We start from the raw sequence: 51,581 nt of genomic DNA on the forward strand, positions 1-51,581 counted from the left end.
GCGCGGCCGCGGATGCGGTGCGGGACGGACACCGGGGCTACGTCCGTGAGCTCCAGCACAGCCGACAGCTCGTCGTCCTCGGCGTGTGTCGCGGTCCGTACCACCGGGGAATCGGCGGGGAGTTCGAGGAACAGATCCCCGTCGGGACCGACGCTTCGGGTGAGCGGCATCAGCTGATCCCAGGCCGCTGCGTCCACCCCGGGGATGAGCAGCACCGACGAGCAGGTACTCTGTACGAGAGTTCGTGTGCGCTCGGCTGCTGACGGCATCCGAGTGTTTTCAAGCCCGCCGGGACGCGGCTGACCACGATCTGATCGGTCCTCCGTCGTATCGGCACCCCGAGGGGTGTCGACGCTGTCAGTGCTGTCCGTGATGTGACTGGTGTTCCCCGGGCGAGACATGCGATCTCCTTAAGTAAGGTGAGCCTAACCTAACCTACAACGGAGGTCTGGAGAACGTGCCTAACCAGTCGCGTCCCAAGGTCAAGAAGAGCCGCGCGCTCGGCATCGCGCTGACGCCGAAGGCCGTCAAGTACTTCGAGGCCCGCCCCTACCCGCCGGGCGAGCACGGCCGTGGCCGCAAGCAGAACTCGGACTACAAGGTCCGTCTGCTGGAGAAGCAGCGTCTGCGTGCGCAGTACGACATCAGCGAGCGCCAGATGGCGCGCGCGTACGACCGCGCCAAGAAGGCCGAGGGCAAGACGGGCGAGGCGCTGGTCGTCGAGCTCGAGCGCCGTCTCGACGCGCTGGTTCTGCGTTCGGGCATCGCCCGCACCATCTACCAGGCCCGTCAGATGGTCGTGCACGGTCACATCGAGGTCAACGGTGGCAAGGTCGACAAGCCGTCGTTCCGCGTCCGTCCCGACGACATCGTGATGGTCCGCGAGCGCAGCCGCGACAAGCACCCCTTCCAGGTGGCCCGCGAGGGTGGCTACGCCCCCGACGGCGAGACCCCGCGCTACCTGCAGGTGAACCTGAAGGCCCTGGCCTTCCGCCTTGACCGGGACCCGAACCGCAAGGAAATCCCCGTGATCTGCGACGAGCAGCTCGTCGTCGAGTACTACGCCCGCTGATCCAGGCGTAGTCGCTCTCACCAGCGCTCAGGCCCGCCCCTCCCGGATGTACGGGAGGCGGCGGGCCTCCGCGTTCTCCCGGGGACCCGGCAGGGTTCCGGGCAGCCGCCCAGGAGTCTCCCGGCGGTCCGCCGGGCCGCTCGCCAGGGCCCTGGCCACCGCCGCGTCCGGATCCAGCTGTCCGCCCGCGCGCAGCCCCGCCTCGTATTGGCTGTCGCCCAGCGCCCGGCGGGCCAGCTCCTCGCAGCGCACCCGGGGCTGCCCGTAGTGCACCGATCCGAACAGCGGCAGTCCCACCGACGGCCAGATCCGGTCGGCGGCACCCTGGAGCACCGCCGCCTCCGCCGCGTCGCCCTCGATGGCCGTGATCAGCGCCAGCAGCTCCAGGCCGAGCACCGAGCCGAGCAGATCGTGGAAGGTGTGGCTGATCGCCAGCGACTGGCCGAGCAGCTCCCGGGCCTGCTCCGGACGGCCGCGCTGCAACGCCGCGAAGGCCAGCACGTACAGCGCGTACGACAGGGCCCACCGCTCCCCGTGGTCCTCGCAGATCTCCCTGACCTCTTCGCAGATGGCGGCCGCACCGTCCAGGTCACCCCGGAAGCCGACCGCCATCGCGAGTTCGATCTGGGCCATCAGCACATTGCTGTTCAGCTCGCCGAGCTCCCGGTAACGGCACAGCGCCTCGTCCAGCAGTTCCTGGGCCCTGGCCATGTCGTCGGTGACGAGCGCCAGGCATCCCGTCCGGTGCACCGCGTACGCGAGCGCCGTGGCGTCACCGGCCCGCTCCGCCTCGTCCCGGCACTCCTGCAGCGCGGAGACCGCGCCGACCGGATCGCCCTGCAGTACGGCCACGTACCCGAGCACCCACAGCGCCTTCAGTCGCGAGGAGTCGTGCGGGGTGTCCTCCTCCAGTACGTGGTCCAGCCAGTGACGGCCTTCCGAGAGCCGCCCGCAGCCCACCCAGAGGAACCACAGGGTGCCCGCCAGGTACTGCGCGAGATGGGCCTCGCCCGGAGTCTCCAGCGAACACTCCATCGCCCGCCGCAGGTTCGGCAGCTCGCTCTCGGCCCGCGCCGCCACCTCGCCCTGGCGCGGGCTGAACCAGTCGAGCTCGCACCAGGTCGCCAGCCCCAGGAACCAGTCCCGGTGACGGCGCCGCAGCCGGTCCGTGTCGTCGGTGGCCGCCAGCCACTCGGCGCCGTACTCCCGCACCGTGTCCAGCATCCGGTAGCGGGTGCCGTGCGCCGAGTCATCGCGCAGGACGACGGACTGCGCCAGCAGTCCGGAGAGCACGTCGAGCACCGACTCGGCCGGCAGATCGGCGCCGCTGCAGATGTATTCGACGGCTTCCAGGTCGAACTGTCCGGCGAAGACCGAGAGCCGTGCCCAGAGCAACCGCTGCTCCGGAGCGCAGAGTTCATGGCTCCAGCCGATGGCCGTGCGGAGCGTCTGGTGGCGCGCCAGCGCGCTGCGGCTCGAACCGGTCAGCAGCCGGAAGCGGTCGTCCAGGCGTTGCAGGACCTGGGCGGTGGACAGGGCGCGCAGCCGTCCGGCGGCCAGTTCCAGTGCGAGCGGGATGCCGTCCAGGCGGCGGCACAGCTCCCGGGTGGTCGAGCGGTTCTCGTCGGTCAGCCGGAAGTCCGGCCGCACGGCGGCGGCCCGCTCGGCGAAGAGCAGCATCGCGTCCTCGTCCGTCATCGGTGGGAGCGGGTGGACGAGTTCCCCGTCCAGCTCCAGCGGCAGCCGTCCGGCGGCCAGCACCCGCAGGTGCGGGGCCCGGCGCAGCAGTACCCGAACGAGTTCGGCGCAGGCGTCGACCAGGTGCTCGAAGCCGTCGATCACCAGGAGGAGCCGGCGGTCGGCCAGGTGCTCGACGAGGGTCGTTCGGGGCGGTCTGCTGGTGTGGTCGGTGAGGCCCAGGGCGTCGACCAGGGCGTGTTCCAGCAGTTCGGGGTCGTGGACGGCGGAGAGCTCGGCCATCCGGACACCGTCGCAGTACCGTTTCTCCAGGAGTGCGGCGATCCGGGCGGCGCAGCGGGTCTTGCCCACGCCGCCCACGCCGACCATGGTCACGAGCCTGGACTCGTCCAGGAGCTGAGCGAGACGGACGAGTTCGTTCTCCCGTCCCACGAATCTGTTCAGTTCCGCCGGGAGATTTCCGGGTGCTGTGGGGGCACTCGGATCGTGGGGGGACGGAACGGAGCGCTGGGGGCGTCGCATGAGACACGCAGAGTACTGGCCCGAAAGCTCTCCGTACAATCTCCTTATGGCAACGCCCGCCCTTTCCGCGGGTAATGCGGTACGGGGTGCGACCACCGGCGCGATAGGCTCGGGGGACGACGACCGGCCGCTGCGACGGCCGTCGCCGGAGAGACAGACAGAGACAGCGACAAGCTAGAGAGCGGTGCACTGTGTCCGGTGGAGAGGTGGCCGGGATCCTGGTGGCCGTCTTCTGGGCGATCCTGGTTTCGTTCCTCGCCGTCGTGCTGGTGAGGCTCGCCCAGACGCTCAGGGCGACCACCAAGCTCGTGGCGGACGTGACCGAACAGGCGGTCCCGCTGCTCGCCGACGCCTCCGCGACCGTGCGTTCCGCGCAGACCCAGCTCGACAAGGTCGACGCGATCGCCACGGACGTCCAGGAAGTCACCTCGAACGCCTCCGCGCTCTCCACCACCGTCGCCTCGACCTTCGGCGGCCCGCTCGTCAAGGTCGCCGCGTTCGGCTACGGGGTGCGGCGGGCGATCGGCCGGAAGGCCGACCCCGAACCGGAACCCGCCCGCCGCGCGGTGGTCGTCGGCCGCACCGTGCCGTCCGCACGCGGCAGGAAGCGCAGCGGCAGAAACCCCCGCGGACCGAAGGACTGACGCAGCCATGTTCCGCCGTACGTTCTGGTTCACCGCAGGCGCCGCCGCCGGTGTCTGGGCCACCGCCAAGGTCAACCGGAAGCTCAAGCAGCTGACCCCCGAGAGCCTCGCGGCGCAGGCCGCGGACCGGGCGATCGAGACGGGGCACAAGCTCAAGGACTTCGCCCTGGACGTCCGTGAGTCCATGGCGCGGCGCGAGGCCGAACTGGGCGAGGCGCTGGGCCTGGAGGCGCCGGTCGACCCCGACCTCCCGGTGCGGCGGCACTACGTCGTCGAGGCGTCCGAGCCCCTCGGACCCGAAAGGTCCCTCGGGGCCACCGAATACCGCAAGCTCCCCTACACGTCGTACAACCGGAATGAGGACCACTGATGGAGTCGGCTGAAATTCGTCGCCGCTGGCTGAGCTTCTTCGAGGAGCGCGGTCACACCGTCGTCCCTTCGGCGTCGCTCATCGCGGACGACCCGACTCTGCTGCTCGTCAACGCGGGCATGGTTCCCTTCAAGCCGTACTTCCTCGGCGAGACGAAGCCGCCGGCCCCGCGCGCCACCAGCGTGCAGAAGTGCGTGCGCACGCCGGACATCGAAGAGGTCGGCAAGACCACCCGGCACGGCACGTTCTTCCAGATGTGCGGCAACTTCTCCTTCGGCGACTACTTCAAGGAAGGGGCCATCAGCTACGCCTGGGAGCTGCTCACCAGCTCCGTGGCGGACGGTGGCTACGGCCTCGACCCCGAGCGGCTGTGGATCACGGTCTACCTCGACGACGACGAGGCCGAGCAGATCTGGCGCGAGAAGATCGGCGTTCCCGCCGAGCGCATCCAGCGCCTGGGCAAGAAGGACAACTTCTGGTCCATGGGCGTCCCCGGCCCCTGCGGTCCCTGCTCCGAGATCAACTACGACCGCGGCCCCGAGTTCGGCGTCGAGGGCGGCCCGGCCGTCAACGACGAGCGGTACGTGGAGATCTGGAACCTGGTCTTCATGCAGTTCGAGCGCGGCGCCGGTGACGGCAAGGAGGACTTCCCGATCCTCGGCGACCTGCCGTCGAAGAACATCGACACGGGTCTGGGCCTGGAGCGCCTCGCCATGATCCTGCAGGGCGTACAGAACATGTACGAGACCGACACCCTGCGCGTCGTCATGGACAAGGCCACCGAGCTGACCGGTGTCCGCTACGGCGACAAGCACGACTCCGACGTCTCGATGCGCGTGGTCGCCGACCACATCCGTACCTCCGTGATGCTCATCGGTGACGGCGTGACGCCGGGCAACGAGGGCCGCGGCTACGTGCTGCGCCGCATCATGCGCCGCGCCGTCCGCAACATGCGCCTGATGGGTGCCCAGGGACCGGTCGTCAAGGAACTGGTCGACGTCGTGATCGAGACGATGGGGCAGCAGTACCCGGAGCTGATCACCGACCGCAAGCGCATCGAGACCGTCGCCCTCGCCGAGGAGGCCGCCTTCCTCAAGGCCGTCAAGGGCGGCACCAACATCCTCGACACCGCCGTCACCGAGACCAAGGCCGCCGGCGGCAAGGTCCTCGCCGGCGACAAGGCGTTCCTGCTCCACGACACCTGGGGCTTCCCGATCGACCTCACCCTGGAGATGGCCGCCGAGCAGGGCCTCTCGGTGGACGAGGAGGGCTTCCGCCGCCTGATGAAGGAGCAGCGGGACCGCGCCAAGGCGGACGCCCGCGCCAAGAAGACCGGTCACGCCGACCTGTCCGCCTATCGCGAGGTCGCCGACAGCTCCGGCGCCACCGACTTCACCGGCTACACCGCCACCGAGGGCGAGTCGACCATCGTCGGCCTCCTCGTCGACGGCGTGTCCTCCCCGGCCGCCTCCGAGGGCGACGAGGTCGAGGTCGTCCTCGACCGCACCCCGTTCTACGCCGAGGGCGGCGGCCAGATCGCCGACCAGGGCCGGATCAGGCTCGACACCGGCGCCGTCATCGAGGTCCGCGACGTCCAGAAGCCGGTCCCCGGCGTCCACGTCCACAAGGGTGTCGTCCAGGTCGGCGAGGTCACCGTCGGCGCTCCGGTCTTCGCCTCGATCGACGTCAAGCGCCGCCGTGCCATCGCCCGCGCCCACTCCGCCACGCACCTCACGCACCAGGCCCTGCGCGACGCTCTCGGCCCGACGGCCGCCCAGGCCGGTTCCGAGAACCAGCCCGGCCGCTTCCGCTTCGACTTCGGCTCGCCGAACGCCGTTCCCGGCTCGGTCATGACCGACGTCGAGCAGAAGATCAACGACGTGCTCTCGCGCGAACTCGACGTCCAGGCCGAGGTCATGTCGATCGACGAGGCCAAGAAGCAGGGCGCCATCGCCGAGTTCGGCGAGAAGTACGGGGAGCGGGTCCGGGTCGTCACCATCGGCGACTTCTCCAAGGAGCTCTGCGGCGGTACGCACGTCCACAACACCGCCCAGCTGGGCCTGGTGAAGCTGCTCGGCGAGTCGTCCATCGGCTCCGGCGTGCGTCGCATCGAGGCTCTCGTCGGCGTCGACGCGTACAACTTCCTCGCCAAGGAGCACACGGTCGTCGCCCAGCTCCAGGAGCTGGTCAAGGGGCGTCCCGAGGAGCTCCCGGAGAAGATCGCCGGAATGCTCGGCAAGCTGAAGGACGCCGAGAAGGAGATCGAGAAGTTCCGCGCGGAGAAGGTCCTCCAGGCCGCCGCCGGACTGGCCGAGTCCGCCAAGGACGTACGCGGCGTCGCCCTGGTCACCGGCCAGGTCCCCGACGGCACGTCCGCCGACGACCTGCGCAAGCTGGTCCTCGACGTCCGTGGCCGCATCCAGGGCGGCCGCCCGGCCGTCGTGGCCCTGTTCACCACGGCCAACGGCCGCCCGCTGACCGTCATCGCCACCAACGAGGCCGCCCGCGAGCGCGGTCTCAAGGCCGGTGACCTGGTCCGTACCGCGGCCAAGACCCTCGGCGGCGGCGGTGGCGGCAAGCCGGACGTCGCCCAGGGCGGCGGCCAGGACCCCGAGGCCGTCGGTGCCGCGGTGTCCGCCGTCGAACGCCTCGTCACCGAGACGGCGTGACGACGGGAATGACGCAGATGCGCCGCGGTCGTCGTCTCGCGATCGATGTCGGGGACGCCCGGATCGGGGTCGCCTCGTGCGACCCCGACGGGATCCTCGCCACGCCGGTGGAGACCGTTCCGGGACGCGATGTCCCGGCGGCCCACCGGCGGCTCGGGCAGATCGTCGAGGAGTACGAGCCGATCGAGATCATCATCGGCCTGCCGCGGTCCCTCGGCGGCGGTGAGGGACCCGCCGCCGCCAAGATCCGGGTCTTCGCCCAGGAGGTCGCCCGCGCGGTCGCACCCATTCCGGTGCGACTCGTGGACGAGAGGATGACCACAGTTACGGCCAGTCAGGGGCTGCGCGCTTCGGGCGTGAAGTCCAAGAAAGGCCGATCCGTCATCGACCAAGCTGCCGCTGTGGTGATCCTTCAGAACGCTCTGGAGTCCGAACGGGCGTCGGGCCGGGCCCCGGGCGAAGCCGTCGAAGTGGTTGTCTGATCGCGATACGGTAACGTTCCGCGCGATGCGGCGGTGCTTCGAACAAACACCGCACAGCAAGAGGCGGAACGTCGTCTCGCGGCTCTAGGGGATCGATGACTGAGTATGGCCGGGGCCCCGGCTCCGAACCGTGGCATCCCGAGGACCCCTTGTACGGGGACCAGGGATGGGGAGGACAGCAGCCCGCCCACGGCCAGAACCAGTACGGCGGCGAGCAGCAGCAGTCCTACCCGCACGATCCGTACGCGCAGCAGCAGCAGCAGCCGCAGGCGCAGGACCCGTACGCACAGCAGCAGTACCAGCAGCAGCCCGGCTACGGGGTCCAGCCGGACCCGTATGCGCAGCAGCCCCAGCAGCCCCAGCAGCCGCAGTACGACAACGGCGGCTGGGGCACCGGGCAGCAGCCCGCCGCGATGCCGTACGACGCCCAGCCGGCTGCCGACCCGTACGGCGGGGGACAGGGCGGCTACGGCGAGACGCAGGACTACTACGGCACGCCGGAGGCCTACCCGCCGCCGCAGCCCCCGGGCCGTCGTGAGGCCGCTCCCCAGCAGGCCCCGACGCAGACTCCCGACTGGGACCCGGAGGTCCAGCCGGAGGAGACCCACCCGTTCTTCACGGGCGCCGACGACCGCGACGACAACGGCGACGACAGGGACGACGACTACGACGACGACCCGCGTGAGTCGCGCCGCGGGAGCCGAGGCGGCAACGAGCGCCGTGGCAAGGGCAAGAAGAAGAGCCGCAACGGCTGTGCCTGCCTGGTCGTCTCGCTGGTCCTGGTCGGCGGCCTCGGCGGGGCGGGCTACTTCGGCTACTCGTACTGGAAGGACAAGTTCGGCGCCGCGCCCGACTATGCGGGCAGCGGCTCGGGGTCGGTCGAGGTGGAGATCCCCAAGGGCGCGTTCGGGACCGACATCGGCAACATCCTCAAGAAGCAGGGTGTGGTCAAGAGCGTCGACGCGTTCGTCGCCGCGCAGGGCGAGAACCCCAAGGGGAAGTCGATCCAGGCCGGGGTGTATCTCCTCCACGAGAAGATGTCCGCGGCCGAGGCCGTGAAGATGATGGTCGACCCCAACAGCCAGAATCTCCTGGTGATTCCCGAAGGCTTCCGCAATACCGCCGTCTACGACATGGTCGACAAGAAGCTGAGCCTCAAGAAGGGCACGACCAAGGAAGTCGCCACGGCCAAGAGGTCCGAACTCGGCCTGCCCGACTGGGCGGTCAACGGCAAGGACATCAAGGACCCGCTGGAAGGATTCCTCTACCCGGCCGCGTATCCGGTCACGAAGGAAACCAAGCCCGAGGCCATCCTCAAGAAGATGGTCCAGCGGTCCAACGAGGAGTACGAGAAGCTCGACCTCGAAGGAACCGCCAAGAAGTACAAGCTGGACGGCCCGTGGCAGGTGCTCACCGTCGCCAGTCTGGTCCAGGCGGAGGGTCTCACGCACGACGACTTCCGGAAGATGGCCGAGGTCGTCTACAACCGCCTGAAGCCGGACAACGTGGTCACGAACCGCAAGCTTGAGTTCGACTCCGCGTTCAATTACCTCAACAACCAGAGCAAGATCAAGATCAGTACGAAGGAGATCCGGACCAACCCGGATCCGTACAACACCTATTACCACGCTGGGCTTCCGCCGGGTCCGATCAGCAATCCGGGCGAAGAGGCCCTGCGGGCCACGCTCAACCCCACCAGCAACGGGTGGATGTTCTTCATCTCGCTCGACGGCAAGAAGACCGAGTTCACCAAGACGGCCGCCGAGCACGAGAAGCTCAACAAGAAGTTCAAGGAAAAGCATGGCCTCGAATGACGGGCCCCGCCGGGCAGCCGTCCTGGGTTCGCCCATCGCGCACTCGCTCTCCCCGGTCCTGCACCGGGCCGCGTACGCCGAGCTCGGCCTCGACGGCTGGTCGTACGACCGGTTCGAGATCGACGAGCAGGCGTTGCCCGGCTTCGTCGAGGGCCTGGACCGTACGTGGGCCGGGCTCTCGCTGACCATGCCGCTCAAGCGCGCGGTCATCCCGCTGCTGGACGAGATCAGCGCGACCGCTTCCTCGGTCGAGGCCGTCAACACGGTGGTGTTCACCGAGGACGGCCGGCGCGTCGGCGACAACACGGACGTCCCCGGCATGATCGCCGCCCTGCGTGAGCGGGGCGTCGAGAAGGCCGAGTCCGCCGCCGTCCTCGGCGCCGGGGCCACCGCCTCGTCCGCGCTCGCCGCGCTCTCGCAGATCTGCACGGGGCCGGTCACGGCATACGTCCGCAGCCGCGAGCGCGGTGACGAGATGCGCGGCTGGGGCGAGCGGCTCGGTGTCGAGGTGCGGATCGCCGACTGGGCGGAGGCCGCGCAGGCGCTGCGTGCCCCGCTGGTCGTCGCGACGACCCCGGCCGGGGCCACGGACGGGCTGATGGACGACGTGCCGGAGCGTCCCGGCACGCTCTTCGATGTGCTGTACGAGCCCTGGCCCACCGGACTCGCGTCCGCCTGGGCGGCTCGCGGCGGGCCAGTCATCGGAGGTCTTGACCTCCTGGTGCACCAGGCCGTTCTCCAGGTCGAGCAGATGACGGGCCGTTCGCCGGCCCCGCTGGCCGCCATGCGCCGGGCCGGCGAGCAGGCGCTGGCCGCCCGCTGACCGCAGATCCGGCCCGCCGATCCGTCCGTCTGATGGACCGGCGGCGGGCCGGGGCCCCCGGCCGTGGGAGGATCGAAGGCGGCGGGCCAGGGCCGCGCACCCGGTCGCGCCGTTGCAGTTCCAGGCGCGAGCATGAGGAGCACCGTTGAGCAGGTTGCGCTGGCTGACCGCGGGGGAGTCGCACGGCCCCGCACTCGTGGCGACGCTGGAGGGTCTTCCGGCCGGCGTCCCGATCACCACGGAGATGGTGGCGGACGCACTCGCCCGGCGGCGGCTCGGTTATGGCCGCGGTGCGCGGATGAAGTTCGAGAAGGACGAGGTCACCTTCCTCGGCGGGGTGCGCCACGGTCTCACCATGGGCTCCCCGGTCGCCGTGATGGTGGGCAACACCGAGTGGCCCAAGTGGGAGCAGGTCATGTCGGCCGACCCGGTCGACCCCGCGGTCCTGTCCGAGCTGGCGCGAAACGCCCCGCTGACCCGCCCGAGGCCCGGCCACGCCGACCTCGCCGGCATGCAGAAGTACGGCTTCGACGAGGCCCGGCCGATCCTGGAGCGCGCCAGCGCCCGGGAGACGGCGGCCCGCGTCGCGCTCGGCGCCGTCGCCCGGTCGTACCTCAAGGAGACCGCCGGCATCGAGATCGTCAGCCATGTCGTCGAGCTGGCCGCGGCCAAGGCGCCCTACGGCGTCTACCCGACCCCCGCCGACGTCGAGAAGCTCGACGCCGACCCGGTGCGCTGCCTGGACGCCGACGCGAGCAAGGAGATGGTCGCCGAGATCGACCAGGCCCACAAGGACGGTGACACCCTCGGCGGCGTCGTCGAGGTACTGGCGTACGGCGTGCCCGTCGGCCTCGGCTCGCACGTCCACTGGGACCGCCGGCTCGACGCCCGCCTCGCCGCCGCCCTCATGGGCATCCAGGCCATCAAGGGGGTCGAGGTCGGCGACGGCTTCGACCTGGCCCGGGTCCCCGGCTCCAAGGCGCACGACGAGATCCTGGTCACCGAGGACGGCATCAAGCGCGCCTCCGGCCGTTCCGGCGGTACCGAGGGCGGTCTGACCACCGGCGAACTGCTGCGGGTCCGGGCCGCGATGAAGCCCATCGCGACCGTGCCGCGCGCGCTCGCCACGGTCGACGTCGTCACCGGCGAGCCCGCCAAGGCCCATCACCAGCGCTCCGATGTCTGTGCCGTTCCGGCCGCGGGCATCGTCGCCGAGGCGATGGTCGCCCTGGTCCTGGCCGACGCCGTCGCGGAGAAGTTCGGCGGCGACAGCGTCACCGAGACCCACCGCAACGTGCAGTCGTACCTCGACCACCTCCAGATCCGATGAGCGGCCCGCTGGTCGTCCTCGTCGGCCCGATGGGCGTCGGCAAGTCCACCGTCGGTGAGCTGCTTGCCGACCGCCTCGGCACCGGCTACCGCGACACCGACGCGGACGTCGTGGCCACGGCGGGCAAGCCGATCCCGGAGATCTTCTACGACGAGGGGGAGGAGCACTTCCGCGAGCTGGAGCGGCGCGCGGTGCACACCGCCGTCGCCGAGCACACGGGCGTCCTCTCCCTCGGCGGCGGCGCCGTGCTCGACGCGACGACCCGCGAGCTGCTCGCCGGCCGCCCCGTCGTCTACCTCTCGATGGAGGTGGAGGAGGCCGTCAAGCGGGTCGGCCTGAACACCGCTCGCCCGCTGCTCGCCGTCAACCCGCGCCGGCAGTGGCGCGAGCTGATGGACGCCCGTCGGCATCTGTACACCGAGGTGGCCCGGGTGACCGTCGCCACCGACGAGCGCACCCCCGAAGAGGTCGCCCAGGCGGTCCTCGACGCACTGGAACTGCCGGAACGCACGGACGACCCCGTCGCGCCCGGCCGGGAGAACACACGCATGACCGAGCAGGGCCTCATCCGTATCCCGATCGCAGGCAGCGCGGGCACCGACCCGTACGAGGTGCTGGTCGGCCGGCAGCTGCTGGGCGAGCTGCCCAATCTCATCGGCGACCGCGCCAAGCGGGTCGCGGTGCTGCATCCGGAGGCGCTCGCCGAGACCGGTGAGGCGGTCCGCCAGGACCTCGCCGAGCAGGGCTACGAAGCCATCGCCATCCAGCTGCCCAACGCCGAGGAGGCGAAGACCGCCGAGGTCGCGGCGTACTGCTGGAAGGCGCTCGGCCAGACCGGCTTCACCCGCACCGACGTCATCGTCGGCGTCGGCGGCGGCGCCACCACCGATGTGGCCGGATTCGTCGCGGCGACCTGGCTGCGCGGGGTGCGCTGGATCGCCGTGCCCACGACCGTGCTCGCCATGGTCGACGCGGCCGTCGGCGGCAAGACCGGCATCAACACCGCCGAGGGCAAGAACCTCGTCGGCGCCTTCCACCCGCCGGCCGGGGTGCTCTGCGACCTGGCCGCGCTGGACTCGCTGCCCGTGAACGACTACGTCAGCGGCATGGCCGAGGTCATCAAGGCCGGCTTCATCGCCGACCCGGCCATCCTCGACCTGGTCGAGGCGGACCCGGAGGGCGCCCGCAGGCCCACCGGACCGCACACCGCCGAGCTGATCGAACGCGCCATCAGGGTCAAGGCCGAGGTCGTCTCCAGCGACCTGAAGGAATCCGGACTGCGCGAGATCCTCAACTACGGCCACACCCTGGCCCACGCCATCGAGAAGAACGAGCGCTACAAGTGGCGTCACGGCGCCGCGGTCTCGGTCGGCATGGTCTTCGCCGCCGAGCTGGGACGGCTGGCCGGACGGCTCGACGACGCCACCGCCGACCGGCACCGCGCCGTCCTGGAGTCCGTCGGACTGCCGCTCACCTACCGCGGCGACCAGTGGCCCAAGCTGCTGGAGAACATGAAGGTCGACAAGAAGTCCCGCGGCGACCTGCTGCGCTTCATCGTCCTGGACGGCCTGGGCAAGCCCACCGTCCTGGAGGGCCCCGACCCGGCCGTGCTGCTGGCCGCCTACGGGGAGGTGTCGGCGTGACCCGCCGGGTGCTCGTCCTCAACGGCCCGAACCTCGGCCGGCTCGGCTCCCGCGAGCCGGACGTGTACGGCGCCACGTCCTACGCCGGACTCGTCGAGACCTGCCAGGCGCTCGGCAAGGAGCTCGGCTTCGACGTCGACGTCCGCGAGACCAACGACGAGGGCGAGCTGATCCGCTGGCTCCACGAGGCCGCGGACGGTTCAATTCCGGTCGTTCTCAACCCGGGTGCCTTCACCCACTACTCGTACGGGATGCGGGACGCGGCGGCCCAGCGCACCGCCCCGCTGATCGAGGTGCACATCTCGAACCCGTACGCGCGGGAGGAATTCCGGCACAACTCCGTGGTCGCGCCGGTCGCCACGGGGACCGTGGCCGGATTCGGCATCGGCTCCTACCGCCTCGCCCTGCGCGCCCTCGCGGACGAGCTGACCGGCTGACGGACCGGTTTCCCGGCCATCCGGGCACTGTTACGCGTCCCCGGCCGTTGTTCCACCGGCGGCCGGGGACGGTACGGTTGCCGTTCCACCAGCGCCAGTTGCCTGTACGAGACGGAGTGGCACCGGATGCAGCACGCAGTGGGGGCCCCGCTGCCGCCGCCCCAAGGACCCGGAAGCGGACCTGTCGGCTGGTCGCACCAGGCCCAGCACCCCGGCCACCCCGGTCCGCCGGGGCCGCCGCCCATCACCCCGCCCGCGCCCGGCGGGTGGAGCGGGCCCGCACCGCAGCACGCCCCGGGCCCTCCCCTCAGGGAGACCACGGGACACGTCCAGCTGCCGCCCGGCGGCCCGGTCCCGCTGCCCGCGCCGCCCGCCGAGCCCGGCACCGGCAGCACGACCCTCGCGGTCCTCCTGATCGGCCCCGCGGGCGCCGGCAAGACCACCGTGGCCAAGCTCTGGGCCAGCCGCCGCCGGGTGCCCACCGCCCACGTCAGCCTCGACGACGTCCGCGAATGGGTCTGCTCCGGTTTCGCCGACCCGCAGTCCGGGTGGAACGACCACTCCGAGGCCCAGTACCGCCTGGCCCGCCGCACCTGCGGCTTCGCCGCCCGCAACTTCCTCGCCAACGGCATCTCCTGCATCCTCGACGACGCCGTCTTCCCCGACCGCCCGGTCGTCGGGCTCGGCGGCTGGAAGCGCCACGTCGGCCCCGGGCTCCTGCCCGTCGTCCTGCTGCCCGGCCTGGAGATCGTGCTGGAGCGCAACGCCGCCCGGAGCGGCAACCGCCGCCTCTCGGACGAGGAGGTTGCCAGGATCCACGGCCGGATGGCCGGCTGGTACGGCTCCGGCCTGCCGATCATCGACAACTCGACGTACGACGTCGAGACCACCGCCCGCGTCCTGGACGACATCCTCGCCCGCTCCATAGCCAGCCCGCCGGCCTGGTGAACCGTCACCGGGCGGTGCTTCCGGTGCCCGGCCGCCCCCCCCGGTCGGGTGCGCTGACCGAGCAGGCCCGCGCCACCGCTCGTAGGCTCGTGACATGTCAGAGGTGTACGCCGTCCGCCGCGGGCTGCTTCGCGACCGGTGCGCCGCCGTCGGATCCGCGGCCGCCCTGGTCTCCCGCCCCGCCAACGTCCGCTATCTCGCGGGCGGTGCGCCGCCGGGCGCCGTGCTGCTGCTCGGACCCGCCGGGGACGTCCTGGTCTCGCCCCGGGCCCCGGGCGGCGACCCGGCCGACGGGCGCACCGACGATCAGCTGCGGGTCTCCCTGCTGCCTCCCTCCGACGGCGATCCGGTGGTCGCGGCCGCCGATCTGGCCGGTTCCTCGGGCGCGGAGTCGCTCGCCGTCGAGGAGCACCATCTGACGGTCGCCCGCCACCGGGCCATGGGCTCGGTCGCCCCGCGGCTGAGGCTGGCCGATCTCGGGGCCACCGTCGAGCAGCTGCGGGTGGTCAAGGACGAGGAGGAGATCGCCTGTCTGCGGATCGCCGCCGAGATCACCGACCAGGCCCTGGGCGAACTCCTCGAATCCATCCTGGTGGGCCGCACCGAACGGCATCTCGCCCTGGAGCTGGAGCGCCGCCTGGTGGACCACGGCGCCGACGGCCCCGCCTTCGCCACTTCCGTCGCCACCGGCCCGAACTCGGGCCAGGGCCGCCACCGCCCCTCGGACCGGCGGGTGGAGGAAGGAGATTTCCTCTCCGTCTGCCTCGGCGCGAACTATCGCGGCTACCGCTGCGAGATCGGCCGCACGTTCGTCATCGGGACGACGCCCGCCGACTGGCAGATCGAGCTCTACGACCTGGTTTTCGCCGCTCAGCGGGCCGGGCGCGAGGCTCTCGTACCGGGCGCCGCCTACCGCGACGTGGACCGCGCGGCCCGCTATGTCCTGGACTCGGCGGGGCACGGCGGGGGTCTGGCACCCTGGACCGGGCACGGGGTGGGACTCGAAATCGACGAGGACCCGCAGTTGGCACCTGCGGCCATGGGTAAACTGGACGCTTGTGTGCCGGTCACCGTCGAACCGGGGGTCCACCTCCCGGGCCGGGGCGGGGTCCGGATCGATGACACGCTCGTCGTGCGCCCCGAGGCGGACGGCGGACCCGAGCTACTCACCATTACGACCAAGGAGCTGCTCGCGCTCTAGCGCGCATCCTCGGTCGTTCCACCAGCTTCAGTCCAGGAGATTCCGCAACCGTGGCTTCCACGAACGACCTCAAGAACGGCATGGTGCTCAAGCTCGACGGAGGCCAGCTCTGGTCCGTCGTCGAGTTCCAGCACGTCAAGCCCGGCAAGGGCCCGGCCTTCGTGCGCACCAAGCTCAAGAACGTGCTCTCCGGGAAGGTCGTCGACAAGACCTTCAACGCCGGCGTGAAGGTCGAGACGGCCACCGTCGACAAGCGGGACATGCAGTTCTCCTACATGGACGGCGAGTACTTCGTCTTCATGGACATGGAGACCTACGACCAGCTCATGGTCGACCGCAAGGCCGTCGGTGACGCCGCCAACTTCCTCATCGAGGGCTTCACGGCCACCGTCGCGCAGCACGAGGGCGAGGTGCTCTTCGTCGAGCTGCCGGCCGCCGTCGAGCTGGTCATCCAGGAGACCGAGCCGGGCGTCCAGGGCGACCGCTCCACCGGTGGCACCAAGCCCGCCACCCTGGAGACCGGTTACCAGATCCAGGTCCCGCTCTTCATCACCACCGGTGAGAAGATCAAGGTCGACACCCGCTCCAGCGACTACCTCGGCCGGGTGAACAGCTAACCGTGGCTGCCCGGAACAAGGCCCGCAAGCGCGCCTTCCAGATCCTCTTCGAGGCCGACCAGCGCGGCGAGTCCGTGCAGACGGTCCTCGCGGACTGGGTGCGGCACTCGCGGGCCGACAACCGTCAGCCGCCGGTCACCGAGTACACGATGGAGCTCGTCGAGGGGTACGCGCAGTACGCGGACCGGATCGACGACCTCATCGTGACCTACGCGGTGGACTGGGAGATCGACCGCATGCCGGTCGTCGACCGGAACATCCTGCGGCTCGGCGCCTACGAGCTGATCTGGGAGGACGGCACCCCGGACGCGGTGGTGATCGACGAGGCGGTCCAGCTCGCCAAGGAGTTCTCCACCGACGACTCCCCGTCCTTCGTGAACGGGCTGCTGGCCCGCTTCAAGGACCTCAAGCCGAACCTCCGCCGGGAGCAGTAGCTCCGGCGGCGTTCAGCCAACGAAGGGCCCACGGTCGCTCGACCGTGGGCCCTTCGGCGTGCGTGGGCCCGTCACACACGAACCGCCGCGCACGGCCCGGCGCACACGAAAAAGCCGTGCCGGCGCGGGCACCCGATGGGGTGAACCGCACCGACACGGCGGTACGTTTCTTCAGGGGGCCGTCAGCCCTCTTCGTGGGCCACGGCGCGACGCGCGTCCGCGTCCAGCACGCCCCAGCTGATCAGCTGCTCCGTGAGCACGGACGGCGACTGGTCGTAGATCACGGCCAGTGTGCGCAGGTCGTCCTGGCGGATCGAGAGCACCTTGCCGTTGTAGTCACCGCGCTGGCTCTGGATCGTCGCCGCGTAGCGCTGCAGCGGACCGGCCTTCTCCGGCGGGACGTGGGCGAGGCGCTCCAGGTCCAGGACGAGCTTCGGCGGCGGCTCGGCGGCACCGCCGGGCGTCGTACCGGGCAGGAGCTCCTGGACCGGGACCCCGTAGAAGTCCGCGAGCTCAGCGAGGCGCTGTACGGTCACGGCGCGGTCGCCGCGCTCGTACGAGCCGACCACGACGGCCTTCCAGCGGCCCTGGGACTTCTCCTCCACGCCATGGAGGGAGAGGCCCTGCTGGGTGCGGATGGCACGGAGTTTGGCCCCGAGCTGTTTTGCGTATTCGCTGGACATAAGGCTCCCCGGACGCTGGGACATTTCGCGGCTCCGCCGCGTTGCTGGTAACTCACTGTGAGGTTACGCAGCGTTACTTGGATGCGTCAAGCCGAATGGTCCGGACCGGCATCTCCCGGGGGCGGGAGCGGGAGCCGGTGCAAGCCCTGGTAACGTGGATGACGCAATTTCGACGTCCTTTAAGGTCCGTCCCGTGAGACGGAGAAGGAGGTCCGTTTCTTATGGACGCACAGCACGAAGCCACCGGCAATGCGGCACGCCCCGTTCTCGAGGCTCCCGACATCGCCCGGGTACTGACCCGGATCGCCCACGAGATCGTCGAACGCGCCAAGGGCGCCGACGACGTGGTGCTCCTCGGCATCCCGACGCGAGGCGTCTTCCTCGCCCGCCGGCTCGCCGAGAAGCTCGAAGAGATCACTGGCGGGAAGATGCCGGTCGGCTCCCTCGACATCACCATGTACCGCGACGACCTGCGGCTGCGCCCGGCGCGCGCCCTGGCCCGCACCGACATCCCCGGCGAGGGCATCGAGGGCCGCCTGGTCGTCCTCGTCGACGACGTCCTCTTCTCGGGCCGCACGATCCGCGCCGCCCTCGACGCCCTGGGCGACATCGGCCGGCCCCGCGCGGTGCAGCTCGCGGTCCTCGTCGACCGCGGTCACCGCGAACTCCCGATCCGCGCCGACTACGTCGGCAAGAACCTCCCCACGTCGCTGCGGGAGACGGTCAAGGTCCAGCTCGCCGAGGAGGACGGCCGGGACGCCGTGCTGCTCGGTGTCGAGCGGACCGCCCCCACGGGCGAGCAGTAGCCCCACCACACCCGTACGGCGCACCACGAGCCCGTACCGCTGCTTCCGCACGCCCGCATGCCTGAACCCTCCAGCCACCCGGAGAACACCCAGATGAAGCGCCACCTCATCTCGGCCGCCGATCTCACCCGCGACGACGCCGTCCTGATCCTCGACACCGCCGAGGAGATGGCCAGGGTCGCGGACCGGCCGATCAAGAAGCTCCCCACCCTGCGCGGCCGCACCGTCGTCAACCTCTTCTTCGAGGACTCGACCCGCACCCGCATCTCCTTCGAGGCCGCCGCCAAGCGCCTCTCCGCGGACGTCATCAACTTCTCCGCGAAGGGCTCGTCCGTCTCCAAGGGCGAATCGCTCAAGGACACCGCGCTGACCCTGGAGGCGATGGGCGCCGACGCCGTCGTCATCCGGCACGGCGCCTCCGGCGCCCCGTACCGCCTCGCCACCTCCGGCTGGATCGACGGCGCCGTCGTCAACGCCGGTGACGGCACCCACGAGCACCCCACCCAGGCCCTCCTGGACGCCTTCACGATGCGTCGCCGCCTGGTCGGGACCGACAGCGGTCTCGGCCGGGACCTCGAAGGCCGCCGGATCACCATCGTCGGCGACATCCTGCACAGCCGGGTGGCCCGCTCCAACGTGCACCTGCTGACCACGCTCGGCGCCCGCGTCACCCTGGTGGCCCCGCCGACCCTCGTCCCGGTCGGCGTCGAGCGGTGGCCCTGCGACGTCAGCTACAGCCTCGACGACGTGCTGCCGAAGTCCGACGCGGTGATGATGCTGCGTGTGCAGCGTGAACGGATGAACGCCGCGTACTTCCCGACCGAGCGCGAGTACTCCCGCCGCTACGGCCTGGACGCCGACCGCATGGCGCGGATGCCCGGGCACGCCGTCGTCATGCACCCCGGCCCGATGGTGCGCGGCATGGAGATCACCGCCGAGGTCGCCGACTCCGACCGGTGCACGGTCGTCGAGCAGGTCGCCAACGGCGTCTCGATCCGCATGGCCGTCCTGTACCTGCTGCTGGGCGGGTACGAATCCGCCGCCCCCGCCGCCCCGTCCCGTACCGAGGAGAACAAGTAACCATGAGCAAGATCCTTATCCGCGGCGCGAAGATCCTCGGCGGCGAACCCCAGGACGTCCTGATCGACGGCGAGACCATCGCCGCCGTCTCCACCGGCATCGAGGCCGGCGACGCGACCGTCGTCGAGGCCGAGGGCCTGATCCTGCTGCCCGGCCTGGTCGACCTCCACACCCACCTGCGCGAGCCCGGCCGCGAGGACTCCGAGACCGTCCTCACCGGCACCAAGGCCGCGGCCGTCGGCGGCTTCACCGCCGTGCACGCGATGGCCAACACCTTCCCGGTCGCCGACACCGCAGGCGTCGTCGAGCAGGTCTGGCGGCTCGGCAAGGAGTCCGGCTACTGCGACGTGCAGCCGATCGGCGCCGTCACCGTCGGACTGGAGGGCAAGAAGCTCGCCGAGCTCGGCGCCATGCACGACTCGGCCGCCGGGGTGAAGGTCTTCTCCGACGACGGCAAGTGCGTCGACGACGCGGTGATCATGCGCCGCGCGCTGGAGTACGTGAAGGCCTTCGACGGCGTCGTCGCCCAGCACGCCCAGGAGCCCCGCCTCACCGAGGGCGCCCAGATGAACGAGGGCGTCGTCTCCGCCGAACTCGGTCTCGGCGGCTGGCCCGCCGTCGCCGAGGAGTCGATCATCGCCCGCGACGTGCTGCTCGCCGCCCACGTCGGCTCCCGGGTGCACATCTGCCACCTGTCGACCGCAGGCTCCGTCGAGATCGTCCGCTGGGCCAAGTCCAAGGGCTGGAACGTCACCGCCGAGGTCACCCCGCACCACCTGCTCCTCACCGACGAGCTCGTACGGTCCTACAACCCGGTCTACAAGGTGAACCCGCCGCTGCGCACCGAGGCCGACGTCATGGCCCTGCGCGAGGCGCTCGCCGACGGCACCATCGACTGCGTCGCCACCGACCACGCTCCGCACCCGCACGAGGACAAGGACTGCGAGTGGGCCGCCGCCGCCATGGGCATGGTGGGCCTGGAGACCGCGCTCTCCGTCGTCCAGCAGACGATGGTCGAGACCGGAATGATCGACTGGGCGGGCGTCGCCGACCGGATGTCGTTCCGTCCGGCCGCCATCGGACGGCTCGACGGACACGGCCGGCCCGTCTCGGCCGGTGAGCCCGCCAACCTCACCCTGGTCGATCCGGCTTACCGTGGTGTCGTGGACCCCGCGGGCTTCGCCTCCCGCAGCCGCAACACTCCGTACGAGGGGCGCGAGCTGCCGGGCCGAGTCACCCACACCTTCCTGCGGGGCCGTGCCACGGTCGTCGACGGGAAGCTCGCGTGACATCACTCACCCCTCTGTACCAGCTCGCTGCCGAACGGAAGTCGGCCGAAGTGACCGACTGGTCCGCCCGGATCAGCTGGGTCATCGGACTGATCGTCCTCATCGCCTTCGTCTACTGGCTGATGCGCCAGGGATGGAAGTGGCGGGGCAGCCTCCAGTCCGACCTGCCGGAGCTCGCCGCCGCCCCTGAGGGGTTCGCGGACGGCGAGAAGCTGCTCACACTGACCGGCCGGTACCACGCCTCGACCACCGCCGGGCAGTGGCTCGACCGGATCGTCGCCCACGGCCTGGGCACCCGCAGCCGCGTCGAGCTCACCCTGACCGAACAGGGCCTGGACGTCGTACGGCCCGGGGCCGCCGACTTCTTCGTGCCGGCCGCCGCCCTGCGCGGGGCCCGGCTCGACAAGGGCATCGCCGGCAAGGTCCTCCCCGAGGGCGGCCTGCTGATCATCACCTGGGCGCACGGCGACAAGCTGATCGACTCCGGATTCCGCTCCGACCGCTCCGCCGAGCACCCGGCCTGGGTCGAGGCCATCGACCAACTCACCAGAACTACGGAAGGCACCGCACGATGACGATCTCCACCCGGGGAGCCGCCAAAGCTCCCGCCGTACTCGTCCTGGAGGACGGCCGCGCCTTCCGCGGCCGCGCCTACGGGGCCGTGGGGGAGACCTTCGGCGAGGCGGTTTTCTCCACCGGCATGACCGGCTACCAGGAGACGCTGACCGACCCCTCGTACCACCGCCAGGTCGTCGTGATGACCGCCCCGCACGTCGGGAACACCGGGGTGAACGACGAGGACCCCGAGTCCGGACGGATCTGGGTCTCCGGCTACGTCGTCCGCGACCCCGCCCGGGTCCCCTCCAACTGGCGCTCGCAGCGCTCGCTCGACGAGGAACTGGAGCGCCAGGGCGTCGTCGGCATCAGCGGTGTCGACACCCGCGCGCTCACCCGCCACCTGCGCGAGCGCGGCGCCATGCGCGTCGGCATCTTCTCCGGTGACGCCGTCGCCGACGAGGCCGCGCTGCTGGCCCGGGTCCTGCGGGCCCCCGAGATGGTCGGCGCCGACCTCTCCGCCGAGGTCGCCACCAAGGAGACGTACGTCGTCCCCGCGATCGGCACCAAGAAGTTCACCGTCGCCGCGATCGACCTCGGCATCAAGGGCATGACCCCGCACCGGATGGCCGAGCGCGGCATCGAGGTGCACGTGCTGCCCGCCACCGCCACCCTGGAGGACGTGTACGCGGTCGAGCCCGACGGCGTGTTCTTCTCCAACGGCCCCGGCGACCCGGCCACCGCCGACCACCCGGTCTCCGTCATGCAGGGCGTCCTGGAGCGGAAGACCCCGCTCTTCGGTATCTGCTTCGGCAACCAGATCCTCGGACGCGCCCTCGGCTTCGGCACCTACAAGCTGAAGTACGGCCACCGCGGCATCAACCAGCCCGTGCAGGACCGCACGACCGGCAAGGTCGAGGTCACCGCGCACAACCACGGCTTCGCCGTCGACGCCCCGCTCGACAAGGTGTCCGAGACGAAGTTCGGCCGCGCCGAGGTCTCCCACGTCTGCCTGAACGACCAGGTCGTCGAGGGGCTCCAGCTCCTCGACCAGCCCGCCTTCAGCGTCCAGTACCACCCCGAAGCAGCCGCCGGCCCGCACGACGCCGCGTACCTCTTCGACCGTTTCGTCTCCCTGATGGAGGGCCAGCGTGCCTAAGCGCTCCGATATCCAGTCCGTCCTGGTCATCGGCTCCGGCCCGATCGTCATCGGCCAGGCCGCCGAGTTCGACTACTCCGGTACCCAGGCCTGCCGCGTACTCAAGGCCGAGGGCCTGCGCGTCATCCTGGTGAACTCCAACCCGGCGACGATCATGACCGACCCGGAGATCGCCGACGCCACGTACGTCGAGCCGATCACCCCCGAGTTCGTCGAGAAGATCATCGCCAAGGAGCGCCCCGACGTGCTGCTCCCCACCCTGGGTGGCCAGACCGCGCTCAACACCGCGATCTCCATGCACGAGAACGGTGTCCTGGAGAAGTACGGCGTCGAGCTCATCGGCGCCAACGTCGAGGCCATCAACAAGGGCGAGGACCGCGACCTCTTCAAGGGCGTCGTCGAGGCCGTCAAGGCGAAGATCGGTTACGGCGAGTCCGCCCGCTCGGTCATCTGCCACTCCATGGACGACGTCCTCGCGGGCGTCGAGACGCTCGGCGGCTACCCCGTCGTCGTCCGCCCCTCCTTCACCATGGGCGGCGCCGGCTCCGGCTTCGCGCACGACGAGGACGAGCTGCGCCGCATCGCCGGACAGGGCCTCACGCTCTCGCCGACCACCGAGGTGCTGCTGGAGGAGTCCATCCTCGGCTGGAAGGAGTACGAGCTGGAGCTGATGCGCGACAAGAACGACAACGTCGTGGTCGTCTGCTCCATCGAGAACTTCGACCCGATGGGTGTCCACACCGGTGACTCGATCACCGTCGCCCCGGCGATGACGCTCACCGACCGCGAGTACCAGCGGCTGCGCGACATCGGCATCGCGATCATCCGCGAGGTCGGCGTCGACACCGGCGGCTGCAACATCCAGTTCGCCATCGACCCGACCGACGGCCGGGTCATCGTGATCGAGATGAACCCGCGCGTCTCCCGCTCCTCGGCGCTCGCCTCCAAGGCCACCGGCTTCCCGATCGCCAAGATCGCCGCCAAGCTGGCCGTCGGCTACACGCTCGACGAGATCCCCAACGACATCACCGAGAAGACCCCGGCCTCCTTCGAGCCGACCCTCGACTACGTCGTGGTCAAGGCCCCGCGGTTCGCCTTCGAGAAGTTCCCCTCCGCCGACTCCACCCTCACCACCACCATGAAGTCGGTGGGCGAGGCCATGGCGATCGGCCGGAACTTCACCGAGGCGCTCCAGAAGGCGCTCCGTTCGCTGGAGAAGAAGGGCTCGCAGTTCTCCTTCGTCGGCGAGCCCGGCGACAAGGCCGAGCTGCTGGCCGAGGCGGTCCGCCCGACCGACGGCCGGATCAACACCGTCATGCAGGCGATCAGGGCCGGCGCCACCCAGGAAGAGGTCTTCGACGCCACGAAGATCGACCCCTGGTTCGTCGACCAGCTCTTCCTGATCAAGGAGATCGCCGACGAGCTCGCCGCCGCCGACGAGCTGGGACCCGAGCTGCTCGCCGAGGCCAAGCGGCACGGCTTCTCCGACGCACAGATCGCCGAGATCCGCAGCCTGCGCGAGGACGTCGTGCGCGAGGTGCGGCACGCGCTGGGCATCCGCCCGGTCTACAAGACGGTCGACACCTGCGCCGCCGAGTTCGCCGCGAAGACGCCGTACTTCTACTCCTCCTACGACGAGGAGAACGAGGTCGCGTCCCGCACCAAGCCCGCGGTGATCATCCTCGGCTCCGGCCCCAACCGCATCGGCCAGGGCATCGAGTTCGACTACTCCTGCGTCCACGCCTCCTTCGCGCTGAGCGACGCGGGCTACGAGACCGTGATGGTCAACTGCAACCCGGAGACCGTCTCCACCGACTACGACACCTCCGACCGCCTGTACTTCGAGCCGCTGACGCTGGAAGACGTGCTGGAGATCGTGCACGCGGAGACCCTCGCCGGACCGGTCGCCGGTGTCATCGTCCAGCTCGGCGGCCAGACCCCGCTGGGCCTGTCGCAGGCGCTCAAGGACAACGGCGTGCCGGTCGTCGGCACGTCCCCGGAGGCCATCCACGCCGCCGAGGACCGCGGCGCCTTCGGCCGCGTCCTGGCCGAGGCCGGACTGCCCGCCCCGAAGCACGGCACCGCCACCACCTTCGACGAGGCCAAGGCCATCGCCGACGAGATCGGCTACCCCGTCCTCGTCCGCCCCAGCTACGTGCTCGGCGGCCGCGGCATGGAGATCGTGTACGACGAGATGCGCCTCTCCTCGTACATCGCCGAGTCCACCGAGATCAGCCCCACCCGGCCGGTCCTGGTCGACCGCTTCCTCGACGACGCCATCGAGATCGACGTCGACGCGCTCTACGACGGCACCGAGCTCTACCTCGGCGGCGTCATGGAGCACATCGAGGAGGCCGGCATCCACTCCGGCGACTCCGCCTGCGCGCTGCCCCCGATCACGCTCGGCGGCTACGACATCAAGCGGCTGCGGGCCTCCACCGAGGGCATCGCCAAGGGTGTCGGCGTACGCGGACTGATCAACATCCAGTTCGCGCTCTCCGGCGACATCCTCTACGTCCTGGAGGCCAACCCGCGCGCCTCCCGCACCGTCCCCTTCACCTCGAAGGCGACCGCGGTCCCGCTCGCCAAGGCCGCCGCCCGCATCTCGCTGGGCGCGACCATCGCCGAGCTGCGCGCCGAGGGCCTGCTCCCGGCCAACGGCGACGGCGGCACCCTGCCGCTCGACGCGCCGATCTCCGTCAAGGAGGCCGTCATGCCGTGGTCGCGCTTCCGCGACATCCACGGCCGCGGCGTCGACACCGTCCTCGGCCCGGAGATGCGCTCCACCGGTGAGGTCATGGGCATCGACTCGGTCTTCGGCACGGCGTACGCCAAGTCGCAGGCCGGCGCGTACGGCCCGCTGCCCACCAAGGGCCGCGCCTTCATCTCCGTCGCCAACCGCGACAAGCGCTCGATGATCTTCCCGGCGCGCGAACTCGTCGCCCACGGCTTCGAGCTGCTCGCCACCTCCGGCACCGCCGAGGTCCTCAAGCGCAACGGCATCAACGCCAAGGTCGTGCGCAAGCAGTCCGAGGGCGTGGGCCCGCAGGGCGAGAAGACCATCGTCCAGCTGATCCACGACGGCGAGGTCGACCTCATCGTCAACACGCCGTACGGAACGGGCGGCCGCCTCGACGGCTACGAGATCCGTACCGCGGCCGTGGCCCGGTCCGTACCGTGCCTGACGACGGTCCAGGCGCTCGCCGCCGCCGTCCAGGGCATCGACGCACTCACCCACGGAAGCGTCGGCGTCAGTTCCCTCCAGGAACACGCGGAACATCTGACCGCGGCCCGCGACTAGCAGACCGACAGGGGGACACCGGAAACGGTGTCCCCCTCTCCGTGAGGACACCGAGGACACCCCGATGTACAAGTTCTTCTTCCGGCTGGTCTTCAAGCGGATGGACCCGGAACAGGCCCACTACCTGGCCTTCCGGTGGATCCGCCTCGCCGCCCGGACCCCCGTGCTGCGCACCTTCGTCGCCGCCGCGCTCGCGCCCCGGTACAAGGAGCTGCGCACCGAGGCCCTCGGCCTGCGGATGCACGGCCCGTTCGGCCTCGCCGCCGGCTTCGACAAGAACGCCGTCGCGATCGACGGCATGTCGATGCTCGGCTTCGACCACATCGAGATCGGTACGGTCACCGGCGAGCCGCAGCCCGGCAACCCCAAGAAGCGCCTCTTCCGCCTCGTCGCGGACCGCGCGCTGATCAACCGCATGGGCTTCAACAACGAGGGCTCGGCCGCCGTCGCCGCCCGCCTCGCCGCCCGCAGGCCGGTCTTCCGGACCACGGTCGGCGTCAACATCGGCAAGACGAAGGTCGTGCCGGAGGCCGAAGCGGCCGACGACTACGTGAAGTCCACCGAGCGGCTCGCCGCCCACGCCGACTACCTCGTCGTGAACGTCTCCTCGCCCAACACCCCGGGGCTGCGCAACCTCCAGGCCACCGAGGCGCTGCGGCCCCTGCTCAGCGCCGTGCGCGAGGCGGCCGACCGGACCGTCACCGGACGCCGGGTGCCGCTGCTCGTCAAGATCGCCCCGGACCTCGCGGACGAGGACGTCGACGCGGTCGCCGACCTCGCGGTCGAGCTGGGCCTGGACGGCATCATCGCCACCAACACCACCATCGCCCGCCAGGGCCTCGGCCTGAAGTCCTCGCCGTCCCTGGTCCAGGAGACCGGCGGACTCTCCGGCGCCCCCCTCAAGAACCGCTCCCTGGAGGTGCTGAGCCGCCTCTACGCGCGCGTGGGCGACCGGATCACCCTGGTCGGCGTCGGGGGCATCGAGAACGCCGAGGACGCCTGGCAGCGCATCCTGGCCGGCGCCACGCTCGTCCAGGGCTACAGCGCCTTCATCTACGAGGGCCCGTTCTACGCCCGCGCCATCCACAAGGGCCTGGCCGCGCGCCTGGCCGCCTCCCCGTACGCCACCCTCTCCGAGGCCGTCGGCGCAGAGACCAGGAAGGCCACCGCATGAGCACCGAACACTTCGGCGCGCGCCTGCGCCGCGCCATGGACACCCGCGGCCCGCTGTGCGTCGGCATCGACCCGCACGCCTCGCTGCTCACCGCCTGGGGCCTGAACGACGACGTCGCCGGCCTCGAACGCTTCACGCGCACCGTCGTGGAGGCACTGGCCGACCGGGTCGCCGTGCTCAAGCCGCAGTCCGCGTTCTTCGAGCGCTTCGGCTCGCGCGGCATCGCCGTCCTGGAGAAGGCGGTCCAGGAGGCGCGGGCGGCCGGCGCGCTGGTGCTGATGGACGCCAAGCGCGGCGACATCGGCTCCACCATGGGCGCCTACGCGGCGACCTACCTGGAGAAGGACTCGCCGCTGTTCTCGGACGCGGTCACCGTCTCGCCGTACCTCGGCTTCGGCTCGCTGCGTCCGGCGCTCGACGCGGCGGTCCTCTCCGGCGCGGGCGTCTTCGTGCTGGCCCTCACCTCCAATCCGGAGGGCGCCGAGGTGCAGCGTGCCACCGCCGCCGACGGCCGCTCGCTGGCCCAGCTCATGCTCGACCACATGGCCGCCGAGAACGAGGGGATGGCCCCGCTCGGCTCCGTCGGCGCGGTGGTCGGAGCCACGCTCGGGGACGCGGGGGCGAACCTGGCGATCAACGGCCCGCTGCTCGCTCCCGGGATCGGGGCGCAGGGCGCGACGCCCGCGGATCTGCCCGGCGTCTTCGGCGCCTCGGTGGGCAATGTGGTGCCCAGCGTGAGCCGCGGCGTGCTGAGTCAGGGACCGGACGCGGCGGGGCTGAGGGAGGCCGCCGAGCGGCTCACGGACGAGATCCGGGCGGCCGTGGCGGGTAGCTGACCATGCCACGTAACCGGGTGTTGACTCTTTCCTGACCAAAAAACTCGGTTGTTATGCCAGAAATGTCCTGGTCGGCCAAGGCTGACCAGGACTTTTCGTTGGTTCTCGCTGACTCGGGCGGCCTTGGCCGCTAGTCTCCGTCGAGAGCCGACGTACACAAGTTGTCCGTCGCTCACCTGGTGTGGAGCGTTCAGCTTCCTCACCGGTCCGTATCCGACAGATCGACATCCGAGGTGACGTAGGCGTGGCTCTTCCGCCCCTTACCCCTGAACAGCGCGCAGCCGCGCTCGAAAAGGCCGCCGCGGCTCGCCGGGAGCGGGCCGAGGTCAAGAATCGACTCAAGCACTCCGGCGCCTCCCTCCACGAGGTCATCAAGCAGGGCCAGGAGAACGACGTCATCGGCAAGATGAAGGTCTCCGCCCTCCTGGAGTCCCTGCCGGGCGTGGGCAAGGTCCGCGCCAAGCAGATCATGGAGCGGCTCGGCATCTCCGAGAGCCGCCGGGTCCGGGGTCTCGGCTCCAACCAGATCGCATCCCTGGAGCGCGAGTTCGGCGGCAGCGCCGCCTGACGTTCTCAGGCACTCCTGAGAAGCTGGATAATCGCTCCATGGCTGCAACATCCCGGGGGACGTCCCCCGTACCCCCGGACGTACGTCCGCGGCTGACCGTGCTCTCCGGCCCCTCCGGGGTCGGCAAGAGCACGGTCGTCGCTCATATGCGCAAGGTCCACCCCGAGGTCTGGCTCTCGGTGTCGGCGACGACCCGCAAGCCGCGCCCCGGCGAGCACAACGGTGTCCACTACTTCTTCGTGGACAACGAGGAGTTCGACAAGCTGATCGCCAACGGCGAGCTGCTGGAGTGGGCCGAGTTCGCAGGCAACCGCTACGGCACGCCCCGCCGCGCCGTGCTCGACCGCCTGGAGGCGGGCGAGCCGGTGCTGCTGGAGATCGATCTCCAGGGTGCCCGGCTGGTCCGGCAGTCGATGCCGGACGCCCAGCTGGTCTTCCTGGCCCCGCCGAGCTGGGAGGAGCTGGTCCGCCGGCTCACCGGCCGAGGGACCGAGGCGCCCGAGGTGATCGATCGCCGGCTCGCCGCCGCCAAGGTCGAACTGGCCGCCGAGGCCGAGTTCGACACGACGCTGGTCAACACCTCCGTCGAGGACGTGGCCCGTGAGCTGCTAGCCTTGATGCTGGAGGCTTCCGGCCACCGTGCCGACAGCGACTGACAAACGCTGACAAACGCTGACGAACGCTCACGAACGCTGACGCATTCGGTACGCGCCACCGCGGAACTCCGCACCGTCAAAGATTTCTTTGATCTTTACCCCCTTCGGAAGGCAGAGAGTGTCCTCTTCCATCACCACGCCCGAGGGCATCATCAACCCGCCGATTGATGAGCTCCTCGAGGCCACCGACTCGAAGTACAGCCTCGTGATCTACGCCGCCAAGCGCGCGCGCCAGATCAACGCGTACTACTCGCAGCTCGGCGAGGGTCTCCTGGAGTACGTCGGTCCGCTCGTCGACACCCACGTGCACGAGAAGCCGCTCTCGATCGCGCTCCGCGAGATCAACGCGGGCCTGCTCACCTCCGAGGCCATCGAGGGCCCCGCGCAGTAAGCAGGAATTGCACCTTCACCTCAGGCCCGGCGGTCGCGACCGCCGGGCCTGAGGTGTGTCCGGGGCGACAGCGGCGGACCGGCCCCGGTGAGGCAGCATGGGGGTGTTCGTATCCGAGTGCGGGGAGACGCAGTGGACAAGCCGAAGGTCGTTCTGGGGGTCAGCGGAGGCATCGCCGCGTACAAGGCGTGCGAACTGCTGCGCCGGCTGACCGAGTCCGGTCATGACGTGCGCGTCGTACCGACCGAGTCGTCGCTGCACTTCGTGGGAGCGGCCACCTGGTCCGCGCTCTCCGGCCACCCGGTCTCCACCGAGGTCTGGAACGACGTCCACGAGGTGCCGCACGTCAGGATCGGGCAGGGCGCCGACCTGGTGGTCGTCGCCCCCGCCACCGCCGACATGCTCGCCAAGGCGGCCCACGGCCTCGCCGACGACCTGCTCACCAACACGCTGCTCACCGCCCGCTGCCCGGTCGTCTTCGCGCCCGCCATGCACACCGAGATGTGGGAGCACCCGGCCACCCAGGAGAACGTCGCCACGCTGCGCCGCCGGGGCGCCGTCGTGATCGAGCCCGCCGTCGGCCGGCTGACCGGCGTCGACACCGGCAAGGGCCGGCTGCCCGATCCCGGGGAGATCTTCGAGGTCTGCCGCCGGGTACTGGCCCGCGGACCCGTCGAACCCGACCTGGCCGGCCGCCATGTGGTGATCAGCGCGGGCGGTACGCGCGAGCCGCTCGACCCGGTGCGCTACCTCGGCAACCGCTCCTCCGGCAAGCAGGGCTACGCCCTGGCCCGTACCGCGGTCGCCCGCGGTGCCCGGGTCACCCTCGTCGAGGCCAACACCGGCCTGCCCGACCCGGCCGGCGCCGACGTCCTGCACGCGGGGACCGCCGTGCAGCTCCGCGAGGCCGTGCTGAAGGCCGCGGCGGACGCCGACGTGGTCGTGATGGCGGCGGCGGTCGCCGACTTCCGCCCCGCCGAGTACGCCACGGGGAAGATCAAGAAGAAGGACGGCCAGGAACCCGCGCCCATCACACTGGTCCGCAACCCCGACATCCTCGCCGAGGTGGCCGGCGAACGCGCCCGGCCGGAGCAGATCGTCGTCGGATTCGCCGCCGAGACCGACGACGTCCTCGCCAACGGCCGGGAGAAGCTCCGCCGCAAGGGCTGCGACCTCCTCGTCGTCAACGAGGTCGGGGAGCGCCGGACCTTCGGTTCGGAGGAGAACGAGGCCGTGGTGCTCGCCGCCGACGGCGGGGAGACCCAGGTGCCGTACGGACCCAAGGAAGCACTCGCCGACACGGTCTGGGATCTCGTGTCGTCACGTCTCGGATGAATTTCTTGTGACGTGCCCGTAGCCGGGCCGAAACCCTTGGGATATGGGCGTAAATGGCATCGCCCGAGGGGAATCGGCCCGCGCCGGAGGGCCGTGCCGCAGGTCACAGAACTCCCAAAGGGCGAGACACGTGGTCCGCCGGACGAGCGCGAACGATAAACTGACCCCCGGACCATGCCGGGCGCAGCTCCCGGCCGTCCGCCAAATGATCAGCCAGCAGCCGCTGCAACCCCAGGGAGCGATGTGTCCCGCCGTCTCTTCACCTCGGAGTCCGTCACCGAGGGTCACCCCGACAAGATCGCTGACCAGATCAGCGACACCATTCTCGACGCGCTGCTGCGCGAGGACCCCCGGTCCCGCGTCGCCGTCGAGACCTTGATCACCACCGGTCTGGTGCATGTTGCGGGTGAGGTCACGACCAAGGCCTACGCCGACATCCCGACCCTTGTACGCAACAAGGTCCTGGAGATCGGCTACGACTCCTCGAAGAAGGGCTTCGACGGCGCCTCCTGCGGTGTCTCGGTGTCCATCGGGGCGCAGTCTCCCGACATCGCGCAGGGTGTCGACACCGCGTACGAGAAGCGGGTCGAGGGCGATGAGGACGAGCTCGACAAGCAGGGCGCCGGCGACCAGGGCCTGATGTTCGGCTACGCCTGCGACGAGACGCCCGAGCTGATGCCGCTCCCGATCTACCTCGCGCACCGGCTCTCCCGCCGGCTCTCCGAGGTCCGCAAGAACGGGACCATCCCGTACCTGCGCCCCGACGGCAAGACCCAGGTCACCATCGAGTACGACGGCGACAAGGCCATCCGCCTCGACACGGTCGTCGTCTCCTCGCAGCACGCCAGCGACATCGACCTCGACTCGCTGCTCGCACCCGACATCCGCGAGTTCGTCGTCGAACACGTGCTCGGGCAGCTGATCGAGGACGGCATCAAGCTGGACACCGACGGCTACCGGCTGCTGGTCAACCCGACCGGCCGCTTCGAGATCGGCGGCCCGATGGGCGACGCCGGTCTGACCGGCCGCAAGATCATCATCGACACCTACGGCGGCATGGCCCGTCACGGCGGCGGTGCCTTCTCGGGCAAGGACCCGTCGAAGGTCGACCGCTCGGCCGCCTACGCCATGCGCTGGGTCGCCAAGAACGTCGTCGCCGCGGGCCTCGCCGCCCGTTGCGAGGTGCAGGTCGCGTACGCGATCGGCAAGGCCGAGCCGGTCGGGCTGTTCGTCGAGACGTTCGGCACCGCCGCCGTCGACACCGAGAAGATCGAGCACGCCATCGGCGAGGTCTTCGACCTCCGCCCGGCCGCGATCATCCGCGACCTCGACCTGCTCCGCCCGATCTACGCCCAGACCGCGGCCTACGGCCACTTCGGCCGTGAGCTTCCCGACTTCACCTGGGAGCGCACCGACCGCGTGGACGCGCTGCGCGCGGCGGCCGGGCTGTAGGCCCGCCGCTCTTCCGTCCGTACACCGGGGCCCGGACACCGCACATGGTGTCCGGGCCCTGGTGCGTCCGGCCCCGGCACTGCCTCGACGGGGCCGCTGTCAGTCGTGTCTGGTAGGAATTTGGCTGTGAGCAGCGAAAACGAGCGATCCGCGGACCCCGGCGACGGGGCCCCGGAGCAGCTTGCGCTGATCCGGGAGACGGTGCGCAAGGCCAAGGTGCCCCGGGCCAAGCCGCGGACCTGGCGCGGCGCCGCGCTCGCCAAGGAGCTTCCCGTCGCCCGGGTGCTGGTCAACAAGGGCGTGCTCCACCTCGACCAGTACTTCGACTACGCGGTGCCCGAGGAGCTCGATGCCGAGGCCCAGCCGGGAGTGAGGGTGCGGGTCCGCTTCGGGGCCGGCGGACGCAATGTGCGCGGCGGCAGGCGCGAAGGCGGCGGACTGATCGACGGCTTCCTCGTCGAGCGGCTCGCCGAGTCGGACTACCCGGGCGCCCTCGCGGCGCTCGCCTCCGTCGTATCGACCGAACCGGTGCTGGGCCCCGAGCTGCTCGCGCTCGCGCGGGCCGTCGCCGACCGCTACGCGGGCAGCCTCGCCGATGTGCTCCAGCTCGCCGTGCCGCCCCGGAACGGCAGGGCCGAGTCCAGACCCTCGCCCGAGCCGCTGCCCCCGCCGCCCGCGCCGTCGGCCGGGAGCTGGGAGCGGTACGCACAGGGGCCGGCGTTCCTGCGGGCGCTGGCCGAGGGCGGTGCGCCCCGGGCCGTCTGGACCGCGCTGCCCGGACCCCACTGGCCCGAGGAGATCGCCAGGTCCATGGCCGCGACCCTCGCGTCCGGGCGCGGCGCCCTCGTCGTCGTCCCCGACGGCCGGACCGCCGGGCGGGTGGACGCCGCACTCACCGCGCTGCTCGGCCCCGGGCGTCATGCTCTGCTGACCGCCGACTCCGGGCCGGAGAAGCGGTACCGGGAGTGGCTCGCCGTGCGGCGCGGCTCGGTACGGGCGGTCGTCGGGACGAGGGCGGCGATGTTCGCCCCGGTCGCGGACCTCGGTCTGGTCGCGGTCTGGGACGACGGGGACGCCAGCCACAGCGACGACAACGCCCCCTTCCCGCACGTCCGCGAAGTCCTCGAACTGCGGGCCGCGCACGGGCGCTGCGCCTTCCTGCTCGGCGGTACGAGCTGCACGGTGGAGGCCGCCCAGCTGGTGGAGAGCGGCTGGGCGCTGCCGCTGCGCGCGGACCGGGAACAGCTGCGGACCGCGGCGCCCCTGGTCCGTACGGTCGGCGACGGCGAGCTGGCGCGGGACGGCGCCGCGAGGGCCGCCCGGCTGCCCAGCCTGGCCTGGCAGACGGTACGGGACGGGCTGCGCAGCGGCCCCGTCCTGGTCCAGGTGCCGCGCCGGGGATACGCGCCGCGGCTGGCCTGCGAGCGCTGCCGTGAGCCCGCCCGGTGCCGGCACTGCGCGGGGCCGCTCCAGGCGCCGGACCAGCAGGCGCTCGACTGCGCCTGGTGCGGCCGGGCCGAAACCTCCTGGCACTGCGCCGCCTGCGGTTCCAACCGGCTGCGGGCCCAGATCGTGGGCGCCCGCCGCACGGCCGAGGAGCTCGGCCGGGCGTTCCCCGCCGTGCCGGTGCGGACCTCCGGCCGCGACCACATCCTCGACTCGGTGCCGGACGCGCCCGCTCTGGTCGTCAGCACCCCCGGCGCCGAGCCCGTGGCTGAAGGCGGCTACGCGGCCGCGCTGCTGCTGGACGGCTGGGCGATGGTCGGCCGCCCCGACCTCAGGGCCGGCGAGGAGGCGCTGCGCCGCTGGACGGCCGCGGCCTCGCTGGTGCGCGGCCAGCCGGAGGGCGGCACGGTGGTGGTCGTCGCCGAGCCGACGTTGCGGCCGGTGCAGGCCCTGGTGCGCTGGGACCCGGTCGGCCATGCCCGTCGTGAGCTGGCGGAGCGGGCCGAGCTGGGCTTCCCCCCGGTGTCCCGGATGGCCTCGGTGACCGGCACGCCCGAGGCGCTGGCCGCGTTCCTCGCGGCGGCCGAGCTGCCGCCGGAGGCCGAGGTGCTGGGCCCGGTCCCGGTCCCGGCCACCGGACCGGGCAGGCCCCGCAGACCCGGGGACGCGCCCCACGGGGAGTCCTGGGAGCGGGCGCTGCTCAGGGTGCCTCCGGGCAGCGGGGCGGCGCTGGCGGCGGCGCTGAAGGCCGCGCAGGCGGCCCGGATGTCCCGGGGGAGCGGCGAGCAGGTCCGGATCAGGGTGGATCCGCCGGACATCGGGTGACGGGGCGGGGTGCTCGGGGCAGCCGGGCCCGGGTTTCCCGGGGCCGAGGGCTCGGCGTGCGGCTGCCCCGCCGGGCGTCGGGCGCGGCGGGGCAGTGGATGGAGTCGGTCAGCCGTTGCGCGGGCCGGGGAAGACGCCGGGGCGCAGGTCCTCGCGCAGTGACGGGCGGTCCGCCGACGGCTGCGGCGGCATGGAGCGCGCGGCAGGCACGACGGGCGGCAGCGCGGACGGGTTGGCGGAGCCCGGCAGCGGGCGCGGCACCGCGGTCTCCGCGCCGGATTCGGCCGCTCCCGGCTGGCGGGCGTTGCGGCGTGCGCCGTAGCGACGGTGCACCGCCTGCTTGGTGACCCCCAGTGCGGAGCCCACCGCGTCCCAGGAGAAGCCCAGCGAGCGGTCGAAGTCGACCGCGGCGGTGACCAGGGTCTCGACGCTGTCGCGCAGTTCCTGGGCCAGCCTGACAGTGGGGGCCGGGGCCCTGCCGTAGACGACGAAGCCCGTGGACGGGCCGGAGCGGCGCGGACGGTAGACGTTGCCCAGTTGGGCGGTGAGCGTGCGCAGCGCGTCCACCTGCCGCCGGACCCGCTCGATGTCGCGCACCAACAGATGCAGACTGGCCCTCGCTTGGGCGTCGTGGGTTGCGTGGTCGGCCATGAAGAAGCCTCTCGAACCGGCATTGAAAGGGATCGGGCCGCACCATGGCGGCTCGCTTCGGTCAATCTCTCTTGACCAACGCCTCAGCTGTGGATCTGGTCACGCTTCAGGGGCGCGTGCACCCTTCAAAGGGGCGCGCGGTCATGCGTACGCCCCCCGGCCGCCGGGCCAATAGACTTGTGCGTTGCTCGTCACCGTACGTTCCGGCCCGAGAGGCAGTCAGCCACCCATGAAGCTCGTCTTCGCAGGCACCCCCGAGGTAGCCGTACCCGCCCTGGACGCCCTGATCGCCTCCGACCGGCACGAGGTGGCCGCCGTCGTGACCCGGCCCGACGCCCCCGCCGGGCGCGGCCGCCGACTGGTCGCCAGCCCCGTCGCCGAGCGCGCCGAGGAAGCCGGCATCGAGGTGCTCAAGCCCGCCCGGCCGCGCGACGAGGACTTCCTCGCCCGGCTGCGGGAGATCGCCCCGGACTGCTGCCCGGTCGTCGCCTACGGTGCGCTGCTCCCCAAGGAGGCGCTCGCCGTCCCCGCCCGGGGCTGGGTCAACCTCCACTTCTCGCTGCTGCCCGCCTGGCGCGGCGCGGCCCCCGTGCAGCACGCGGTCATGGCCGGGGACGAGGTGACCGGCGCGTCGACCTTCCTGATCGAGGAGGGGCTCGACTCCGGCCCGGTCTACGGCGTACTCACCGAGGAAGTGCGTCCCACCGACACCAGCGGCGACCTGCTCACCCGGCTCGCGTTCGCCGGTGCGGGGCTGCTCGTCGCCACGATGGACGGCATCGAGGACGGCACCCTGCACGCCGTGCCGCAGCCCGCCGACGGGATCACCCTCGCGCCGAAGATCACGGTCGAGAACGCCCAGGTGGACTGGTCCGCCCCGGCCCTGCGGGTCGACCGCGTGGTGCGCGGCTGCACGCCCGCGCCCGGCGCGTGGACGCTCTTCCGGGGGGAGCGGCTGAAGCTGATCCAGGCGGTGCCCGTGCTGGACCGTGCCGATCTGGCGCCCGGCGAGCTGTCGGCGGCCAAGAACAACGTGTACGTGGGCACCGGATCGCACGCGGTCGAGCTGCTCTGGGTCCAGCCCCAGGGCAAGAAGCCGATGCGGGCCGCGGACTGGGCCCGCGGGGTGCGGATCGCCCACGGCGAGCTGCTGGAGAGCTGAGGGGCTCCGGAGCCGAGGCTCTCCGGTACCGGGGCGGCGACGTAGGCTGGGAGGGTTCGCCCCCTCACCATCAGCGGAGCACCTTTCACGTGAACGACCAGCAGCGTCGCCGTCCCGCCAAGCCGCATCGCCGCCCCAAGAAGGACCCCGTCCGGTTCCTCGCCTTCGAGGCTCTCAGGGCCGTCGACGAACGGGACGCGTACGCCAACCTCGTCCTGCCCCCGCTGCTGAAGAAGGCCCGCGCCAAGGGCGACTTCGACAACCGGGACGCGGCGCTGGCGACCGAGCTGGTCTACGGGACGCTGCGCCGCCAGGGGACGTACGACGCGATCGTCGCGGCCTGCATCGACCGGCCGCTGCGCGAGGTCGACCCGCCGGTCCTGGACGTGCTGAACATGGGCGTCCACCAGCTGCTCGGCACTCGGATCCCCACCCACGCGGCGGTCTCCGCCAGCGTGGAGCTGGCCCGGGTGGTGCTCGGCGAGGGGCGCGCCAAGTTCGTCAACGCGGTGCTGCGCAAGGTCTCCGCGGACGACCTCGACGGCTGGGTGGCCAAGGTCGCCCCGTCGTACGAGGAGGACGCCGAGGACCACCTCGCGGTCGTGCACTCGCATCCGCGGTGGGTCGTCTCCGCGCTGTGGGACGCGCTGGGCGGCGGCCGCGCCGGCATCGAGGACCTGCTGGAAGCGGACAACGAGCGGCCCGAGGTCACCCTGGTCGCCCGCCCCGGCCGCTCCACCACCGACGAGCTGCTGACCGCCCTCGGCGACGAGAACGGCCTGCCGGGCCGCTGGTCCCCGTACGCCGTACGGATGGCGGAGGGCGGCGAGCCCGGCGCGCTGACCGCCGTCCAGGAGGGCCGGGCCGGGGTCCAGGACGAGGGCAGCCAGCTGGTGGCCGCCGCCCTGGCCAACGCGCCCGTGGAGGGCGGCGACAGCCGCTGGCTCGACGGTTGCGCCGGCCCCGGTGGCAAGGCCGCCCTGCTCGCCGCGCTCGCCGCCGAACGGGGCGCCGCCCTGCTCGCCGCCGAGAAGCAGCCGCACCGGGCCCGCCTCGTCGAGCGCGCGCTGGCCGGCAACCCCGGCCCGTACCAGGTGATCACCGCCGACGGCACCCGCCCGCCGTGGCAGCCCGGCAGCTTCGACCGGGTCCTCATGGACGTGCCGTGCTCGGGCCTGGGCGCCCTGCGCCGCCGCCCGGAGGCGCGCTGGCGCCGCCGCAAGGAGGACCTGGAGAACTTCGCTCCGCTCCAACGCGGCCTGCTGCGCGAGGCGTTGAAGGCGGTGCGGGTCGGCGGCGTGGTCGGCTACGCGACCTGCTCGCCGCACCTCGCGGAGACCCGGGTGGTCGTCGAGGACGTGCTCAAGGGGCGCGGCGGTCAGCCCGTGGAGGCGGAGTGGGTGGACGCCCGCCCGCTGATGCCGGGCGTGCCCGCGCTGGGCGACGGCCCCGACGTCCAGCTGTGGCCGCATCTGCACGGCACCGACGCGATGTACCTGGCACTGCTGCGTCGTACCGCCTGACCCCTTCGACGGCGGCCCTCGGGGCCCGTCCCCGTTCCGGCGGCGGCGGGCCCCGAACCACCCGACCGGGACCGAAACGCCCGGATCGTGCGGCCGGGAGCACCCGGATCGCGCGAACTGTAATGATCCCGTGAGGCTTTGGCCCGCACCGGGGCGGGGAAGTGGCGCGGAGCATGGCAGGCTTGGGACATGGCCCAGATCAACCCCAGCATCCTGTCCGCCGACTTTGCCCGTCTCGCCGAGGAGGCGAAGGCGGTCGAAGGCGCCGACTGGCTCCACGTCGATGTGATGGACAACCACTTCGTGCCCAATCTGACCCTCGGCGTGCCCATCGTCGAATCGCTCAGCCGGGCCACGGAAACCCCGCTGGACTGCCATCTGATGATCGAGGACCCGGACCGCTGGGCGCCCCAGTACGTCGAGGCCGGCGCGGATTCCGTCACCTTCCACGTGGAGGCCGCGGCGGCCCCCGTGCGGCTGGCGCGGGAGATCCGGGCCAAGGGCGCCCGCGCCTCCATGGCGCTCAAGCCCGCGACGCCCATCGAGCCGTACGAGGACCTGCTCCCCGAGCTCGACATGCTGCTGATCATGACGGTGGAGCCGGGCTTCGGCGGCCAGGCATTCCTGGACATCATGCTGCCGAAGATCCGCCGCACCCGTGAGCTCATCTCCAAGCACGGCCTCGAACTGTGGCTCCAGGTCGACGGCGGCGTCTCCGCCTCCACCATCGAGCGGTGCGCCGAGGCCGGTGCGGACGTCTTCGTCGCGGGTTCGGCGGTGTACGGGGCGACGGACCCGGCCGAAGCCGTGCGGGCCCTGCGCGCCAAGGCCGACGGGGCCACCGCCTCGGCGGCCTGGGCGTGCGGTCACTGACACCCGAACCGGTTTCCGTACCCGATTGCGGGTCGGCCCGGCCAAGGCCAGATGAACTCGGTCCGACGGGACCGATCAGGGAACGCCGGATCTGACAGGATGAACGGCGTATCGAGAGTGTGAACAGCAGTGAGGAGATCGCGGTGTCTGCAATGTCGGCGGGCCGGTCCGCCCTGCGGATGGGGCCCGCGGAGCTGGTGCAGGCGGCGGCCATGGCCCGCCGCTTCTACCTCGAGGGAAAGTCGAAGATCCAGATCGCCGAGGAGTTCGGCGTCAGCCGCTTCAAGGTGGCCCGGGTCCTGGAGACGGCTCTCGAGCGCGACCTCGTACGGATCGAGATCCGCGTCCCCGCCGAACTGGACGCCGAGCGCTCCGACGCGCTCCGCGCCCGCTACGGACTGCGCCACGCGGTCGTGGTCGAGTCCCCGGCCGAGGAGCAGGACGACGCACCGGACCCGGAGAACCTGGGCGAGGTCGCGGCCGATCTCCTCGGCGAACTGGTGAACGAGGGCGATGTGCTCGGGCTGGCCTGGGGCCGGTCCACCATCCACATGGCCGCGGCGCTCGACCGGCTGCCGCCGTGCACGGTCGTCCAGCTCACCGGGGTGTACGACGCGGGGACGGCCGAGCGCGGCTCCGTCGAGGCGGTCCGGCGCGCCGCCCAGGTCTCCGGCGGCGAGGCCCACCCCATCTACGCCCCGATGCTGCTGCCCGACCCGGCGACGGCCGCCGCGTTGCGCCACCAGACCGGGATCGCCCGCGCCTTCGAGTACTTCGACAAGGTGACCGTCGCGGCGGTCTCCATCGGCTCCTGGGAGCCGGGCATCTCGACCGTGCACGACATGCTCAGCGACGAGGAGCGGGCGCACTACGCCTCGCTCGGCGTCGCGGCGGAGATGTCGGCGCACCTCTTCGACACCGAGGGGCGGCGGGTCGGCCGTGACCTGGGGGAGCGGTGCATCACGGTCGAGGCCGACCGGCTGCGGCGGATCCCCGAGGTGGTGGCGATCGCGGGCGGCCAGCGCAAGGCCGCGGCGATCGGTGCGGTGCTGAGGTCCGGGCTGGTCACCAGCCTGGTGACGGACACGGCGGCAGCCGACTACCTGCTGACGGAGTCGGCCGCACCGCAGCGGCCGGCGCTGGAGCGGGCCGACCCGGACGGCGCCTGAGCGGCAGCACGACGCCCGGACGGCACGACGCCCGGACAGTACGACGCCCGGACGGCGCACATGTCGTCCGGGCGTCGTGCCGTTCGGCGGCTCAGTCCCGGACCGTGCCCAGGACCGTCGCCTCCAGGTACTCCTCGGGCTCCTCGTACTGGCTCACATCGGCGGGGTTGTAGCGCGGGGTCTGCCGCGACCAGTCCAGGTTGCCGCGCATCCAGCTCTGCATCCCCTCCAGGTACGGGGTGAGCATCCAGGACAGCTGCGGGTACGCCGCCAGCAGCTCGGCCTCGGCGGTGAGGAAGCGCTCCGTCTCCCTCGCGATCTCCGCGCAGACGTGTTCGAGCGCCTGCCGCTCGCCGTAGCCGCGATGGTGCCGGACCAGATGGACGAGATTGTGGATCTCGCCGAGCACCTGCTCCTTCTCGTACGAGTACACGTCGTTGGCCCAGCACACGACGTTGCACGAGGCTTCCAGCGCGGTGATGAACCGGGAGTCGTTGTGGATCGACTCGGGAGCCTCGATCCCGGCCACGATCTCTATCAGGTCCATGCAGACATGTATCGCGCCGGTGTGGCGCCGCTTGGCGATGTACGTCTCCTCGGACGGCACCACCCCGGCGGCCCGGTTCCCCGCCTCCCAGGTGGTCGTCGTCATGAGATACGTGGTGAGGTGCCACCCGAACCGGGTGCGCCAGTGCGGGGCCGCGGCCGGCGTCGTCCGCTCCCACAGGTCGGCCAGGGCGACCACGGCGGCGGGCAGCCGCCCGTCCGGCAGCGGGGCCGGCTCCTTGCCCGCGATGACGGTCCGCATCAGCTCGACCACGTCCCGCACCCGTTCCGGGCTGCGGCCGAGGTGGCCGTCGTCGAGCTGGTCATCGACGAGAAACAGCCATACGAACCAGTCCGCGACGAGGTCGAGACTCTTGCTGTCGGCGGTCGGGTACACCATGCCGACGAAGGAGCCGAAGTCCGCCTGCTCGAAGCGTTCCCTGGCTGAATCTCGGTGCACCAGACCGGTGTTGCGAGTCCATTCGTCGAGATGGGCCCGGGTGTTTCCGACGTTCGGGTTGGTGCGCTGGGGGAACGGGCAGTAGATGTCCGGCAGTTCGCTCTCCACGAGTGGGTCGTGATCCTCTCCGGTCGTACGGGTGACGGAAGTTGTGACCCTTCCGGCTGTTCCTCCGGGGCGTAGTCGAGACCCGCGGGACCTGCGAGTTTGAAGCTACCCGACCCCTTGTCACCAGGTCCAGGGAAGATGATCGCGAATGATTCGAATGCCTTTCGGGTAGGGTCCGCGGGCAAGGCGGGTTCCACCTGCCCGGGACGCCCGTCCGGTCCTCTCGGAGGAACATACGAACGCGGGTGCGTTTTGCTGTGTTTTCGTGGAAGCGACCCGCTCCGTTTCGTGTGAAAAAATGAGCGTTATGCGTTTCCTTGAGCCCGGTACTGGTCGTTACACAGAGTCCCCCTCGGTCCCGTACGACCTCACGTACGACGATGTCTTCATGGTTCCGGGCCGTTCGGCAGTCGGTTCCCGCCAGGGTGTCGATCTCTCCTCGCCCGACGGCACCGGCACCACCATCCCTCTCGTCGTCGCGAACATGACGGCCATCGCGGGCCGCCGGATGGCCGAAACGATCGCCCGCCGCGGCGGCATCGTCGTCATCCCGCAGGACATCCCGATCGAGGTCGTCACCGACGTCATCTCCTGGGTGAAGACGCGCCACCTGGTGCTCGACACGCCGATCGTGCTGGCCCCGGGCCAGACGGTCGCCGACGCCCTGTCGCTGCTGCCGAAGCGCGCGCACGGCGCGGGCGTCGTCGTCGACGAGGAGCAGCGGCCCCTCGGCGTCGTCACCGAGCACGACCTGATCGGCGTGGACCGCTTCACCCAGCTCTCCGAGGTCATGTCCAAGGACCTGGTGCTGCTCGACGCGGACATCGACCCGCGCGACGCGTTCAACAAGCTGGACGGCGCCAACCGCAAGCTCGCCCCCGCGGTCGACGCGGACGGCCGGCTCGTCGGCATCCTCACCCGCAAGGCCGCCCTGCGCGCCACCCTGTACACCCCCGCCACCGACGCCGAGGGCAGGTTGCGGATCGCCGCCGCCGTCGGGATCAACGGCAATGTCGCGGGCAAGGCCAAGCAGCTCCTGGACGCGGGCGTCGACACGCTCGTCGTGGACACCGCACACGGCCACCAGGAGTCCATGATCGACGCGGTGCGGGCCGTCCGCGCGCTCGATCCGCAGGTCCCGATCGTCGCGGGCAACATCGTCGCCGCCGAGGGCGTGCGCGACCTCATCGAGGCCGGCGCGGACATCATCAAGGTCGGTGTCGGCCCCGGCGCCATGTGCACCACCCGGATGATGACCGGTGTGGGCCGGCCGCAGTTCTCCGCCGTCCTGGAGTGCGCCGCCGAGGCGAAGAAGTACGGCAAGCACGTCTGGGCGGACGGCGGCGTCCGGCACCCGCGCGATGTCGCCATGGCGCTTGCCGCGGGCGCGTCCAACGTGATGATCGGCTCCTGGTTCGCCGGTACGTACGAGTCGCCCGGCGACCTCCAGCAGTCCGCCGACGGCCGCTTCTACAAGGAGTCCTTCGGCATGGCGTCCGCGCGCGCCGTGAAGAACCGCACGTCGGACGAGTCCGCCTACGACCGGGCCCGCAAGGCGCTCTTCGAGGAGGGCATCTCCACCTCGCGGATGTTCCTCGACCAGGCCAGGCCCGGCGTCGAGGACCTGATCGACTCGATCATCGCGGGTGTCCGCTCCTCCTGCACCTACGCGGGTGCGGCCTCCCTGGCGGAGTTCGCCGAGAAGGCGGTCGTCGGGGTGCAGAGCGCCGCCGGCTACGCCGAGGGCAAGCCGCTGCACGCCAGCTGGAGCTGATCCCGCGGCCCGATGAATTCCGGTGCCCCTCCCGGCCGTTTCGGCCCGGAGGGGCACCGGCGTTTCCGGGCGGCTGCGACGGGTCGTGGGGATGACCGGTTCCGGCTGTCCGACGGCGCGCCTACCCGCCTCAACCCCATTGGAATGTAAGTAACATGAACCACAGTCAGCTGCCCGTTCCTCCGTGGTAAGGGATCTCATGTCCTTCTTCACCGACCTGGCCCATCAGTACATCGACGGAGAGTGGAGGCCGGGCAAGGGGTCCTGGGACATCATCGACTTCAACCCGTACAACGGTGAGAAGCTCGCCTCGATCACGGTCGCCACGGCCGACGAGGTGGACCAGGCGTACCGGTCCGCGCAGGACGCCCAGCGGGCCTGGGGCGACACCAACCCGTACGCCCGGCGGGCGGTGCTGGAGCGGGCGCTGCGGGTCGTCGAGGAGCGCGAGTCCGAGATCGGTGACGCGATCGTCGCGGAGCTGGGCGGTACCCGGCTGAAGGCGGCCTTCGAGCTGCACCTCGCCAAGGAGTTCCTGCGGGAGTCGGTCCAGCTCGCGCTGCGGCCCTCCGGACAGATCCTGCCCTCGCCGACCGAGGGCAAGGAGAACCGCGTCTACCGGGTGCCCGTCGGCGTCGTGGGCGTCATCAGCCCCTTCAACTTCCCGTTCCTGCTGTCCCTGAAGTCGGTCGCCCCCGCCCTGGCGCTCGGCAACGCGGTGGTGCTCAAGCCGCACCAGAACACCCCGGTCTGCGGCGGCACGCTGGTGGCGAAGGTGTTCGAGGAGGCCGGGCTGCCGGCCGGCCTGCTCAACGTCGTGGTCACCGACATCGCCGAGATCGGCGACGCCCTGCTGGAGCACCCCGTTCCGCAGGTCATCTCCTTCACCGGCTCGGACAAGGTGGGGCGGCACGTCGCCACGGTCTGCGCGGCGAACCTCAAGCGCGCCGTGCTCGAACTCGGCGGCAACAGCGCGCTGATCGTCCTCGACGACGCCGATCTCGACTACGCCGTGGACGCGGCCGTCTTCAGCCGGTACGTGCACCAGGGCCAGGTCTGCATGGCCGCCAACCGGATCCTGGTCGACCGGGCGGTGGAGCGGGAGTTCACCGAGAAGTTCGTCGCCAAGGTCGCCTCGCTCAAGGTCGGGGACCCGGCCGAGCCGGACACCGTGATCGGCCCGCTGATCAACTCCTCGCAGGCCGAGGCCATTTCCTCGCTCGTCGACCAGACCGTGGCGGCCGGCGCGACGGCCCTGCTGCACGGCCGGGCCGACGGCAATCTGGTGAGCCCGTCCGTGCTGACCGGCCTGGCCGCCGATTCCCCCGTCCTGTCCCAGGAGATCTTCGGGCCGGTCGCGATCGTCGTCCCGTTCGACGGCGAGGACGAGGCGGTACGGATCGCCAACGACACCCCGTACGGGCTGAGCGGCGCGGTGCACACCGGCGACATCGAGCGCGGCGTACGGGTCGGGCAGCGCATCCACACCGGCATGATCCACATCAACGACGGCACGGTCCACGACGAGCCGATCGTCCCCTTCGGCGGCGAGAAGAGCTCCGGCCTCGGCCGGCTCAACGGCGAGGCCATGGTCGAGGCCTTCACCACCCAGAAGTGGATCTCGGTGCAGCACGGCCGTTCGCGGTTCCCGTTCTGACCGGTCGCACACTGCCGTGGGCGCGCCGGGGAGCGGGCGGCGCCATGGTCTACTTCGGGGGCGGCCCGTGCCGCCCCCGAGAACCGGCCATCGCAGAGAAGTGAACCGCCCGACGTGCGCCTGAACGACCTCGACGAACGCATCGTCCACGCCCTCGCCGAAGACGCCCGACGCTCCTACGCGGACATCGGCGCGATGATCGGCCTGTCCGCGCCCGCCGTGAAACGCCGGGTGGACCGGCTGCGCGCCGAGGGCGCCATCACCGGCTTCACGGTCCGGGTCGACCCGGCGGCGCTGGGCTGGGAGACCGAGGGGTTCATCGAGATCTACTGCAGCCGCAACACCTCGCCGGAGGCGATCAAGCAGGGGCTCGCCCGCTACCCGGAGATCGCCTCGGCCTCCACGGTGACGGGGGAGGCCGACGCGATCGTGCAGGTCTTCGCCGCCGACATGCGCCACTTCGAACAGGTCCTGGAGCGGATCGCGGGCGAGCCGTACGTGGAGCGGACGAAGTCCGTGCTGGTGCTGTCGCCGCTGCTGCGGCGGTACTCCTCGGGCGCGCCGTAGCAGGTCCCGAGCGCCGGTCCTGGTGAGACCCAGGTCACCCTTTTGACCTGCGCAGACGTCCCACGCAATGAATCGCCGCCGGTGGCCTTCGGTGCGCAATGGATCGACGGTGCACGCGCAACGCTCGCGCCTTGTCCGGCGTGATCGGCGGACCGTACCTTCGATACGTCCCCGCCAGCCCGCACCGCCCGAGGTCAGCCATGCCGCCGTTGCGCACCGCCCTGCTCCAGAACTCCGGACGACCCGGGCACGTGGCCGAGAACATCGAGGTGCTCGACGGAGCGGCGCGGCGGGCGGCGGACGCCGGGGCGCGGCTCCTGGTCTGCCCCGAGCTGTTCCTGACCGGTTACGCGATCGGGGCCGAGGTACCCCGGCTGGCCGAGCCGGCCGACGGGCCGTCCGCCCTGGCCGTCGGTGAGATCGCCGCCCGGCACGGACTCGCCGTCCTCTACGGGTACCCCGAGCGCGCCGGCGAGCAGATCTTCAACGCCGCACAGCTCGTCGGCCCGGACGGGACACCGCTCGCCAACTACCGCAAGACCCATCTCTTCGGCTCCTTCGAGCACGAGTGGTTCACCCCGGGCGAGCAGACCGTGGTCCAGGCCGAGCTGGACGGCGTACGCATCGGGATCATGATCTGCTACGACGTCGAGTTCCCGGAGAACGTCCGCGCCCACGCCCTCGCGGGCACCGATCTGCTCCTGGTGCCCACCGCGCAGATGCACCCCTTCCAGTTCGTCGCCGAGTCCCTCGTGCCGGTCCGCGCCTTCGAGAACCAGATGTACGTGGCGTACGTCAACCGGACCGGTCCGGAGGGCGAGTTCGAGTTCGTCGGGCTGAGCTGCCTGGCCGGTCCCGACGGCGCCGTCCGCAGCCGCGCCGGACGCGGAAAGGAACTGGTCGTCGGCGAGGTGGATCCCGCGCTGCTGAGCGCCTCGCGGGCCGTGAACCCGTATCTGCACGACCGCCGCCCCGGGCTGTACGGCTCCCTCGTCTGAGCCCGCCCCACCGTTCTACTGTCATTCGCGCAAGGAGTCCCCACCCCATGACGTCCACGGTGCCCAACGCCGTCCAGCACACCGACGCCGCCGAGCCGATCACCATGTTCGGGCCGGACTTCCCCTACGCGTACGACGACTTCCTGGCGCACCCCGCGGGCATCGGGCAGATACCGGCGACCGAGCACGGCACCGAGGTCGCCGTCATCGGCGGCGGGCTCTCCGGCATCGTGGCCGCGTACGAGCTGATGAAGATGGGGCTCAGGCCCGTCGTCTACGAGGCGGACGAGATCGGCGGCCGGCTGCGCACCGTCGGCTTCGACGGCTGCGATCCGCAGCTCACCGCCGAGATGGGCGCGATGCGCTTCCCGCCGTCCTCCACCGCGCTCCAGCACTACATCGACCTGGTCGGCCTGGAGACGAAGCCGTTTCCCAACCCGCTCTCCCCGGCGACCCCCTCGACCGTCGTCGACCTCAAGGGCGAGTCACACTACGCGCGGACCATCGACGACCTGCCGCAGGTCTACCGCGATGTGATGGACGCCTGGAACCGCTGCCTGGAGGAGGGCGCGGGCTTCTCCGACATGAACCGCGCGATGCGTGAGCGCGACGTGCCGCGCATCCGGGAGATCTGGGCGAAGCTCGTCCAGAAGCTCGACAACCAGACCTTCTACGGATTCCTCTGCGACTCCGACGCCTTCAAGTCGTTCCGGCACCGGGAGATCTTCGGCCAGGTCGGCTTCGGCACCGGCGGCTGGGACACCGACTTCCCCAACTCCATCCTGGAGATCCTCCGCGTCGTCTACACCGAGGCGGACGACCACCACCGGGGCATCGTCGGCGGCAGCCAGCAGCTCCCGCTGCGGCTCTGGGAGCGCGAGCCGCAGAAGATCGTCCACTGGCCGCTCGGTACGTCGCTGTCCTCGCTGCACAACGGCGAGCCGCGCCCCGCCGTGACCCGGCTGACCCGCACCGCCGGTAACCGGATCACCGTCACCGACGCCACCGGCGACATCCGCACCTACCCGGCCGCGATCTTCACCGGGCAGTCCTGGCTGCTGCTCTCGAAGATCGACTGCGACGACGCGCTCTTCCCGATCGACCACTGGACGGCGATGGAGCGCACCCACTACATGGAGTCGTCCAAGCTCTTCGTCCCCGTCGACCGGCCGTTCTGGCTCGACAAGGACGAGGCCACGGGGCGGGACACCATGTCGATGACGCTCACCGACCGGATGACCCGGGGGACGTACCTCCTGGACGACGGCCCCGACAAGCCCGCCGTCATCTGCCTCTCGTACACCTGGTGCGACGACAGCCTGAAGTGGCTGCCGCTCTCCCCGAACGAGCGCATGGACGTCATGCTCAAGTCGCTCGGCGAGATCTACCCGGACGTCGACGTCCGGAAGCACATCATCGGCAACCCGGTGACGGTGTCCTGGGAGAACGAGCCGTGGTTCATGGGCGCGTTCAAGGCCAACCTGCCGGGCCACTACCGCTACCAGCGGCGGCTGTTCACCCACTTCATGCAGGACCGGCTGCCCGCCGACCGCCGGGGCCTGTTCCTCGCGGGCGACGACATCTCCTGGACGGCCGGCTGGGCCGAGGGCGCCGTACAGACCGCGCTCAACGCCGTGTGGGGTGTGATGACCCGGTTCGGCGGCGCGACCGATGCGACGAACCCCGGCCCCGGCGACGTTTTCGACGACATCGCCCCGGTCGAACTCCCGGAGGACTGAGGGGCTCGGACCGACTGTTACGCGGGCCGGCAGACGCTGCGCTGCCGGCCGAGGCCCGAGATCTCGACCTCCATCACATCGCCCGGACCCAGGTACGGGAAGCGGCCGGACAGCGCCACGCCCTGCGGGGTGCCGGTGTTGATGATGTCGCCGGGCTCCAGCACCAGGTACTGCGACAGGTGGTGCACCAGGTGCGCCACGCTGAAGATCATGTCCGCGGTGGAGGAGTCCTGCCGGGACTCACTGTTGACGTAGCTGCGCAGCCGCAGCTGCTGCGGGTCGCCCACCTCGTCGGCCGTCACCAGCACCGGACCCAGCGGGTTGAACGTGGCGCAGCTCTTGCCCTTGGACCACTGCCCGCCCGACTCCTCCAGCTGGAAGGCCCGTTCGGAGACGTCGTTGCTGACGGCGTAGCCGGCGATGTGGGCGGCGGCGTCGGCGGGGGAGTCCAGGTAGGAGGCGCGGCGGCCGATGACGACGGCCAGCTCCACCTCCCAGTCCGTCTTCTTCGAGCCGCGCGGGATCAGCACGTCGTCGTACGGGCCGACGACGGTGTTCGGCGACTTGTAGAAGAGGATCGGCTGCTCGGGCGGCTCGGCACCCGACTCCGCCGCGTGGGCCGCGTAGTTCTGGCCGATGCAGAGCAGCGCGGAGGGCCGGGCCACGGGGGCGCCGATCCGTTGGCCGGTGATGTCGGTCTCCGGGAGCACCGGCTCGGCGGGCACCAGGTGCGGGTTGTCGGCGAGCGCGGCGAGGAACGCGCCGTCGATGTCGTCGGTGATGCCGGACAGGTCGTAGTGACGGCCCTCGGGGCAGACGAGGACCGGGCGCTCGTGGCCCGGCTCGCCGATGCGCATCAGTCGCATGTGGTGAAATCTCCTGAACGGTACGGGGGTTGGGGGCTCCGCGAGCTCTCAGTGCAGGCGGGTCAGGGCGTCGGCGGTGACGGCGTGGACCGGGGGTCGCCCGGCGAGCAGCCGCAGCACCTCGTTGACGGCGCTGGTGCCCAGCCGCTGCCGGCACTCGACGCTGCCCGCCGCCTGGTGCGGGGTGAGCAGCACGTTCGGCAGGGCACGGAACGGGTGGTCGGCGGGCAGCGGCTCGTCGTCGAATACGTCGATCGCAGCGTCCAGCCGGCCCGTGGCCAGCTCGGCGAGGAGCGCGTCCTCGTCGACCAGCCACGACCTGGCGGTGTTCACCAGGCCCGCCCCGTCCGGCATCAGCGCCAGCTGTCCGGCGCCGATCATCCGGCGGGTCTCCTCGGTGACCGGTGCGTGCACGGCCACGATCCTGCTCTGCGGGAGCAGCGTTTCGAGAGGTACGCGCTCCACGCCGAGCTCCTCGGCGTCGGCGGCGGACAGGTACGGGTCGGTGACGCTCACCCGCGCCCCCATCGCCCGCACCAGGGCGATGTAGGCGCGCCCGGTGCGGGAGGCGCCGATCACGCCGATGCGGCTGCCGTGGATCTCGTGGCGCGGCGGGGCCTGGCTCGCCGCCGCCCACTCCTGCCCGCCGCGCAGGGCGTGGTCGAAGCGCTGGATGCGGTGGAGCAGCGAGAGCGTGAAGGCGAGGGCCACCTCGGCGACCGGGCGGGCCATCTCGTCACCGGCCTGGGTGACCACGATGCCCCGCCGGAACACCTCTTCGGTGACATAGGGCGCGACCGCCGAGCCGGTGTGCGCCACCAGCTCCAGCCGGTCGGCCGATCCGAGGAGCCCGGCGTCCACCTTGGGCGCCCGCCACGAGGTGATCAGCGCACGGGCGCCGGGCAGCGCGGCCGCGACCGCCGCCCGGTCCCGGTGGTCGTCGATGACGGTGAGTTCGGCCGCCCGCTCCAGCTCCCGCCACACCTCGGCGGTGAAGAACTGGGCCCGCAGGCCCGGCGGTACGGCGACGACCACCCGGGAGCGGTCGGCAGGATCAGGAGAGCCAGGCATCGAGGTGCTCCGCAACGAAGGCGTCATCGGTCAGCCAAGGGTAGGCCGTGGCCACCCGGCTGATCTCCTCGGCCTGTCCGGGGGACAGCGTCTCGGCCGGGTCCAGACACCGGATGTTCGCCAGCAGGCCCTGGCGGCGCAGCACTTCGTGGACCCCGGCGATGCAGCCGCGGAACGCGCCGCGCACATCGAACACCGCGCTGTTGGCGTCGGTCAGTTCGGGTCGCCGGGCCAGGCAGCGCACCATCGCCTCATGGTCCCCGCCGCGCGCCCTGCGGACGTCGTCGAGGAGGGTCACCGCGGAGCCGGTCCACACGGCCCACTGGCCGAGGAGCCCGCCCGCGAACCAGCGCGGCCCGCCGCCCGCCGTCTCGTACGGGGTGAGCAGATCACCGATGATGTCGTCGTCGTTGCCGGTGTACAGCGCCACCTCGTCGGCCCGGTCGGCGGCGGCCACGGCGCGTACGACATCGGCGGTGCGGTAGCGGTCGAACGGGGCGATCTTCACCGCGGCCGTGTTGGGCAGATCGGTGAACGAGGACCAGAAGTGCGGCGAGAGGTAGCGTCCGCCGACCGCCTCCTGGAGGTAGAAGCCGATCACCGGCAGCACCTCGCCGACCGCCCGCGCCCGGTCCAGCAGGCCCTTCTCGTCCGCGCCGGGCACGGCCGGGCTGAGCAGCACCGCGTCGTAACCGAGCTCGGCGGCGGTCTCGGCCTCGGCGACGGCCTGCGCCGTGTAGCCGCAGGCACCGGCGACCTTGATGAACGGCCGGCCGGCCTCGGCGTCGATCGTCTCGGCGGCGAGCTCCAGGACCGGCCGGAACAGGCCGACCTCCGGTTCGCGGATCTCGAACTGGGTGGTGTGCACGGCGACGGCGACGCCGCCCGCGCCCGAGGCGAGGTAGTAGCGGGTCAGCGCACGCTGCCGGCGTTCGTCGAAGGAGCCGTCGTCGTGCAGGGCGAGCGGGTGCGCGGGGATCACCGCACCGTGGGCGAGCGCGTCCAGGGCGGGGGTCGGCGCGAGGGAGGGAGTGGACATGGAGTGGATCAGAACCTTCCGTCACGGACCTGGAACTTGGTGGGCTTGCCGGACAGCGGCAGCCCGCGGCGCAGCCAGTCGGCCTGCCACTCGACGAGGGTGCGCAGCGTGACGTCCGGATAGCCGAACAGCGCGTGGCAGCGGCTGGCGTCGGAGAGCAGCGCGGTGGGGGCCTCCTCGCCGGCGAAGACCGGCTCCTTGCCGAACTCCTCGCCGAACCAACGGGCGATGCGGCGCACCGAAGCGGTCTCCGGGCCGGTGAGGTTGAGGGTGAACGCCTCGCCGTCGGTGGCGTGCAGCAGGGATCGCAGCGCGACCTCGTTGGCGTATCCCTGCCACACCACATTGGCGTGACCGGTCGTCACATCGACGCTCTCGCCGGCCTGTACCCGGTAGGCGATGTCGGCGAGGACGCCGTAACGCAGGTCGACCGCGTAGTTGAGGCGGATGTTGGCGACCCTGGTGCCACGGGTCAGCGCCGCGTGGCCGAAGATCCGCTCCCGGCCCAGGCACGACATGGCGTACTCGCCGACCGGGCCCACCGGGTCGCTCTCGGTGCAGCCGCCGGAGGAGACCGGCACCAGCGGGTACACGTTGCCGGTGGAGAACGCGGCGATCCGCGCCCCCGACCAGCGGCGCGCCACCCGGTCCGGCATCGCGGCGTTCACCGCCCAGGCGTGCGAAGGGGCCCCGGCGGAGCCGAACTTGGCGCCGACCATGAAGACGACGTTCCCGGCGTCCGGCAGTTCGGCCAGGTCGGCGGCCGGGTCCATCAGGTCGAAGGCCACGGTGGAGACCCCGGCGGCCTCCAGCTCGTCGGCGGCGGTTTTGTCGGACCAGCGGGAGACCGCGTACACGGTCACGTCCTGGCGGCCCGCGGCGTCCAGCGCCCGGCGGGCCAGCCGGCACAGGCTGGGGCCCATCTTGCCGCCGGCGCCGAGCACCAGCAGATCGCCTTCGAGACGGCCGAGATCGGCGACGAGCGCGGGGGAGGGGGTGGCGAGCCGCTCTTCGAGCGCGGCCTCATCGGTGAACATTGGTTGCTATCCCTTGATTCCGGACGCGGTGACGCCCTCGGTGAAGTAGCGCTGGCCCACCATGTACGCGGCGAAGATGGG

45 protein-coding genes and 1 pseudogene (1 of these 46 running past the window's edge) are annotated in these 51,581 nt (G+C 71.2%); 37 read left to right on the forward strand and 9 right to left on the reverse strand.

All coding sequences use genetic code 11. From position 1 onward, the window contains the following. Positions 1-269, reverse strand: partial view of a DUF2470 domain-containing protein gene (locus ACFYY7_RS36440; protein WP_388668033.1) — the 5' portion only. The gene continues 433 nt to the left of window position 1, outside the view; 269 of the gene's 702 nt are visible here — the first part of the coding sequence; the start codon lies at positions 267-269; its stop codon lies beyond the left edge, outside the window. A gap of 188 nt (positions 270-457) precedes the next feature. Between ACFYY7_RS36440 and rpsD the strand changes: the two genes are divergently transcribed. Beyond that, positions 458-1,072: a 30S ribosomal protein S4 gene (gene rpsD, locus ACFYY7_RS36445; RefSeq protein ID WP_072484525.1), complete on the forward strand. Its 615-nt coding sequence runs from the start codon at positions 458-460 to the stop codon at positions 1,070-1,072. Positions 1,073-1,089: 17 nt separating this feature from the next. Here the strand turns inward: rpsD and ACFYY7_RS36450 are convergent. Further along, positions 1,090-3,292, reverse strand: a pseudogene (locus ACFYY7_RS36450) (ATP-binding protein). Positions 3,293-3,498: 206 nt separating this feature from the next. Here ACFYY7_RS36450 and ACFYY7_RS36455 point away from each other — a divergent pair. From ACFYY7_RS36455 to nusB, 13 genes are all read left to right on the forward strand, one after another. Further along, a complete protein-coding gene (locus ACFYY7_RS36455; RefSeq protein ID WP_266735885.1) occupies positions 3,499-3,936 on the forward strand; it encodes a DUF948 domain-containing protein in 438 nt (145 codons plus the stop codon). Positions 3,937-3,943: 7 nt separating this feature from the next. Next, positions 3,944-4,306 carry a DUF6167 family protein gene (locus ACFYY7_RS36460; RefSeq protein WP_266735883.1) on the forward strand — a complete coding sequence of 121 codons (363 nt, stop codon included), beginning with the start codon at positions 3,944-3,946 and terminating at the stop codon, positions 4,304-4,306. Further along, positions 4,306-6,975, forward strand: coding sequence for an alanine--tRNA ligase (alaS, locus tag ACFYY7_RS36465; RefSeq protein WP_388668034.1), 2,670 nt, complete (start codon positions 4,306-4,308; stop codon positions 6,973-6,975). The genes ACFYY7_RS36460 and alaS overlap by 1 nt, the downstream gene beginning before the upstream one ends. Next, positions 6,972-7,457, forward strand: coding sequence for a Holliday junction resolvase RuvX (ruvX, locus tag ACFYY7_RS36470; protein WP_266735879.1), 486 nt, complete (start codon positions 6,972-6,974; stop codon positions 7,455-7,457). The genes alaS and ruvX overlap by 4 nt, the downstream gene beginning before the upstream one ends. A gap of 95 nt (positions 7,458-7,552) precedes the next feature. Next, positions 7,553-9,271 carry an endolytic transglycosylase MltG gene (mltG, locus tag ACFYY7_RS36475; protein WP_388668035.1) on the forward strand — a complete coding sequence of 573 codons (1,719 nt, stop codon included), beginning with the start codon at positions 7,553-7,555 and terminating at the stop codon, positions 9,269-9,271. Beyond that, positions 9,258-10,094: a shikimate dehydrogenase gene (locus tag ACFYY7_RS36480; protein ID WP_388668036.1), complete on the forward strand. Its 837-nt coding sequence runs from the start codon at positions 9,258-9,260 to the stop codon at positions 10,092-10,094. The genes mltG and ACFYY7_RS36480 overlap by 14 nt, the downstream gene beginning before the upstream one ends. Positions 10,095-10,239: 145 nt before the next feature. Further along, positions 10,240-11,424, forward strand: coding sequence for a chorismate synthase (aroC, locus tag ACFYY7_RS36485; RefSeq protein WP_388668037.1), 1,185 nt, complete (start codon positions 10,240-10,242; stop codon positions 11,422-11,424). Beyond that, a complete protein-coding gene (gene aroB, locus ACFYY7_RS36490; RefSeq protein ID WP_388668038.1) occupies positions 11,421-13,067 on the forward strand; it encodes a 3-dehydroquinate synthase in 1,647 nt (548 codons plus the stop codon). The genes aroC and aroB overlap by 4 nt, the downstream gene beginning before the upstream one ends. Then, positions 13,064-13,504, forward strand: coding sequence for a type II 3-dehydroquinate dehydratase (gene aroQ, locus ACFYY7_RS36495; protein ID WP_266735872.1), 441 nt, complete (start codon positions 13,064-13,066; stop codon positions 13,502-13,504). The genes aroB and aroQ overlap by 4 nt, the downstream gene beginning before the upstream one ends. Before the next feature lie 126 nt (positions 13,505-13,630). Continuing rightward, positions 13,631-14,452 carry a Pro-rich N-terminal domain-containing protein gene (locus ACFYY7_RS36500; RefSeq protein WP_266735870.1) on the forward strand — a complete coding sequence of 274 codons (822 nt, stop codon included), beginning with the start codon at positions 13,631-13,633 and terminating at the stop codon, positions 14,450-14,452. Between the two features lie 94 nt (positions 14,453-14,546). Next, positions 14,547-15,653 (forward strand): aminopeptidase P family protein, encoded by a 1,107-nt coding sequence (locus tag ACFYY7_RS36505; RefSeq protein ID WP_266735869.1) that lies wholly within the window; start codon positions 14,547-14,549, stop codon positions 15,651-15,653. Between the two features lie 50 nt (positions 15,654-15,703). Continuing rightward, on the forward strand, positions 15,704-16,270 hold the full coding sequence (efp, locus tag ACFYY7_RS36510) for an elongation factor P (RefSeq protein ID WP_388668039.1): 567 nt from the start codon (positions 15,704-15,706) through the stop codon (positions 16,268-16,270). Between the two features lie 2 nt (positions 16,271-16,272). Continuing rightward, the gene (nusB, locus tag ACFYY7_RS36515; protein WP_266735866.1) at positions 16,273-16,704 is read left to right on the forward strand and encodes a transcription antitermination factor NusB; all 432 of its coding nucleotides are present in this window, start codon (positions 16,273-16,275) and stop codon (positions 16,702-16,704) included. Positions 16,705-16,886: 182 nt separating this feature from the next. Here the strand turns inward: nusB and bldD are convergent, their stop codons facing one another. Next, positions 16,887-17,387: a transcriptional regulator BldD gene (bldD, locus tag ACFYY7_RS36520; RefSeq protein WP_014044812.1), complete on the reverse strand. Its 501-nt coding sequence runs from the start codon at positions 17,385-17,387 to the stop codon at positions 16,887-16,889. A gap of 221 nt (positions 17,388-17,608) precedes the next feature. On the opposite strand from bldD, the gene pyrR reads away from it, so the two are divergent. The 14 genes from pyrR (at position 17,609) to ACFYY7_RS36590 (ending at position 34,260) form a co-directional block, all read left to right on the forward strand. Then, positions 17,609-18,193, forward strand: coding sequence for a bifunctional pyr operon transcriptional regulator/uracil phosphoribosyltransferase PyrR (gene pyrR / locus ACFYY7_RS36525; protein WP_072484539.1), 585 nt, complete (start codon positions 17,609-17,611; stop codon positions 18,191-18,193). Between the two features lie 93 nt (positions 18,194-18,286). Further along, positions 18,287-19,273 carry an aspartate carbamoyltransferase catalytic subunit gene (locus tag ACFYY7_RS36530; RefSeq protein WP_388668056.1) on the forward strand — a complete coding sequence of 329 codons (987 nt, stop codon included), beginning with the start codon at positions 18,287-18,289 and terminating at the stop codon, positions 19,271-19,273. A gap of 2 nt (positions 19,274-19,275) precedes the next feature. Beyond that, positions 19,276-20,562, forward strand: a complete 1,287-nt coding sequence (locus ACFYY7_RS36535) for a dihydroorotase (protein ID WP_356089922.1) — start codon at positions 19,276-19,278, stop codon at positions 20,560-20,562. Then, positions 20,559-21,137, forward strand: a complete 579-nt coding sequence (locus ACFYY7_RS36540) for a hypothetical protein (RefSeq protein ID WP_388668040.1) — start codon at positions 20,559-20,561, stop codon at positions 21,135-21,137. The genes ACFYY7_RS36535 and ACFYY7_RS36540 overlap by 4 nt, the downstream gene beginning before the upstream one ends. Beyond that, positions 21,134-22,276, forward strand: coding sequence for a glutamine-hydrolyzing carbamoyl-phosphate synthase small subunit (gene carA / locus ACFYY7_RS36545; RefSeq protein WP_376425914.1), 1,143 nt, complete (start codon positions 21,134-21,136; stop codon positions 22,274-22,276). Before ACFYY7_RS36540 ends, carA begins: the two co-directional genes overlap by 4 nt. Beyond that, the gene (gene carB / locus ACFYY7_RS36550; protein WP_388668041.1) at positions 22,269-25,577 is read left to right on the forward strand and encodes a carbamoyl-phosphate synthase large subunit; all 3,309 of its coding nucleotides are present in this window, start codon (positions 22,269-22,271) and stop codon (positions 25,575-25,577) included. Before carA ends, carB begins: the two co-directional genes overlap by 8 nt. A 64-nt stretch (positions 25,578-25,641) precedes the next feature. After that, on the forward strand, positions 25,642-26,751 hold the full coding sequence (locus tag ACFYY7_RS36555) for a quinone-dependent dihydroorotate dehydrogenase (protein ID WP_388668042.1): 1,110 nt from the start codon (positions 25,642-25,644) through the stop codon (positions 26,749-26,751). After that, the gene (gene pyrF, locus ACFYY7_RS36560; RefSeq protein WP_351252357.1) at positions 26,748-27,587 is read left to right on the forward strand and encodes an orotidine-5'-phosphate decarboxylase; all 840 of its coding nucleotides are present in this window, start codon (positions 26,748-26,750) and stop codon (positions 27,585-27,587) included. The genes ACFYY7_RS36555 and pyrF overlap by 4 nt, the downstream gene beginning before the upstream one ends. A gap of 244 nt (positions 27,588-27,831) precedes the next feature. Further along, on the forward strand, positions 27,832-28,155 hold the full coding sequence (locus ACFYY7_RS36565; RefSeq protein WP_014157387.1) for an integration host factor: 324 nt from the start codon (positions 27,832-27,834) through the stop codon (positions 28,153-28,155). 38 nt (positions 28,156-28,193) lie between these two features. Beyond that, complete coding sequence (gene gmk / locus ACFYY7_RS36570) at positions 28,194-28,811, forward strand: guanylate kinase (protein WP_388668043.1); 618 nt, start codon at positions 28,194-28,196, stop codon at positions 28,809-28,811. A gap of 118 nt (positions 28,812-28,929) precedes the next feature. After that, the gene (rpoZ, locus tag ACFYY7_RS36575) at positions 28,930-29,202 is read left to right on the forward strand and encodes a DNA-directed RNA polymerase subunit omega (protein WP_003970369.1); all 273 of its coding nucleotides are present in this window, start codon (positions 28,930-28,932) and stop codon (positions 29,200-29,202) included. A 132-nt stretch (positions 29,203-29,334) separates the two neighbouring features. After that, positions 29,335-30,537, forward strand: a complete 1,203-nt coding sequence (gene coaBC, locus ACFYY7_RS36580; protein WP_351252356.1) for a bifunctional phosphopantothenoylcysteine decarboxylase/phosphopantothenate--cysteine ligase CoaBC — start codon at positions 29,335-29,337, stop codon at positions 30,535-30,537. 243 nt (positions 30,538-30,780) lie between these two features. Further along, positions 30,781-31,989 (forward strand): methionine adenosyltransferase, encoded by a 1,209-nt coding sequence (gene metK, locus ACFYY7_RS36585; RefSeq protein ID WP_388668044.1) that lies wholly within the window; start codon positions 30,781-30,783, stop codon positions 31,987-31,989. Between the two features lie 126 nt (positions 31,990-32,115). Beyond that, positions 32,116-34,260 carry a primosomal protein N' gene (locus ACFYY7_RS36590; protein WP_388668045.1) on the forward strand — a complete coding sequence of 715 codons (2,145 nt, stop codon included), beginning with the start codon at positions 32,116-32,118 and terminating at the stop codon, positions 34,258-34,260. Positions 34,261-34,368: 108 nt separating this feature from the next. On the opposite strand, the gene ACFYY7_RS36595 is transcribed toward ACFYY7_RS36590, so the two are convergent. After that, positions 34,369-34,911 carry a hypothetical protein gene (locus ACFYY7_RS36595; protein WP_266735848.1) on the reverse strand — a complete coding sequence of 181 codons (543 nt, stop codon included), beginning with the start codon at positions 34,909-34,911 and terminating at the stop codon, positions 34,369-34,371. A 229-nt stretch (positions 34,912-35,140) separates the two neighbouring features. Between ACFYY7_RS36595 and fmt the strand changes: the two genes are divergently transcribed. The 4 genes from fmt to ACFYY7_RS36615 all read left to right on the forward strand — a co-directional run bounded on the left by fmt (position 35,141) and on the right by ACFYY7_RS36615 (position 39,638). Continuing rightward, positions 35,141-36,073, forward strand: coding sequence for a methionyl-tRNA formyltransferase (gene fmt, locus ACFYY7_RS36600; protein ID WP_358948482.1), 933 nt, complete (start codon positions 35,141-35,143; stop codon positions 36,071-36,073). A gap of 89 nt (positions 36,074-36,162) precedes the next feature. After that, a complete protein-coding gene (locus ACFYY7_RS36605) occupies positions 36,163-37,596 on the forward strand; it encodes an RsmB/NOP family class I SAM-dependent RNA methyltransferase (protein ID WP_388668046.1) in 1,434 nt (477 codons plus the stop codon). 189 nt (positions 37,597-37,785) lie between these two features. Continuing rightward, positions 37,786-38,469 carry a ribulose-phosphate 3-epimerase gene (gene rpe / locus ACFYY7_RS36610; RefSeq protein WP_388668047.1) on the forward strand — a complete coding sequence of 228 codons (684 nt, stop codon included), beginning with the start codon at positions 37,786-37,788 and terminating at the stop codon, positions 38,467-38,469. A gap of 152 nt (positions 38,470-38,621) precedes the next feature. Next, positions 38,622-39,638: a sugar-binding transcriptional regulator gene (locus ACFYY7_RS36615; RefSeq protein ID WP_189543786.1), complete on the forward strand. Its 1,017-nt coding sequence runs from the start codon at positions 38,622-38,624 to the stop codon at positions 39,636-39,638. Positions 39,639-39,729: 91 nt separating this feature from the next. Here ACFYY7_RS36615 and ACFYY7_RS36620 read toward each other — a convergent pair whose 3' ends face one another. Next, a complete protein-coding gene (locus tag ACFYY7_RS36620; RefSeq protein WP_388668048.1) occupies positions 39,730-40,752 on the reverse strand; it encodes a terpene cyclase in 1,023 nt (340 codons plus the stop codon). A gap of 307 nt (positions 40,753-41,059) precedes the next feature. Between ACFYY7_RS36620 and ACFYY7_RS36625 the strand changes: the two genes are divergently transcribed. The 5 genes from ACFYY7_RS36625 (at position 41,060) to ACFYY7_RS36645 (ending at position 47,487) form a co-directional block, all read left to right on the forward strand. Continuing rightward, a complete protein-coding gene (locus tag ACFYY7_RS36625; protein ID WP_388668049.1) occupies positions 41,060-42,526 on the forward strand; it encodes a GuaB1 family IMP dehydrogenase-related protein in 1,467 nt (488 codons plus the stop codon). A 199-nt stretch (positions 42,527-42,725) separates the two neighbouring features. Continuing rightward, positions 42,726-44,183 carry an aldehyde dehydrogenase family protein gene (locus tag ACFYY7_RS36630; RefSeq protein WP_388668050.1) on the forward strand — a complete coding sequence of 486 codons (1,458 nt, stop codon included), beginning with the start codon at positions 42,726-42,728 and terminating at the stop codon, positions 44,181-44,183. A gap of 114 nt (positions 44,184-44,297) precedes the next feature. After that, positions 44,298-44,750, forward strand: coding sequence for an Lrp/AsnC family transcriptional regulator (locus ACFYY7_RS36635; RefSeq protein ID WP_356089938.1), 453 nt, complete (start codon positions 44,298-44,300; stop codon positions 44,748-44,750). Positions 44,751-44,950: 200 nt separating this feature from the next. Next, positions 44,951-45,748, forward strand: coding sequence for a carbon-nitrogen hydrolase family protein (locus ACFYY7_RS36640; RefSeq protein ID WP_388668051.1), 798 nt, complete (start codon positions 44,951-44,953; stop codon positions 45,746-45,748). 47 nt (positions 45,749-45,795) lie between these two features. Beyond that, entirely contained in the window at positions 45,796-47,487 is a 1,692-nt protein-coding gene (locus ACFYY7_RS36645; RefSeq protein ID WP_388668052.1) for a flavin monoamine oxidase family protein, read from the forward strand. A 17-nt stretch (positions 47,488-47,504) separates the two neighbouring features. On the opposite strand, the gene ACFYY7_RS36650 is transcribed toward ACFYY7_RS36645, so the two are convergent. Genes ACFYY7_RS36650 through ACFYY7_RS36665 form a run of 4 tightly spaced genes read right to left on the reverse strand, consistent with a single transcriptional unit; the run spans position 47,505 to position 51,500 of the window. Further along, a complete protein-coding gene (locus ACFYY7_RS36650) occupies positions 47,505-48,353 on the reverse strand; it encodes a fumarylacetoacetate hydrolase family protein (RefSeq protein WP_351266166.1) in 849 nt (282 codons plus the stop codon). A gap of 48 nt (positions 48,354-48,401) precedes the next feature. Next, positions 48,402-49,424: a hydroxyacid dehydrogenase gene (locus ACFYY7_RS36655; RefSeq protein ID WP_388668053.1), complete on the reverse strand. Its 1,023-nt coding sequence runs from the start codon at positions 49,422-49,424 to the stop codon at positions 48,402-48,404. Then, a complete protein-coding gene (locus ACFYY7_RS36660; protein ID WP_388668054.1) occupies positions 49,408-50,463 on the reverse strand; it encodes a dihydrodipicolinate synthase family protein in 1,056 nt (351 codons plus the stop codon). The genes ACFYY7_RS36655 and ACFYY7_RS36660 overlap by 17 nt, the downstream gene beginning before the upstream one ends. Before the next feature lie 8 nt (positions 50,464-50,471). Further along, positions 50,472-51,500: an NAD-dependent epimerase/dehydratase family protein gene (locus tag ACFYY7_RS36665; protein WP_388668055.1), complete on the reverse strand. Its 1,029-nt coding sequence runs from the start codon at positions 51,498-51,500 to the stop codon at positions 50,472-50,474. Between the last annotated feature and the right edge of the window lie 81 nt (positions 51,501-51,581).

Source organism: Streptomyces sp. NPDC001933 (genome assembly GCF_042890955.1).
Classification (GTDB): Bacteria; Actinomycetota; Actinomycetes; order Streptomycetales; family Streptomycetaceae; genus Streptomyces.

Coding starts and splice junctions, on each gene's coding strand:
- aroB (WP_388668038.1), top strand. CDS start 11,421: ATGAGCGGCCCGCTGGTCGTCCTCGTCGGCCCGATGGGCGTCGGCAAG.
- ACFYY7_RS36650 (WP_351266166.1), bottom strand. CDS start 48,353: ATGCGACTGATGCGCATCGGCGAGCCGGGCCACGAGCGCCCGGTCCTC.
- ACFYY7_RS36505 (WP_266735869.1), top strand. CDS start 14,547: ATGTCAGAGGTGTACGCCGTCCGCCGCGGGCTGCTTCGCGACCGGTGC.
- ACFYY7_RS36640 (WP_388668051.1), top strand. CDS start 44,951: ATGCCGCCGTTGCGCACCGCCCTGCTCCAGAACTCCGGACGACCCGGG.
- ACFYY7_RS36555 (WP_388668042.1), top strand. CDS start 25,642: ATGTACAAGTTCTTCTTCCGGCTGGTCTTCAAGCGGATGGACCCGGAA.
- ACFYY7_RS36500 (WP_266735870.1), top strand. CDS start 13,631: ATGCAGCACGCAGTGGGGGCCCCGCTGCCGCCGCCCCAAGGACCCGGA.
- ACFYY7_RS36655 (WP_388668053.1), bottom strand. CDS start 49,424: ATGCCTGGCTCTCCTGATCCTGCCGACCGCTCCCGGGTGGTCGTCGCC.
- ACFYY7_RS36630 (WP_388668050.1), top strand. CDS start 42,726: ATGTCCTTCTTCACCGACCTGGCCCATCAGTACATCGACGGAGAGTGG.
- ACFYY7_RS36460 (WP_266735883.1), top strand. CDS start 3,944: ATGTTCCGCCGTACGTTCTGGTTCACCGCAGGCGCCGCCGCCGGTGTC.
- alaS (WP_388668034.1), top strand. CDS start 4,306: ATGGAGTCGGCTGAAATTCGTCGCCGCTGGCTGAGCTTCTTCGAGGAG.
- ACFYY7_RS36480 (WP_388668036.1), top strand. CDS start 9,258: ATGGCCTCGAATGACGGGCCCCGCCGGGCAGCCGTCCTGGGTTCGCCC.
- ACFYY7_RS36595 (WP_266735848.1), bottom strand. CDS start 34,911: ATGGCCGACCACGCAACCCACGACGCCCAAGCGAGGGCCAGTCTGCAT.
- carA (WP_376425914.1), top strand. CDS start 21,134: ATGACGATCTCCACCCGGGGAGCCGCCAAAGCTCCCGCCGTACTCGTC.
- pyrR (WP_072484539.1), top strand. CDS start 17,609: ATGGACGCACAGCACGAAGCCACCGGCAATGCGGCACGCCCCGTTCTC.
- ACFYY7_RS36530 (WP_388668056.1), top strand. CDS start 18,287: ATGAAGCGCCACCTCATCTCGGCCGCCGATCTCACCCGCGACGACGCC.
- ACFYY7_RS36660 (WP_388668054.1), bottom strand. CDS start 50,463: ATGTCCACTCCCTCCCTCGCGCCGACCCCCGCCCTGGACGCGCTCGCC.
- gmk (WP_388668043.1), top strand. CDS start 28,194: ATGGCTGCAACATCCCGGGGGACGTCCCCCGTACCCCCGGACGTACGT.
- mltG (WP_388668035.1), top strand. CDS start 7,553: ATGACTGAGTATGGCCGGGGCCCCGGCTCCGAACCGTGGCATCCCGAG.
- rpe (WP_388668047.1), top strand. CDS start 37,786: ATGGCCCAGATCAACCCCAGCATCCTGTCCGCCGACTTTGCCCGTCTC.
- ACFYY7_RS36665 (WP_388668055.1), bottom strand. CDS start 51,500: ATGTTCACCGATGAGGCCGCGCTCGAAGAGCGGCTCGCCACCCCCTCC.
- ACFYY7_RS36615 (WP_189543786.1), top strand. CDS start 38,622: ATGTCGGCGGGCCGGTCCGCCCTGCGGATGGGGCCCGCGGAGCTGGTG.
- ACFYY7_RS36645 (WP_388668052.1), top strand. CDS start 45,796: ATGACGTCCACGGTGCCCAACGCCGTCCAGCACACCGACGCCGCCGAG.
- ACFYY7_RS36625 (WP_388668049.1), top strand. CDS start 41,060: ATGCGTTTCCTTGAGCCCGGTACTGGTCGTTACACAGAGTCCCCCTCG.
- fmt (WP_358948482.1), top strand. CDS start 35,141: ATGAAGCTCGTCTTCGCAGGCACCCCCGAGGTAGCCGTACCCGCCCTG.
- pyrF (WP_351252357.1), top strand. CDS start 26,748: ATGAGCACCGAACACTTCGGCGCGCGCCTGCGCCGCGCCATGGACACC.
- ACFYY7_RS36535 (WP_356089922.1), top strand. CDS start 19,276: ATGAGCAAGATCCTTATCCGCGGCGCGAAGATCCTCGGCGGCGAACCC.
- bldD (WP_014044812.1), bottom strand. CDS start 17,387: ATGTCCAGCGAATACGCAAAACAGCTCGGGGCCAAACTCCGTGCCATC.